Below are 56320 nucleotides of genomic sequence, written 5' to 3' on the forward strand. Positions count from 1 at the left end.
CGACTTCGCCCGGATGCTCGCCGAACTGGACGCGTGCCTGCTCACCGATGAAGAAATGGCCCTGGGCGTCGAAGGATGGCGTCAGTTGGTCGATCCCTTCGGCCCTTGGTATGAAGAGGTTGCAGCCTGATGCTCGCCCCGGTTATCACGCCGTTGCCGGTGATCCGCCAGACATGCGGCGAAACCCCACTGACGCTGGCCGACATTCTTGAAGACGGCGTCAACCTGGCACTCTGGCAGCGGCCATTACCGCTGCATATTGCTGAGTTTGGTGCCTTGCTGGTGGCGCTCAACGAGCCGTTGGCCGAGTCCCTGGTGATCGAGCTTAACCATGAGAATGCCGTACCGGACTTGCAGGGCTTGGCGTCCGGTTGCCGTGATCTGGAAGGCTACGAAGGTTTTATCGCCGATGTGTCGTGGCTGGTCAGCGCCTTTGCGTGTCTGCTGGGCGCCAAGCGGGTGGGGGTGCGCCTGCGGCTGTTGGACAAGGCCATGTGCCCACGTTTTCACGTCGACCACGTGCCGGTGCGACTGATCACCACCTATGCCGGGGTTGGTAGCCAATGGTTGCGCGAAGGCGAGATGGACCGCCGGAAACTGGGCCAGCCACAGGCCGAACCCGTCGAGCGCATCGAGCAGATTCACTGTGGCGAAGTCGCCCTGCTCAAGGGCACTAAATGGCATGGCAATGAAGGGCATGGCTTGATTCACCGCTCACCAGCGCTCAACGCAGATGAGCGACGGTTGATCCTGACGCTGGATTGGCTTGCATAACCGCGTAGGATCAAGCTTTCTACACGCCCTGAATGATTCCCCTCATGCTGCAGAACATTCCCACCCATGTGATTGCCGGGCCATTAGGGGCCGGCAAGACCAGCTTGATCAAGCATCTGCTTGCCCAGCGCCCGGCCAACGAACGTTGGGCCGTATTGATCAACGAGTTTGGACAGATCGGCCTGGACGCCGCTTTGCTCACCCAGGAGGACGATGGCATTGCCCTGGGCGAAGTGGCCGGAGGCTGCCTGTGTTGTGTGAACGGTGCACCTTTCCAAGTGGGCCTGGGCCGTTTGCTGCGTAAGGCCAAGCCGGATCGCTTGTTTATAGAGCCCTCGGGGCTGGGCCATCCGGCGCAATTACTCAAGCAACTGCGGGAAGCGCCCTGGCAACAGGTGTTGGCGGTGCAACCCTGTGTGCTGGTGCTGGACGCCCAGGCGTTGGCGGCGGGCAAAGTCTTGCCCGAAGCGCAACGAGAAACACTGGCCCATGCCGGCCTGCTGGTCCTGAACAAGGATGAGTCGCTGGATGCCGCTCAGCGCACGGCTATTGAACGACAACTGCCCGGCTGCCCGCTTTACTGGACCCAGCAGGCGCAACTGCCGTTGGCGCAATTGCCAGGCTTGAATTCAAATGCGACGACGGCTGTGGATAACATCCCAATGCCCAACCGTCTTGCGCAGATGCCGACCGTCTGGAACGACCCCGCGCAGCCTATCTGCCTGAGCCAATCTCAAGAGGGCGGCTGGAGCATCGGATGGCGCTGGCACCCTGGCCAGCAATTCGATACGCGGCGCCTGCATCAATGGCTGGCAAGCCTGGAATGGCGTCGTGCCAAGCTGGTTATCCACAGCGGCGAAGGCTGGGTTTCGGCTAACGCTGTGGATAACAGCCCGCTCATCTGGCAACCCAGCGAATGGCGGCGCGATTCACGCCTGGAATTGATTTTCAGCGAACCACAGGACGTGGCCGCGTTGCAGCATGCGCTGGCCGCCTGCCGTCAGTGACGGTGTTTGGTGGCATGGTCCTGACGCCACTGGCTCAGCTCAATCACCTCGGCGCTGGGCAGGGGAGTCTTGATCTCGAACGGGTAGGGCGCCAGTTCGATCTGGGCGCTGTGGGCGCCAAACTGGGTGATGGTCCCGGGATGACGGGTTTCACCGGTCACGGTGAACTCGAAGTTATAGATGCGTGCCAGACGCCGCCGACCGTTGGCATCCTTCACAAAACCGATGCGTTTCAACGCCACCGCGCCATCGAGCAGTTCGATGTCGAGCTTGGCGCAATGCTGTTTGACCCGTTCCAGCGCCCGCTCGCGCAGGCCGTGGTTGTGCCATACCCAGGCGGCACCCGTCGCCAGCAGCATCAACACAAAGATGTTTCCCAGGGTCAGCATGCGATGAACTCCAACAAAGTGAGAGCAGCTTAACTGTGTCGCTGGTCTGTCGTACAGGCTGCGTTTAGTCGCATACTGCCCGGCCAGAATTTCAATGGCTTTACGGAAATCTCCCGCATGAAACGCACACCTCATCTGCTTGCGATCCAGTCTCATGTGGTCTTTGGCCACGCCGGAAACAGCGCCGCCGTGTTCCCCATGCAGCGGGTCGGGGTGAATGTCTGGCCGCTCAACACGGTGCAGTTCTCCAACCACACTCAGTATGGCCAGTGGGCAGGAGAAGTGTTGGCGCCACAGCAAATTCCGGCGCTGGTGGAAGGTATTGCCGCGATTGGTGAGCTGGGTAACTGCGACGCGGTGCTGTCGGGTTACCTGGGCAGCGCCGCTCAGGGGCGTGCGATTCTCACCGGGGTGGCGCGCATCAAGGCCATCAACCCCAGGGCCTTGTACCTGTGCGACCCGGTGATGGGGCATCCGGAAAAAGGCTGCATCGTGCCTCAGGAAGTCAGCGATTTCCTGCTCGATGAAGCCGCTGCCATGGCAGATTTCCTGTGCCCCAACCAACTGGAGCTGGACAGCTTTGCCGGGCGCAAGCCGCAATCGTTGTTCGACTGCCTGGGCATGGCCAAGGCATTGCTGGCGCGGGGGCCGAAAGCGGTGCTGGTCAAGCACCTGGATTATCCGGGCAAACTCCCGGATGGCTTCGAGATGCTGCTGGTGACGGAGGAGGGTAGCTGGCATTTGCGCCGGCCGTTATTGGCTTTCCCGCGTCAGCCGGTGGGGGTGGGCGATCTGACGTCCGGGCTGTTCCTGGCGCGGGTGTTGTTGGGCGACAGCCTGTTGGCAGCCTTCGAGTTCACGGCGGCAGCGGTGCATGAAGTCCTGCTGGAAACCCAGGCCTGCGCCAGTTACGAGTTGGAACTGGTGCGAGCCCAGGATCGTATCGCTCATCCACGGGTGCGCTTCGAGGCTACACCGATCGGGCTGTGATCAAGCGTCAGCCTTGATTTCCTGGTAGCGCTTTTCCAGCTCCTGGCGGATCTGCCGGCGCTGCTGGGCCTGCACGAACCGGCGTTTGTCTTCGCTGTTCTGTGGCTGCAGCGGCGGTACGGCGGCAGGTTTGCGCTGGTCGTCCACGGCCACCATGGTGAAGAAGCAGCTGTTGGTGTGACGCACCGAGCGCTCACGGATGTTCTCGGTCACCACTTTGATGCCCACCTCCATTGAGGTGTTGCCGGTGTAGTTGACCGAGGCGAGGAAGGTCACCAGCTCGCCGACATGGATCGGTTCGCGAAAAATCACTTGGTCGACCGACAGCGTGACGACATAGCGCCCGGCATAACGGCTCGCGCAGGCGTAAGCCACTTCGTCGAGGTATTTGAGCAGGGTGCCGCCGTGGACATTGCCTGAGAAGTTGGCCATGTCAGGGGTCATCAATACCGTCATCGACAGCTGGGCGTTTCCGGGTTCCATAGCACACTCACGGGTTGTAGGCATCGGTTGGGGGGCACCTCTGCGGGTGCTGAAATCTTTGCAGCGCTCTCCCTAACGGGACGCCGGTGGGCGGCTCGCCGTCACGCCGGGACCGATCTGTTTCCATATATTGCACCGGCTTTCTGTCGGAAGTCGCGGTGTTAACCTTCAAAAGCCCATCTCAGGGCATTTCTTACGATCAAGGCAGACTTTTCCCTCCGCACTTTGCGACAGTTCAAAGGCGCGGGTGGAAGTGGGAAAAGCGCCGGTACCTCAAGGAGCCCCTCGCCATGCACGCCATCAGCTTTATCCAGGATCTGGCCGTGATCATGCTGGTGGCAGGGGTTGTTACCATCCTGTTTCATCGCCTCAAGCAGCCGGTGGTGCTGGGTTACATCGTCGCCGGCTTCATCATCGGCCCGCATACCCCGCCGTTCGGCCTGATCCACGACGAAGACACCATCAAGACCCTCGCCGAGCTGGGGGTGATCTTCCTGATGTTCTGCCTGGGCCTGGAGTTCAGCCTGCGCAAGCTGTTCAAGGTGGGTGCCACGGCGTTTATCGCAGCCTTCCTGGAGATCATCCTGATGGTCTGGATCGGCTACGAAATCGGCCGCTGGTTTGACTGGAACACCATGGACTCGCTGTTCCTCGGCGCGATCCTGGCGATCTCCTCGACCACCATCATCGTCAAGGCGCTCAATGACCTGAAGATGAAAAACCAGCGTTTCGCCCAGTTGATCTTCGGTGTGCTGATCGTCGAAGACATTCTTGGCATCGGCATTATCGCCTTGCTGTCGAGCATTGCCGTCAGTGGCACGGTCAGTTCCGGTGAGGTGTTCTCCACCGTGGGCAAGCTTTCACTGTTCATGATTGTGGCGCTGGTCATCGGCATTTTGCTGGTGCCACGCCTGCTGGCCTACGTGGCCCAGTTCGACAGCAATGAAATGCTGCTGATCACCGTGCTGGGCCTGTGTTTCGGCTTTTGCCTGCTGGTGGTCAAGCTCGAATACAGCATGGTGCTGGGGGCGTTCCTGATCGGTGCGATCATGGCCGAATCCAGGCAGTTGCTTAAGATCGAACGCCTGATCGAGCCTGTTCGCGACATGTTCAGCGCGATTTTCTTTGTAGCCATCGGCCTGATGATCGACCCCCAGATCCTGCTGCAGTACGCCTGGCCGATTGCGGTGATCACCGTAGCCGTGGTGCTGGGCAAGATGCTTTCCTGCGGCCTGGGCGCCTTTATCGCCGGCAATGATGGGCGCACTTCCTTGCGGGTGGGCATGGGGCTGTCACAAATTGGCGAGTTTTCCTTCATCATCGCGGCGCTGGGGATGACGCTTCAGGTGACCAGCGATTTCCTGTATCCGGTCGCAGTGGCCGTGTCGGCGATCACCACGCTGCTTACGCCGTACTTGATTCGCGGGGCCGACCCACTGTCGTTGAAGCTTGCTGCGGTGATGCCCAAGCGCCTGGGCCGGGTGTTCGGGATGTATGGCGAATGGTTGCGCAGCATTCAGCCCCAAGGGGAAGGCGCGATGCTGGCGTCGATGATCCGCAAGATCATCCTGCAGGTGGGAGTGAACCTGGCGCTCGTGGTGGCGATCTTCTTCGCCGGCAGCTTTTTTGCGGTACGTATCGGTGGGTATCTGCAGGGTTGGATCAGTGATCCGAGCTGGCAGAAGGCGTTGATCTGGGGGGGAGCATTGCTGCTGTCGTTGCCGTTTTTGATTGCGGCGTATCGCAAGCTCAAGGCGCTGTCGATGTTACTGGCGGAGATGAGCGTGAAACCGGAGATGGCCGGGCGGCATACCCAGCGTGTACGACGGGTGATCGCCGAACTGATCCCGATCCTGTCGTTGCTGGTGATCTTCCTGCTGTTGGCAGCCTTGTCGGCCAGTATCCTGCCGACCAACAAGCTACTGGTATTGATAGCCGTGGTGACTGCGGCGGTGGCGGCGGTGCTCTGGCGGTGGTTCATCCGCGTGCATACGCGGATGCAGGTCGCCTTGCTGGAGACGCTGGATAACCACAAGGATACGCCGGAGCACTAGAGGTCAGGAAACGGGGCTCAGCTTTCCAGCCACACGTCCCGTGCCCAGTGCCACACCGACTCCCAGGTTTCTTCGGTGACGAGTTCTTCTTCGCCGGACCACAGCACCACGGTGCCGTCTTCTTCGACGCAGTAGTAGTCGTCGCCGTCCTGGCAGATCGGAATCAGGCTGCGGTCAACCCCGGCATCCCAGGCATTTGCGGCCACGTCGGGCAGGTAGGTATGAGATTGCGGGTCAGTCACGGTCACGGGCTCGAGGCTGCCGTACACCACGTCGCTGACGGTCAGCAGGAATTCGCGGAAGACAAACGGGATATCGATGAACAGCTGTTCCTCGATTTCCACCAACTGGTCTTCGTCAGGCAGTTCCAGAGGAACCGGGACCGGTTCATTGGCTTCACGCAATTGTTCGATGATTTCTTCCACGGCCGGGATCCTCTTGCTAGTTGGCGCGGTTTATAGAGGCGTTTTATACAGTAGCTCGCTATAAGTGCAACCGTGAAATAGAAAACCCCGGAACAGGTCCGGGGTTTTATTACCAAGTGCTCAAGCGCGCAGTTATCAGCCGTTCTGGCGGATACCTGCGACCAGCCAAGGCTGGTTGTCGCCTTGGACGCGTTCCATGTTCCAGCTTTCGCTGAACACTTCGCCCTGGTCGAAACGCGAGGTCTTCGACACGCCACTGAAGGTCAGGGTGGCGATGGTCTTGTCGGCGCGATCATCCACACCGTCCAGCTGGACGCGCAGGTCGTCGATGTAGGTCGACAGGAAGCCGTCGCCCAGATCGGCGCGTTCGCGCTTGAGGAACTCCAGCAACTGCGGGGTCACGAACTCGGCGATCTTGTCCATTTCGTTGGCGTCCCAGTGTTGCTGCAGGGACTGGAAGTGGTTGCGGGCAGCTTCGACGAAGCGTTCTTCGTTGAACCAGGCGGGTGCATTGATGACCGGGCGTGCGGACGCAGGAGCAGCCGAACCACCGAAGATCGAACCCATGGCAGGTTTTTGTTCGAACACTTCACGCTGCATCGGCGCGCCGGCTGGAGCCAGGTGCTCCTGTTGCTTGCGTCGACGAGCGGCGATAAAGCGGAAGATCACAAAGGCGATGACCGCCAGGATCAGGATGTCGAAAATCTGCATGCCCTGGAAGCCGCCACCCATGAACATGGAGGCGAGCAGGCCGCCGGCGGCGATACCGGCCAGAGGGCCCAACCAGCGCGAAGCACCGCCGGCCTTGGCAGCAGCGCCCGCGGCACCGGCTGCACCAGCGGTTGCGGCAGCGCCGCCCATGCCGCCGGCGGACGGAGCCATCTGGCTGGTCTGGTGAGTCGGTGCCGAGCCCATGCTTTTGCCGCCACCGAAGCGTTTGGCGTTGGCGTCGAGGCTCATCGTCAGGCCGATGCACAACGCCATGGCGATGCTAAGAAAACGTTTCATAAAGGGAATTCCCATTTGTGGATTGCACGCGCGCCATGTTGCACAGGTGTCGTGACAGTGGCTAGCGACATAATGTTTCGGGCTTTTGCGTAAGACCGATTCCGAAGGGTCTGTAGGACTAGTTACAGATATTGGCCCGCAACGCCGAAAAACAAGGGAGGGCCAGGACTCCTCACACCGATCGTTCCCACGCTCCGCGTGGGAATGCCTCATGTGACGCTCCGCGTCACGACCTGAACGGCGGACGCAGAGCGTCAGGGCTGCATTCCCACGCAGATCGTGGGAATGATCAGACGGCTTCGAGCTTCGCGTAACCCATCATCAGCCACTTGCTGCCTTCGGCGAAATTCACCTGTACCCGTGCCTGGGCGCCGGCGCCTTCGAAGTTGAGGATCACGCCTTCACCAAAGATCGCGTGCCTGACCTGCTGGCCAAGGCTGAATGGTGTTTCCGGAATGTCCGAACCGGCAAACATGCTGCTGGAGTTCTGCTGCTGGCCGCCGCCGAACGGGCGGCTGACGCTGTTGGACAGGCGCACTTCCTGAACCAGGCCTTTGGGCACTTCACGTACGAAGCGCGACACCTTGTTGTAGGTCTCGCTACCGTAGAGGCGTCGAGTCTCGGCGTAGGTCATCACCAGGTTCTGCATCGCGCGAGTGATGCCCACGTAGGCCAGCCGGCGTTCTTCCTCAAGGCGACCGGGCTCTTCCAGGCTCATTTTGTGCGGGAACAGGCCTTCTTCCATGCCCACCAGGAACACATAGGGGAACTCCAGGCCCTTGGCGCTGTGCAAGGTCATCAACTGGATACTGTCTTCATGCTCATCGGCCTGGGTATCGCCGGCCTCCAGCGAAGCATGCCCAAGGAAAGCGGCGAGCGGCGTCAGCTCTTCGTCTTCCTCGGTGTTTTCGAAGGCGCGGGCGGCGCTGACCAGTTCCTCAAGGTTTTCTACCCGAGCCTGGCCTTTCTCGCCTTTCTCCGCTTCGTGATAGGCGATCAGCCCGGATTGTTCGATCACGGTCTGGGTCATCAAGTGCAGCGGCATGTCGGCACACTTGGCGGCCAGGTTCTCGATCAGCTCGACAAACACGCCCAACGCGCTGGCGGCGCGGCCGGTGAGGCCTTTATTGGCGATCAGCAGGCGCATGGATTCCCACATCGACACATCGGCATGGCGCGCATGGTCGCGAATTGCTTCGACGGTTTTTTCGCCGATGCCACGGGCCGGGATATTGATCACCCGCTCCAGCGCCGCATCGTTGCCACGACCTTCCAGCAGGCGCAGGTAGGCCATGGCATTCTTGATTTCCGCGCGCTCGAAGAAGCGCTGGCCACCATAGATGCGGTACGGGATACGCTCGCGCAGCAAGGCTTCTTCGAGTACCCGCGATTGGGCGTTGGAGCGATACAGAATCGCGATATCACTGCGTGCCAGGCCGGTTTTCAGCGCGCTTTCGATGGTTTCCACCACGTAGCGGGCCTCATCGTGCTCGTTGAACGCGGCGTACAGGTTGATCGCCTCGCCTTCGCCGCCATCGGTCCACAGCTCTTTGCCCAGGCGCCCGGTGTTGTTGGCGATCAAGGCGTTGGCGGCCTTGAGGATACCGGCGGTGGAGCGGTAGTTCTGCTCCAGGCGGATGGTGACCGCGTCCGGGAAGTCTTCGGAATACTGGTAGATATTCTCGATTTTCGCGCCACGCCAGCCGTAGATCGACTGGTCGTCGTCACCGACCACCATCAGGCTGTCGCCACCTTTGGCCAGCAGGCGCAACCAGGCGTACTGCACGGCGTTGGTGTCCTGGAACTCGTCCACCAGGATGTGGCGGAAGCGTTTCTGGTAATGGGCCAGCAAGCCTGGGTTGTCACGCCACAGGTCAAGGGCGCGCAGCAGCAGTTCGGAGAAGTCGATGACACCGGCGCGCACGCAGGCCGCCTCGTAGGCTTCATAGATACTGCGCATGGTGGCCAGGAACAAATCGCCGCTGGCCTGGATATGTTGCGGGCGCAAGCCCTCGTCTTTCTGCCCGTTGATGAACCATTGCGCCTGTCGCGCCGGCCAACGCTGTTCATCGAGGCCCAGTTCACGGATCACCCGCTTGACCAGGCGTTGCTGGTCGTCACTGTCGAGGATCTGGAAGGTCTGGCTCAGGCCCGCTTCCTGCCAATGTGCCCGCAACAGGCGGTGCGCCAGGCCGTGGAACGTGCCCACCCACATGCCGGCCGGGCTGATGCCCATCAACTGCTCGATGCGATGGCGCATTTCGGCAGCGGCCTTGTTGGTGAACGTCACCGACAGGATGGAATGCGGGGACGCGTTCTCGACCTGGATCAACCAGGCGATACGGTGCACCAGCACTCGGGTTTTACCGGAGCCAGCACCGGCCAGGACCAACTGACGGCCAACGGGGGCCGCTACGGCCTGGCGTTGGGCATCGTTGAGGGAGTTCAGCAAAAGAGAGAGATCATCGCGCATCGGCGCATTCTAGGGTGCTGGGGGGAGACGGGCAAATCCCAATGCCGGGTGGTCGATGCAATGTGTCAGGCGCGGCGACGACCGGCTGTCATTGCGCCGCTGGTGATGACCGGTTGGTCATGGGCCGCAACCCGCGCAGCGTCTCGCTCAAGCGGTGCAGCCTCGATCTTTGCACACAAACATCGAGCGGCTTTTATGACATGGAGCAGTTTGGCCCACGCGTTTGCTTGTGTATGCTCCGTCGACGTTTCGGGCTCACCATTACAAGAACACTGCCTATGACCCTCAGCACCGACCTGCCTGGCACCTCGGCGGCGCCCGCACAGGTCATCCGTAAAGACTATGCAACCGAGATGGCGGTAGAGCGCACGCGTCTGCTGTATCAGGGCTCGCTGCTGCCCACCTTATTAATGCTGGTCAATGGCCTGGTCTGCGCCTGGCTGTTGTGGAGCCCCAAGCTGTACGTGCTGGACAGCATCTGGCTGGTCTGGTTGCTGGCCCTGGTGGCGATGCGCGTCATTCAGGTGGCGGCCTTCGAGTCAGCCATGCCCAGCCGCCAGGCCCAGCCGATCTGGCAGCGCATGTTCATGCTCGGCTCGACAGTCAGCGGCTTGACCCTGGCCATCGCCGCCATTGCGCTGGTGCCGGCAGACAGCTTTATACAACAGGCCTGGGTGTTCGGGCTGCTGGGGGCCGCAGCGTTGTCGGCCAGCGTGGCCTATGCCGTGAGCCTGCCGGCGTTTCTGTCGTTTGCCATGCCGTGCCTGGTGCCGACCATCCTTTATCTGTTCTGGAGCGGTGGCCCGCAGCAGCAAGGCTGGGGTGTGCTGGGCCTGATCCTGCTGGCGTCCTTGAGCCTGGTCGCCTGGCAGGTCAACCGCCTGATCCAGCGCGGGTTGCTGCGACGCTTCCAGAACCAGGCCCTGATCGAGCATCTGCAGCAGGCACAGCAACGCAGTGAACAGTTGAATCAGGAACTGGTACGCGAAGTCGAACAGCGCCGTCAGGCTGAACAGGAACTGCGCGACGCCCAGACCGGCCTGCAAGATCGTGTGGCACAACGCAGCCAGGAGCTGGACGCCGCCAGCCTTGCCCTGGACAAGAGCGAAGCGCGCCTGGCCATGGCCTTGCAGGCCAGCGAGCTGGGCCTCTGGGACTGGAACCTGCAAACCGACGAAGTCCATCACACCCAGCTCAAAGAGCTGTTCGGGCTGGAGCCGGAGTACGTCACGGCGATGCTCAGCCACCTGAAGCCGCGCCTGCACCCCGAGGATCTGCCGCTGCTCAAGCGTGCCTTGGTCGAACACCTGAAAGGCCGCAGCGAGGACTATCAGGTGGAATATCGCGTGCGTCACGGCGACGGCCATTGGGTGTGGATCGAAGACCGGGGGCGCGCGGTGGAGTGGGCGCCCAGCGGACGGGTAACGCGCATGCTCGGCACTCGTCGTGATATCAGTGCCGGCAAGGCGCTTGAAGAGCAGCAGCGTCTGGCTTCAACGGTATTCGAGGCCGCCAGCGAAGGCATTGTGATTCTCGACCCGGATTATGTATTGATCGCCGTGAACCAGGCGTTCAGCCGTGTCACCGGCTTCGAAATCGACGACATGATCGGCCGTAACGTTGTGGAATTACCCAGCAGCCGCGATGCGCGCCGTCACTTCCCGGTGATCCGCCAGGCCCTGCTCAGCCACGGCACCTGGCAAGGTGAACTGGTGGAAACGCGCAAGAACGGCGAGCTGTATCCGCAGTGGCTACAGCTGAATGTCGTACGTGATGTGCGTGGAAAAGTCAGTCATATCGTGGGCTTTTTCGCCGATTTGTCGGCGCGGCGCGAATCCGAGGAGCGCATGCGCTACCTCACCCATTACGATGAATTGACCGGCCTGGCCAACCGCTCGCTGTTCCGCGAACGCCTGCGTGAGGCCCATGCGCGGGTGCGCCAGGGCGGGCGCAGCCTGGCGCTGCTGCATATCAATCTGGATCGCTTCAAGCTGCTTAACGATAGCCTGGGCCATGAAGTCGCCGACCAACTGCTGCAAAAAATGGCACGCCGCTTGATCAACGCGTTGCCCGAGGCCGATACCATTGCGCGGCTGTCCGGCGACGAGTTTGCAGTGCTGTTCGATGCCTACGGCAACCTGTCGAGCCTGGCGCGGGTGGCCACGCGTCTGCTGGCCAAGCTGCGGGTGCCGGTGACGGTGGAGGGGCACGAGCTGGTGGTCAGTGCCTCGATGGGCGTCAGCCTGTTGCCGGATAACGCGCGGGAAATTTCCGCATTGGTCAGTCAATCGAACATGGCCATGCAGCATGCCAAACACTTGGGCGGCAATAACTTCCAGTTCTATACCGACAGCCTGCAAGCCAGCACCCTGGAGCGATTGCAGCTGGAAAACCAGCTGCGCAAAGCCATCGACGAGCGTCAGCTCACGGTGTTCTACCAGCCGAAACTGTGCCTGGCCACTGGCACCCTGAACGCCGCCGAAGCACTGGTGCGCTGGGAGCATCCGCAGTGGGGCATGGTACCGCCGGGGGACTTTATCGGTTTGGCTGAAGAGACGGGTTTGATCGCACCACTGGGCGAATTCGTGCTGCGCCAGGCGTGCTGGCAAGCGTGTGAGTGGCAGCGCCAGGGCCTGGCGCCGATCCGGGTGTCGGTGAACCTGTCGGTGCACCAGTTGCGCCATGGCAAGCTGGTCAGCCTGGTGCGCCAAGTGCTGGAAGAAACCGGCCTGGACCCGCAATACCTCGAACTGGAACTGACCGAAAGCCAGCTGCTCGACAGCGTCGAGCACATCATCGCGACCTTCCAGCAACTGCGTGACTTGGGGGTGAAACTGGCGATCGATGACTTCGGCACCGGTTATTCGTCCCTCAGCTACCTCAAGCGTATCCCGGTGGACTACGTGAAGATCGACCAGGCATTCATCCGTGGCCTTGGCCAAGGTCGTGAAGACGCCGCGATTACCCGTGCAATCATCGCCATGGCGCACGGGCTGTCGCTCAAAGTGGTGGCGGAGGGTGTGGAAGATCAGCAGCAGCTTGATTTCCTGCGCAGGGAGCGTTGCGATGAAGTGCAGGGCTACCTGATCAGTCGGCCGATGCAGGCGCAGGGGCTGGCGCAATTGTTACGGAAAAATGCAGATTTTCCTTAGCGACCGCGAGAGCGCCTTTGTGGCTACCAAAGTACCTGCCCTTTGATTCAAAGGGCAGCAGGGCGATTTAGTGATGCATCGGACGGGCAAAACGACAATTCTTGTAGTATAACTACAAGCTTGCTACATCCCTGGCGTCTGCCAATAACAAGAGTCCTGCCCTTTGAACCTGTTGCAACATATCGCCCAGTCGCGCCACCTGTTACGCAAATCGGAACTCAAGGTTGCCGATCATGTGCTGCTTGATCCTGCGGCCGTGATGCACAGTTCCATGGCCGACCTGGCCCACAGCGTGGGCATCAGTGAGCCGACCATCGTGCGCTTCTGCCGCGCTATCGGTTGCTCGGGGTTCCAGGACTTGAAACTCAAGCTGGCCCAGAGCCTGGCGGCCGGTGCGAGCTTCGGGCAGTTTGCGATCCATGAAGATGACTCCGTCGCCGACTACAGCCTGAAAATTTTCGACACCACCTTGCACACGTTGATGGAAGTGCGCGAGAAGCTCGACCCGGTAGAGCTGCAAAAGGCGGTGACCGCCATGTCCCAGGCCCAGCGTGTCGAGTTCTATGGTTTTGGTGCATCCGGCGCCGTCGCGGCTGACGCCCAGCACAAATTCTTTCGTCTGCTGCTGACTGCCGCGGCCTACAGCGACCCGCACATGCAGGCAATGTCGGCCGTGACCTTGAAGCCTACCGACGTGGCGATCTGTATCTCCCAGTCGGGCCGTTCCAAAGACCTGCTGATTACCGCCAACCTGGTGCGCGAAAGCGGCGCCTCGCTGATCACCCTGTGCCCGAGCCAGACACCATTGGCGGAGTTGTCCACGGTCAACCTGGCGATCGATGTGCACGAAGACACCGAGATCTACACCCCGCTGACCTCGCGTATCGCTCACCTGGTGGTGATTGACGTGCTGGCGATGGGCGTGGCGATGGCGCGTGGTCCGAGCCTGGTCAACCATCTCAAGAGCGTGAAGCGCAGTTTGCGCAGCCTGCGTCTGTCGCCCAAATCCGTCAAAGCCCTCGACGACTAGAAGCGGTATGCAGATCCCAATGTGGGAGGGGGCTTGCCCCTCCCACATTGGGTTTTCCTGTGTGTCGAGAATCTTCATCAGGTTGTCATCGCCCCGTCATCCCCCAAGGCCATCCTGAACTCCCCGTACTCGCATTGGGAGACTCCAAATGACCCGGCACTACGAAGACAGCAACAGCACCGTCAAGACCCGTCGCCAACAGGAAGACCAACGCCGCATGGCGTTCCGTCGCGCCATCGAAGACCGCTGCGAAGAGCGTCAACTGCTCCAGAGCTTCAGTGACTACCCGGAACTCCACTGGCAGGCACCCGTGGCTGCCCAGCGAAGCGCTCAGCCAGCACGCTGATCTGCACCCGTTCGCTGCGGATAAAGCCCAGGAACGCATGCGCCACCGGTGACAGGCGTTTGGCCTTGGCCTGCACCAGGCACCAACTGCGGTACAGCGGCAGCTCCTCCACCGGCAACTCCTTGAGCCCGCCGGTGGCCAACTCCATATTGACGGCGTGGCGCGTGAGCAAGGCCACGCCCAACCCTGCGCTCACGCATTCGCGCTGGGCTTCGGCCGACGCGACTTCCACCGTTTGGGTGAAGTGCACGCGTTTCTCCTTGAAGTATTCCTCGCAGGCCAGTCGCGTGCCGGAACCGGGCTCGCGCAGTAGCAGCGTGTAGGGTTCCAGGTCTTGCAGGCGCAGCGGGCCTTGCAGGCTCAAGGGGTGGTCGAGCGGTGCCACGGCGACGATCGGGTTGTTGAGAAACGGCAGGAATTCCAGGCCCATGTCCTGGGGCACCATGGACATGATGACCAGGTCATCGCGGTTGTCCGACAGCCTGCGAATCACCTGGGCGCGGTTGACCACCGTCAGCTGCAATTGCACTTCGGGGTGTTGGCGCTTGAAGGCCGCGAACAGGTGCGGCACGAAATACTTGGCGCTGGACTCCACCGCCAGCTTCAACTGGCCCTGCAGCGAGCCCTGCATGTCCGACAGTTGCATGTCGAGGTTTTCCAGGCGCCCGAAAATATCGCGACTGGCCCGTTGCAGGGCTTCGGCGGCTTCGGTCATGTAGAGTTTTTTGCCGACGTAATCGAACAGCGGCTGGCCGATCAGCTCTTCCAGCTGGCGGATTTGCAGGCTGACCGCCGGTTGCGTGAGAGACATTTCCTCGGCGGCGCGGCTGTAAGAGCGCAAATCACACACTTCATTGAAAATCTGAAGTTGACGCAATGTCATACGCATCAATGACTTACGCATTTTTAATTCCTGTTGGTGCGGCCTGTCCGGCCAACTATAAGTCTTTACTTATGCCTAACCCAATAATTATTGATTTTTGTTAATTCCTTGAGCGGCTTAGTGTGTGTCACGCGACTGGCTTGAAACATTTGGTCACGCGTCGACCCGGGTCTAGCGGGTCGAAGAACGCAGCAATCGGCTCAAGGGAATTTCCAAGTGATAAAAAAGATCCTGATCGCCAACCGTGGTGAAATCGCCGTACGCATCGTGCGAGCCTGCGCCGAGATGGGGATTCGCTCGGTTGCGGTGTTTTCCGATGCCGACCGTCATGCTCTGCACGTCAAGCGTGCCGACGAAGCCCACAGCATTGGCGCCGAGCCTCTGGCCGGTTACCTGAACCCGCGCAAGCTGGTGAACCTGGCGGTGGAAACCGGCTGTGATGCGTTGCACCCGGGCTATGGTTTCCTTTCGGAAAACGCCGAACTGGCAGACATTTGCGCCGAACGTGGGATCAAGTTCATTGGCCCATCGGCCGAAGTCATCCGCCGCATGGGCGACAAGACCGAAGCGCGCCGCAGCATGATCAAGGCCGGTGTGCCGGTGACTCCCGGCACCGAAGGCAACGTCGCCGATATCCATGAAGCCCTTAGCGAAGGCGATCGCATTGGCTATCCGGTGATGCTCAAGGCCACTTCCGGTGGTGGCGGTCGCGGTATCCGTCGCTGCAACAGCCGCGAAGAACTCGAACAAGCCTTCCCGCGTGTCATCTCCGAAGCCACCAAGGCATTCGGTTCGGCGGAAGTGTTCCTGGAAAAATGCATCGTCAACCCCAAGCACATCGAGGCGCAGATCCTCGGTGACAGCTTCGGCAACGTGGTGCATCTGTTCGAGCGCGATTGCTCGATCCAGCGCCGTAACCAGAAGCTCATCGAAATCGCCCCCAGCCCGCAGCTGACACCCGAACAGCGCGCCTACATCGGCGACCTGTCGGTGCGTGCGGCCAAGGCGGTGGGCTACGAGAACGCCGGTACCGTGGAGTTCCTGCTCGCCGAGGGCGAGGTGTACTTCATGGAGATGAATACCCGGGTGCAGGTGGAACACACCATCACCGAAGAAATCACCGGGATCGATATTGTCCGTGAGCAGATCCGCATCGCCTCGGGCCTGCCGCTGTCGGTGAAACAGGAAGACATCCATCACCGCGGTTTCGCGTTGCAGTTCCGTATCAACGCCGAAGACCCGAAGAACAACTTCCTGCCCAGCTTCGGCAAGATCACCCGTTACTACGCGCCCGGCGGTCCCGGCGTGCGCACCGACACGGCGATCTACACCGGCTACACCATTCCGCCGTTCTACGACTCCATGTGCCTGAAACTGGTGGTGTGGGCATTGACCTGGGAAGAAGCCATGGACCGTGGCCTGCGTGCCCTGGACGACATGCGCCTGCAAGGTGTGAAGACCACCGCCGCCTACTACCAGGAAATCCTGCGCAACCCGGAATTCCGCAGCGGCCAGTTCAATACAAGCTTTGTGGAAAGCCACCCTGAGCTGACCAACTACTCGATCAAGCGCAAACCCGAAGAGCTGGCCCTGGCCATCGCCGCCGCCATCGCCGCCCACGCAGGCCTGTGAGGAATACAACAATGACCAAGAAGATTTTCGTAACCGACACCATCCTGCGCGACGCTCACCAATCGCTGCTCGCGACCCGCATGCGTACCGATGACATGCTGCCGATCTGCGACAAGCTCGACAAAGTCGGCTACTGGTCCCTGGAAGTCTGGGGTGGCGCGACCTTTGACGCTTGCGTGCGTTTCCTGAAAGAAGACCCGTGGGAGCGCCTGCGCAAACTGCGCGCCGCGTTACCTAATACCCGCCTGCAAATGCTGCTGCGTGGCCAGAACCTGCTGGGCTACCGCCACTACAGCGACGACGTGGTCAAAGCGTTTGTCGCCAAGGCCGCCGTGAATGGCATTGACGTGTTCCGCATCTTCGACGCGATGAACGATGTGCGTAACCTGCGCGTGGCCATCGAAGCGGTGAAAGCCGCTGGCAAACATGCCCAGGGCACGATCGCCTACACCACCAGCCCCGTGCACACCATCGACGCGTTTGTGGCCCAGGCCAAGCAGATGGAATCCATGGGTTGCGACTCGGTCGCAATCAAAGACATGGCTGGCCTGCTGACCCCGTATGCCACCGGCGAACTGGTCAAGGCCTTGAAAGCCGAGCAGAGCCTGCCGGTGTTCATTCACTCTCACGACACCGCCGGCCTGGCCGCGATGTGCCAACTCAAGGCTATTGAAAACGGCGCAGATCATATCGATACCGCGATTTCCAGTTTCGCCTGGGGCACCAGCCATCCGGGCACCGAATCGATGGTCGCGGCCCTTAAAGGCAGCGAGTTCGACACTGGCCTCGACCTGGAGCTGCTGCAGGAAATCGGTTTGTACTTCTACGCAGTGCGCAAGAAGTACCACCAGTTCGAAAGCGAATTCACCGCGGTCGACACCCGCGTGCAAGTCAACCAGGTACCGGGCGGGATGATTTCCAACCTGGCCAACCAGTTGAAGGAGCAGGGCGCCCTCAACCGCATGGGCGAAGTACTGGCTGAAATCCCCCGTGTGCGCGAAGACCTCGGTTTCCCGCCGCTGGTCACGCCGACCTCGCAGATCGTCGGTACCCAGGCGTTCTTCAACGTGTTGGCCGGTGAACGCTACAAGACCATCACCAATGAAGTGAAGCTGTACCTGCAGGGCGGCTACGGCAAGGCGCCAGGCACGGTGAACGAGAAACTGCGTCGCCAAGCCATCGGCAGTGAAGACGTGATAGACGTGCGCCCGGCCGACCTGCTCAAGCCGGAAATGACCAAGCTGCGTGGCGAGATCGGCGCATTGGCCAAGTCCGAAGAAGACGTGCTGACCTACGCCATGTTCCCGGACATCGGCCGCAAGTTCCTCGAAGAACGTGAGGCCGGCACCCTGGCCCCTGAAGTGTTGTTGCCGATCCCTGAGGCCGGCGGCGTGGCCCGCGCCGGGGGCGAAGGTGTACCGACCGAGTTCGTCATCGACGTGCACGGCGAAAGCTACCGCGTGGATATCACCGGTGTCGGTGTGAAGGCCGAAGGCAAACGGCATTTCTACCTGTCCATTGATGGCATGCCGGAAGAGGTGGTGTTCGAACCGCTCAACGAGTTTGTCAGCAGCGGCGGCAGCAAGCGCAAGCACGCCAGCGCGCCGGGTCATGTGAGCACGGCAATGCCGGGCAATATCGTCGATGTGCTGGTCAGGGAAGGCGACGTGGTCAAGGCCGGCCAGGCCGTGCTGATCACCGAAGCTATGAAGATGGAAACCGAAGTACAGGCCGCCATTGCCGGTAAGGTCACTGCGGTGCATGTGGCCAAGGGCGACCGGGTCAACCCGGGTGAAATCCTGATCGAAATCGAAGGCTGATCCACAGCCTTCGACACTACCGCTTAAACCTCGGGGGGCATATGCCCCCTTTTTTTTGCCTGGCGCTCGGGCGGTCCGGCCTTAGAACGTCATCGCCCACTGCCCCATCAACGCGTGGTTGCGACTGTGGCTGCCGACCTCGGCGGTATAGGCCAGGCCTACGCTATGTTCGGCCGACAGGGCCATGTCCACGCCGGTGCGCAATGCCAGGCTGTCACGGTCCAGGGAAGCGCCGGCAATGGTGAACTCACTGTTGAAGTCCTCGCGTTTTTCCTGGGCGAAGGACTGGCGCACGCGGCTGTCGACGCTGCCATACAGATGTTTCCAGTGGGTGCTCAGGTGCGGTTTGAGGGCGATGCGGTTACCCAGTGCAAAGTCATGGCTCAAGCGCAGGCCAACGGTGCTGCTGAGGTTTTGCTGGGTCTGTGTACCGACGTTCAGCGCGCTATAGCCGCCTTTTTCCTGGAAACGCTCACGTTGGTAGCGCTGCAAGCCGATGCCGGCGAAGGGCTCGGCACGTAGGCCGCCAGTGTCCAGTTGATAGCCAAGCTCTGCGAAAGCGTTTTGGCTCTGAGCGGTGTACTTGCCGGTGAGGGACTCGCGGTAGCCGACGAAGTCAAAATCGACCGTGCGTTTGTTTTGCCCGGTATGCCGGCTGTAGAGCGCGCCCAGGCGCAATGCGAACGGGCCGTCTCGGCGCACGGCGTATCCACCCAGGTGCCAACTGTCCAACTCACCCTGGAACCCCTTGATGCTCAGGTCGCTGTCCGATTTGCCACCCACTACACCGATCCGCCATGCGTGGTCGAGTGACCAGTCGGCACCCAGCAGCACGCCTTGGGTGCTTTGACTCAAGCCGGCGCTACCGTGTTGGGCATTGAGCCGGCCGCCGCTTCCCAGGCCCTGGAGCCAAAAGCGCCCCGTCTCGCGGGTGTCATTATCCAACTGACGTATTGCCGACAACAGGTTGGCGGTCACGGGCTGCAGGCTGTTTTGAGTCGCGGTGCCCAGATTGGCGTTCTGGCTGCCGGCCAATTGTTCAAGCGTGGCGGCTAACCGGCCTGGCGCCAGGCTGCCCAGGTAATGGCCGTACTCTTCAAGTTGATGCTTTTCCCATTCGCTCAATGTGTCCGATGCCAGCAGTGCGTCGACTGCGGAGTCCAGCACGCGGGCGACGCTCAGGCCGTTACGGCTGCCGGCATGGTCGGCAAAATAAAACTCTTCAGGCGCAGGCTCCACCGGGCCGACGTGCGCTTTTTCGCTGCTCTGCGCGGCTGGCGCAAACCACTCGCTGTCAGGCTCCATATCGCCACGTGCCTGAGCGCAGTGAGCGCTGGCGGCTCCCAGCAGCAGGGTGATAGCGAGTGCGAATTGCTTGTGTATAAACGTCATCTAAACCCACCTCTTCATGTATGAGGCGGTGGAATTTAGCGGGGGCAGAAGGGATAACTGTCAGGCCGGCTACCCCTCGTTTGCGGGAGATGTCTCTAGTCTGCTGCGATTAAAATTGCGCCCAGGCGGCAGGCCGCAGTGTCCCTTTTGGCCTTCATCGCTTGGCATAACCCTTACCGTAGTGCCGCTCCATACGGGCCTGGATCAGTTCCAGCGCCAGGGACATTACCCAGTAGATGATCGCCGCCGTGGTGAGCATCTCGATATAGCGATAGCTTGAACGACCGTAGGACTGCGCCAGGAACATCACTTCCCACACGCCCATCACCGAGATCAGGGACGAGTCCTTGAGCATGGAGATGAACTGGTTGGTGGCGGGCGGAACAATGGTGCGCATGGCCTGGGGCAGGGTGACGTGCCAGAAGATCGCACTGTCGCGCATGCCCAGGGCCAGGGCGGCTTCGCGTTGACCATGAGGCACACCCAGGATACCGGCGCGGAAAATCTCGCTCAGGTAGGCGCCATAGTTCAGCGACAGCGCGATGATGCCGGCTACGATAGCGCCCGGCACCAGGCCCAGTTGTGGCAGGCCCAGGTAGATCAGCAGGATCTGGATAAGCAGTGGCGTGCCGCGAAAGAACGACGCGTAAAAACTGGCAATGCCGAACGCCACGGCACTTTTCGACAGGCGCCCCAGGGCGGCGATAAAACCCAACACCGATGACGTCAGCATTGAGCACAGGCACAGGAAGAGCGTCAGCGCGGCGCCTTGCAGGAAGCCGTTGGGCGCCAAGTGCAGGCCGACCAGGTTGGGCAACTTGTCGAGGATGATCGAGAACTTCAGGTCAAAGCTCAGGAAGAAGCCGGCAAACAGGGCGAACAGCGCCGCCCAAGTAAGGTACAGCCGTGTGCGAAAGCCCAGCAGGCGCTGCAGCAAGGGGGGTCTGGACGGTGTCATCGGCTGATATCGGCGCCAATCCATTTTTGCGACAGCGCGCTCAAGGTGCCGTCCTGTTTGAGCTGGGCAAAGACCTCACGCACCTTGCTGTCCCACGCCGCGTCGCCTTTCTCGATGGCGACCGAGTTGGGCTCCGAGTACAGCGGCTCGCCGGCCAGCTTGAAGCGCTTGTCTTCGGTCAGGCGCGGCTGGGCGGTAACCAGGTTGGTGAGGATGGCATCCAGGCGCACGCCGGCACCCAGGCCGAGGTCCTGGAAGGCGACGTTGTCGGTGTCGTACGGGGCGATCTGCACATTCTCGAACGGGTACTGCAACGGCGTGTCTTCGGCACCTTCGATCACCAGGTTCTTGTTCAGGTAGCTTTCGTAACTGGAGGCGCTGGTGAGGCCGACTTTCTTGCCGCTCAGGTCCTTGGCCGTGTGGATGCGCTCGTCCTTGGCATTGACCACGATCACCGCCGGCGAGGCGTAGTACTCCACCGGGAAATCAAACACTTCGGCGCGGGCTTTGCTCGGGGTCATCGAGCAGATGCAAATGTCGTAGCGCCCGCTCCAGCGGCCGGCGGCGATCACGTCCCATGAGGGCGTCTCCAGGCGCAGCTTCACGCCCAGTTTCTGTGCCACAGCCTTTGCCACGTCAACGTCGAAGCCACTCAGCTGGTTCTGGTCGTTGAGGAACGAAAATGGCGGGTAGCTTTCCATCAGCACGCCCACCAGCTCTTTTTTCTGCTCGATGCGATCCAGCGTGGCGCCACCGAAGGCTTGGGTGCAAGTCGCCAGCGTCAGCAGGCCCAAGGCCAACAGGGGTTTAAGTTTCACGAATGACACCTTTAGAAAAAAGAGTTGTGATGCAGCGAATTCAGCGTATTAAATAGTTATAAAAACGACTCTCATAGTGAGTTATTTTCATAAGCTTATGAGTAAAAAGCATATGGGCGCAGAAACAGTGATTCTCGATGGTGGCATGGGCCGTGAACTGCAACGCCGTGGCGCGCCGTTCCGTCAGCCGGAGTGGTCGGCTTTGGCGTTGAGCGAGGCGCCGCAGGCGGTGGAGGCGGTGCATGCGGCTTATATCGACAGTGGCGCGAACGTGATCACCAGCAATAGCTATGCGGTGGTGCCGTTTCATATTGGTGAGCTTCGATTTGCGGCTGAAGGCCAAGCCTTGGCGGCTTTGGCGGGTGAGTTGGCGCGGCGGGCGGTGACGGCCTCGGGTAAACATGTACGGGTGGCCGGTTCGTTGCCGCCGTTGTTTGGCTCATATCGCCCGGATTTATTTGAAGCGCAGCGTGTATCCGAGTTACTCACACCGCTGGTGCAAGGCCTGGCGCCTCACGTTGACCTGTGGCTGGCGGAAACCCAAAGCTCGATTGTCGAAGCGCGGGCGATCAAGGCCGGTCTGCCTCAGGATGGCAAGCCGTTCTGGCTGTCGTTTACCTTGAAGGACGAAGACACCGACGAAGTACCACGGCTGCGCTCCGGCGAGCCGGTGGCGGACGCGGCCGAGGCGGCTGCGCAGTTGGGCGTGCAGGTGCTGCTGTTCAACTGCAGCCAGCCGGAAGTGATCGGCGCGGCGATTGATGCTGCGCGCCAGACCTTTGAGCGACTGGGCGTAGCGATCCAGATCGGTGCCTACGCCAATGCCTTCCCTCCGCAGCCCAAGGAAGCCACGGCCAACGATGGCCTCGACCCGTTGCGCGACGACCTCGACCCACCCGGCTACCTGCACTGGGCCGCTGATTGGCAGGCGCGCGGTGCCAGCCATCTGGGCGGTTGCTGCGGGATCGGGCCTGAGCATATTGCGGTGCTGGCCCAGAAGCTGGGGTAGTTGGCCAACGCAACTGCAAATGTGGCAGGGAACCCGTTCCCTGCCACAGGCATCATGCGTCGTCTGGGAGGGTCAGGCCCGGCACTGCGCCAGGGTTTTCAACTGGCCCGATCCCGTCTGATTGGCTTCTGATAACCATGCCTCGAAGCCTGCGCCAATCGCCGCCCATTCCGCGTCGATGATGGAATACCACGCGGTGTCCCGGTTCTGCCCCTTGACCACCATGTGCTGGCGAAACACACCTTCAAAGCTGAACCCCAGGCGTTCGGCCGCGTATTTGGAGCGGGCGTTGGCGTTATTGCACTTCCATTCCAGGCGGCGGTAGCCCTGTTCGAAGGCATGCCTGGCCAGCAGGTACACCGCCTCGGTGCTTTTCGGTGAGCGCTGCATCGGCGCCCCGAAGGTGACGTGGCCGATCTCGATACGGCCTTGGGCCGGGACAATGGACATCAGGCTGAGGATGCCTTGGACCTGACCGCTGGCGCGGTCGATCACGCTGAAAAAATACGGGTCGCTGTGAGCTGCGTGATTATTCAACCAGTCATTGAAGGCGCTGCGCTCAGGGAAAGGGCCGTAAGGCAGGTAGTCCCACAGTTTCGGGTCGGCACCGGGGCCTTGAAGCGCTTGGAACAGATCGTCGGCATGGCGCGCCGGGTCGAGTTTTTCCAGGCGGATAAAGCGTCCTTCCAGCACTTGCACGGTAGGCGCCGGGACGCCTTTCCAGTCGGCGGGGGAAATGGGCATGCTGCGCTCCTCAAAGGCCTTTGCGAAATTGGATGAAACCTGGGCGTTCGGCGATGCGTTCATACAGCTGGATCGCCGTGGCGTTAGTTTCGTGGGTCAGCCAATGGACCTTGCAGCAACCATCGGCCTTGGCGGTGGTGTAGACGAATTCGATCAACTGACGACCGACGCCGGTGCCGCGTTGAGCGGGGTCCACCAGCAAGTCCTGCAGGTAGCAGGAGTTTTCAATGCTCCAGTTGGAGCGATGGTAGATGAAGTTGACCATACCCACCGCCTTGCCGTCCTGCCAGGCCAGCGCCGAATGGGTCGGCTCATTGGCGTCGAGCAAACGCTGCCAGGTGCTTTGGCTCACCGCGTCCGGCAGTTCGGTGTTGTAGAACTTCAAATACGCTTGCCACAACGGCAGCCAGGCGGCGTGGTCGGCAGCAGTCACCTGGCGGATGTCGGTCCGGTTCATTCTGAAACTCCTTGGGGAATAAAGCGCGCGAGGGTCTGGTCACGCACGTCCGGGCTTGCGGCCAGGCCTTCGCGAACGCCGGCAACGTCGGCCGCGCTGCGGTTCTGGCTGAGTTTGCGCTTGCCGATCAGGCGGTCGATCGGCAGGGCGAAGCCGACGATGGCCCTGAGCATGCCGTCGATGTAGTCGGCCGGGGCGTCGCTGACTTTCCACGGTTGGCTGCGATTGCCTTCATGACGGTCGGTGAGGGCACTGACCAGCTTGAGCAAGCGTGCGGCATCGGTGAACACCTCGGCCTTGCCGTAAGCGTGCACGGCGATGTAGTTCCAGGTGGGCACCACTTTGCCGTGCTCGGCCTTGGCCGGATAAAACGCCGGGCTGATGTAGGCTTCGGCGCCGGCAAAGATCACCAGGGCGTCGCTGCCATTTTGCAGCGCTTGCCACTGTGGGTTGGCCTTGGCCAGGTGCCCATAGAGCGTGCCGTTGGGGCCTTCATCGGGGTTGAGCAACAGCGGCAGGTGGCTGGCTTGCAGGCCCTGTTCGCCAAAGGTTACCAACTGCGCCAAGCGGGTGTGCTGGATCAGTTGCTGGATTTCGGGCAGGTCATCGAGGGCAAAGGCACGCGGTGTGTACATGGAGATTTTCCTTGGCGAATGCCTGCATCCTAGGCAGGCTATTGGTTCGTTGTAAGAGCCATCTAGGGTCAATTTCATAGGTCCAATATGCCGCCTGTTTTGCCGCCGATGTCATTCAACCCCGCCGGAATCGAGCTGGATCGCTGCCAAGGTCTGACTCGCCAGCTGTATGACGCCTTGCGCCAGCGGGTGCTGGACGGGCGGCTGGTCAGCGGCACGCGCTTGCCGGCTAGCCGTGATTTGGCGGCGGCGTTGTCGATTTCGCGCAACAGCGTGGTGCGCGCTTACGACCAGCTCTACGCCGAGGGCTTTATCGAGAGCCGGGTCGGTGATGGCACCTATGTAGCCCAACTGCCCACCGCAAAAAAACTATCCACAAAACTGTCCACAGGGTTTTCAACAGGCTTATCCCCAATCTTATCCACAAACGCGGCGAATTTGCCGGAAAATCTGGATGACGAAGTTATCCACAGTGCCGGTGTCGAGCGGATAAAAACCAACCACCTGTCTCAGCCTCCATCGGGTCCGCCACGGGCATTTCGCGTGGGCGTACCGGCGTTCGATCTGTTCCCGTTCGAGGTGTGGGCCAAGCTGAATGGGGCGTTCTGGCGCAAGCCGGATCTGGAGCAACTCTGTTACGGGGACCCGGCTGGCGATGCTCGCTTGCGCGGGTTGATTGCCGCTTACCTGCGCAGCTCACGTGGCTTGCAATGCACGGCTGAACAAATAGTGATCACCAGCGGCGCGCAGCAGGCAATCAGCCTTTGTGCACAGTTGCTGGTAGAGCCTGGCGATGCAGTGGCAGTGGAAAACCCCGGTTATCGTGCTGCCGGCCATGCGTTCGCCCTGGCCGGTGGGCGACTGCACGGAGTACCGGTGGACAACGAGGGTATCGACTGCCAGGTACTCAATACCCTTGCCGATTGCCGCGTGGCTTATGTCACGCCTTCCCATCAATACCCGCTGGGTGTGGTGATGAGCCTGGCCCGACGCCTGGAACTGCTGGCCTGGGCCGAGCGTACGGGCGGCTGGATCATCGAGGACGACTACGATGGCGAGTACCGCTACAGCGGCGCGCCCCTGTCGCCCTTGGCGGCCCTGGCTCGCAGTGGGCGGGTGCTGTATGTCGGCACGTTCGGCAAAGTAGCGTTCCCGGCCTTGCGCCTGGGTTATCTGGTATTACCGCCGGGGCTGGTGGACGCCTTCTCCCGGCGCCGTGCCGTCGACATGCGCCACTCGGAAGTCAGCACCCAGGCGGTGATGGCCGAATTCATGGCGGCCGGGCACTTCCAGCGGCATATCCGCCGTATGCGCCGGGCTGCCTTGAGCCGGCGCAACGCGTTGCTCGCGGGTTGGCCGGACGGGTTGGGGGGTATCGGCGAACTGCCCAGCGTGGCCGCTGGGCTGCACCTGACCGTGCGGGTGGAGACATTGGCGCGCGAACAGCAACTGCTCGCCCAGGCCCGTGAGGTGGGGGTGGAAGTCAACGGCCTGAGCAGTTACTGGCTGCCCCAATCAAGCACGCCGGTTGACCAGCGCGCTGGCCTGGTGATGGGGTTTGCCGCCGTGCCGGAGGTGGAAATTGCACTCGCGCTCAAGCGTCTGCGCGCCGCATGGCAGTCCGGATAATTAACTACCGTCTGGCCGGGTGAAGAGGCCAATACCGTGAGGGCTTCCTGTGTCTTTGCTCTAGGTAGACGATCATGCCCGACCCACTTTCCCCACCCCCCGTTGTCGATGCGCTGCAGTTGCGCACCAGCCAGTTGTTCGCTTTACGCCCCACCCTTGGCACTTTAGGCATTACTCAGGCCCAGCTCGATGCCGACCCGGAGGCGGTGCTTGAGTATTACGCCGAGCAGTTGATCGAGTTCTTCTGCGCGCCCGGCCCGGCGTCGGAAACTCGCTGGCGCGAGTTATCGCAGATGCTTGCACAGCAGCTGCGTAAGGTTCTGCGCAAGCAGGCAGATCCCGTCATCCGCAGGCTGCTCCAGGCTGTGCTCGCGTTTCCCGACAGCGGCGAGCGGACCTCCACGATTGAGGCCTATGGCGTTCAACGGCACAACGACCTCGCATTGGCGATCGTGGGGGCCGGTACAACGCTGATCTACTCCGTGAGACATGGCCTTGAGGTTTTTACGTCTGCTCAGCAGGCCGAGGTGTTGGTAGACGCTGAGCGGCTTGAGCATGACGTCTTCGAGGGCTGGGCGCTGTGTGGGCTGGAAGCGGCGTTGCAACGTATCGATGCGATTGACCTCAGTGAAAGCCCGCGCCTTGAGCCTCTGGATCGACAACTGGCCTGGGCGACCCGGTTCCGTGATTTCTTCGAGCAGGACCCCGAGCCGCAGGGGCTGCGTGAATCGTTACCGTCCTGGCTGAAAGAAGCCTCGCGCGTGGGGCGATTGGCTTACAGCAGGCTGTTGGTGAGAACCGCCTGGGCCTATCAGAAATATTGCGCCCGCGCCCAGCTCGACGACCTGCCGGAGGACGACGCCGCGCACCAAGCCTGCTTCGCTCGGGAAATGGCCATGGACCTGTGCAAGGTGGCGTTGGAATACAGTCTTCAAGGTCTGGCGGGGGTTACGCTCGAGGGTTATTACCGGCTTCGCGCAGCCGTGAGAACTTACGCGACCCATCGTCACGTGCAGGGCGAGCCGATGGTGTTCAGGCGGTTGGCGGATGAGTCAGACTACCTGATCGGTGCTGGGAGCGATGAGGTCGGCCCCTGGTTGGTGTTTCGGCCGTGGTCGGCACAGGTCTTCCAACAAGTGATGACTGCCCCTGCATCTGGCGCGGTGTTGTCCCAGCCTTTCGCTGAAATGTTCTTGACCCGCAAGATGCTGCTCGCAAGCCCCTTCAAGGCGCAGGTTACGCAAAATGCTCAAGTACCCTGGCGCGACGGCGTTCGCTGGATGCGGCAGGTGGCCCTGCTGCTGGTTTATCCCGCCAGGCCGCAAGGCCAGGAGCCTGCGCCGCCACACCCGCGCGTCAAGCGGCTGGATGCCGCGTGGGCGGGGGCACGGCAGGTGCTTTCGGCAGCCCAGCAGCATCAATTGGCGGCGATAGGACACCCGTCAAAGGTAGGCGAGATGATTCATGAGGGGCTCCATAAAGGTCTCCACCTCTTCGATAACGGGCTCGTCTACAACAAGGACGAGAACCACTTCTACGTGCTGTCGCACATTCGTATCAGCCCTGTCTTTAATATCAACAGCCCGGTCTACCAGGTGGTCGACCGGCCGCAAAAACCCGCAACCCTGGGGCCCGACATCAGCCGTAATGACCAAGGTCAGTGGGACATCCGCCGGGTGCCGCGGCTCAAGCGCGATGTGCGTGGGCTGAGTGTGCGTGGGCGTAGAGCTTTCGATGCAGGCCAGGCCTCACTGGCCCGGGCCCACCAGGCGGAGGCCGAAACCCTGCGCCCCGGCACGCCACCGGTTGCAGCAGAGGAGCAGTTCGAGCAACTGGCGCGGGGGTTGGACGACGCTGCCCGTGTGCTTGCGCAATTCACCCAAGGCCGCAGCAATGAGGACTGCGTTGCCTTGATCAGCCAATTGCGGGTCACTGCCGTTCAGTTGCGCAGCAAAGGTCATCGCCTGCGCATCGATATGATCCGCACCAGCCAGACCCCAACCGTTGGCGATGTGGAATACCTGCTGGGGCAACGTGCGATTTGTATCCGCCGGATCAATGGCCGGGTGCCGGAAACCATCGACGGCACGGTGGACTATCTGCAGGAATACGAAGTACTGGACGTGATGGGCGGCTATCGGCCCCTGTGGTACGCGCACTTTCATTACCCCTTGCTGCACACACCGCCAGACCAGCCCTCCAAGGCGCACCTGAAATTAGCCGCGCAGCGCAAAATGGGCCGCGTCTTTGAACAGGCCGAACGCAGCGCCGGGCGCCACTCGCAGGTCTACCGTGGGCCGATCGGCACACCCTCCGGGCGGCGCATTTTTCTGGATGTGATGTAACACCCACCGGAGCGAGCGACCTCGCTCCGGTGGGCCTTGCCACTGCGTGATCAAGTACCGGATTTGATCTTGGTCCAGGCGCGCGTCCTGGCGCGTTCGGCATCACGCGCCAGGGGTTTCAAGGTGTAGAGCGTTGCCATCGCCGCCTCGGTCGGGTACAGGTTGGGGTTGTTGCGAATGGCTGGGTCGACGTGTTCGGTCGCGTCCTTGTTCGGGTTGGGGTAGCCGACGAAATCACTGATCGGCGCAATCACCTGGGGTTGCAGCAAGTAGTTGATGAAGGTGTAGGCGTCTTGCGGGTTCTGCGCGCCTTTGGGAATGGCGAGCATGTCGAACCAGATCGGTGCGCCTTCTTTGGGCAGGCGCATGTCCACGGTGACGCCGTTCTTGGCTTCCTTGGCGCGGTTGGCGGCCTGGGAAAAACTGCCCGAGTAACCCACGGCCACGCAAAGATCGCCGTTGGCGATATCGGCCATGTACTTGGAGGAGTGGAAGTAGGTGATGTACGGACGGATTTTCATCAACAGGGCTTGTGCCTTGTCGTAATCCTTGGGGTTGCTGCTGTTGGGGTCCAGGCCGAGGTGCTGCAGGGCCAGCGGCAGGATTTCCGACGGCGAATCCAGGAAGGCGACGCCGCATTGCTTGAGCTTGCTGATGTTCTCTTCCTTGAAGATCAGGTCCCAACTGTCCACCGGCGCATCGGGCCCCAGTGCCGCCTTGACCTTGTCTGGGTTGAAGCCGATCAGGATGGTGCCGTACATGTAGGGCACGGCGAATTTATTGCCGGGGTCGTTGGCTTCGATCAGCTTCATCAGCTTGGGGTCGAGGTGGTTCCAGTTGGGAAGCTGGCTGCGATCCAGGGGCTGGAAGACGCCCGCTTCGATCTGCTTGGCCAGGAACACGTTGGACGGCACCACCACGTCATACCCGGAGTTGCCGGTGAGCAGCTTGGCTTCCAGGGCTTCGTTGGTGTCGAAGATGTCGTACACCAGTTTGATCTGGGGGTTTTGTGCCTTGAAGTCCTCAAGGGCCTTGGGCGTGATGTAGTCGAACCAGTTGTAGACCTTGAGGGGTTTTTCTTCGGCCTGCGTCGCGCCGCTCAATACGGCGGCGCACAGGGCCAGGGTGGTGAGCATCTTCATTGGGCGGCTCCTGCTTGTTCGAAACCTTCGAGGACGTTGACGGCGTTGATACCGATTTCTTCGACGGCGTAGCCGCCTTCCATCACGAACAGCGTGGGCCTGCCAAGACGCGCGATGCGCTGACCCATCGCCAGGTAATCCGGGCTGTCGAGTTTGAATTGCGAGATAGGGTCGTCTTTGAACGTGTCCACTCCCAGGGACACCACAATGACGTCGGCATCAAAGCGTTCGGTCTCCTGGCACGCCGCTTCGAGCGCGGCGCTCCAGGTGTCCCAGCCGGAGCCGGCCGGCAGCGGGTAGTTAAAGTTGAAGCCCTCGCCAGGCCCTTCTCCCAGCTCATCGGCATACCCCAGGAAAAACGGGAACTCAGCCTCCGGGTGGCCGTGGATGGAGGTGAAGAGCACATCGCTGCGGTCATAGAAAATCGACTGGGTGCCGTTGCCGTGGTGGTAATCCACGTCGATGATCGCGACTTTTGCATGGCCCTGGTCGAGGAACGCCTGGGCTGCGATGGCGGCGTTGTTCAGGTAGCAATAACCGCCCATCAAATCACTGGCTGCGTGATGCCCGGGCGGGCGGCACAGGGCAAAGGCACTGCGGGCGCCTTGCTGGATCGCCTGCTGCGCGGTGAGCGCTACCTGTGCCGCGCTGTAGGCGGCTTGCCAGGTACCGGCGGTAATCGGCGCACCGCCGTCGAAGCTGTAGTAACCCAGTTGGCCATGCAAGCTGGTGGGCAACACCCGACGCAGGGTGCGGGCAGGCCAGGTATAGGGCAGCAGGTCGCCGTCCTGGCCGTATTCGGTCCAGCGGGCCCAGGCGTTTTTGAAAAAATCCAGATAGTCGCAGCTGTGGATGCGTTGCAGCGGGGCCAGGCCGAAGTCCTGTGGTGCCTGCACCGGTCCCAGGTCACGGTCCTTGACCCGTTGCAGCACATGGTCGGCGCGCGACGGCATTTCAAAGCAGGGCATCAATTGCCCATCCATCAATTCGCAGCGTCCGTGGTGTAGATGGTGATCGTCTGAATAGATCGTCAGCATGGGGGCTCCCGCAGGCGTGTTGTTGTGCCTTCAAGTGTTGCGGTGCGGGGGCGGCCAAGAGAATGGCAGGAGCGGCCAGAAGGGGATAAATGTGGCCAAAGACTTTGACCGTAATTCGCCCGCTAATGGCGCATCAGGCTGGGCGCGACCCCACTCCAGCGCATAAACGCGTGGCGAAAGCTTGCGGTCTCGCTGAAACCCAATTGTTCGGCGATCTTGTAAATGGGCCATTGCCCTTGTGCCAGCCATTGCTTGGCCTGCTCAAAGCGCAGCTCGTCGAGTAATTGCTGGTAGCTGCAACCTAACGCATGCAGATGCCGGCGCAGGGTTCGTGCGGAACAGTTCATCTGCGCCGCCAAGCCGTCCAGGCCGGGCGCGGCGTGCAGTTGCTCGGCCAGCAACTGGCGCACGCGGTTGAGCCAGGCCTGGCGCCCGGTGAATTCGGAGTTCTGTTTGCGGCAGCGTTCGGCCATCGCCCGATGGGTGATGGCATCGGCCAGGGGCAAGGGTTGTTGCAACCACTGGGCGTCGAACGCAAAGCCGGTGTGCCGTGCGTCAAACTGCAAAGGGCAGTCGAAACGCTCCGCGTATCGCGGGTGGTAGGCGGGTGCCGGGTAGTCGAAACGCGCTTCACGCAACGGCAGCGGGCCGCCGAGCAAGTCATCGCAAATGACTTTCATCGACACCAGGCAAAACTCCACATTGAACGCCGCCAGCGCGGGATTTTCCCGATAGTCGCCGGCGGTCAGCCAAATCTGTTCGCCGTCTTCCACCAGGCTGAGTTCAAAAAGTGTTCCCAACAGCGCCGGGTAGCGTAGCGCCAGACGCAAAGCGTCACCTAAGGTGGCACTCGTCAACAGCGCATAACCGAGCAGACCGTAGGACGACACGTGCATGCGCTGGCCCAGTTCCAGGCCAATGTCCTGGCGCAGGGCTACGGCATTGGCGCATACGCGCATCTCCTGGCAGGTGGTGATGCGCGTGTCGGCGCGGCGCAGGTCTGCTATGCCAATGCCGCTGCCGGCCAGTAATACCTCGGCCGGCTGCCCCTGGTCCTTGAAGGTCGTCAGGACCAGAGATACAGCGTTGAGGGTCGTGAGGTGTGAATGCAGCATGGGGACACCCGCGCGAAGAAGTGCACTGGCGCAGCAAATTGCATGCCGTGCCCGTGGTGGCGATTAACGACTGGACTCGGATTTTGGGCGCTCGAAAAACAGCTCACGGGCTTGCTGCAGGCTGATCTCGCTGCGGTAGTAGGCCACGGCTTGTTGATGGTTCAAGCCTTTGGGCGAGTCGGCGGCGGCGCCCTGGCTGTGCTCGGCTGGAGTCTTCAGGCGTGCAGATAACATCGACTTGTCCGGTGTCCAGTTGGCACTGTAGTGAAAGTGGGCATACCAGAGCACTTCGCGCGTCACGCGGTCGCTGATGGTGTACTCATCCAGATAGTCAGGCGTGTGGGACTTGATTCGACGGCGGTTCACGGTTTTCTTGATGGCGATCGTATTGTGTTGTTTAAGCCACTGCACCCCTGTCACGGTAGGAGGAGACAACTTGAGCGCCCTTTGCACCAGTTGATTACTCTGCTGATAGAGCTGGGCCAACGCGCTATCAATCGCTTTGGTCACCTCGCTCGCGGGAAGCGCCATGGCGTCGCTCTCTGTGATGTTATGTTGAGTCAGTGCCTGCTCGATGGCATTGCTTGCCTTCTCCAATCGCTGTGCGTGTTTGTGGTACAGATACTCGATCCCAAAGGGCTCACGATCGGCGAGGTTGCTGTGGGCACGGGCACGCGCTTGAAAGGCGGGCAGCCCATCGAGCAATGCCTGGCCCTGATTGATGGTCAACTGCAGATCCACCTCAGCCGGTTCGGCGGAAGGGGATGGGGCTCTTTCGTGAAGTACCCAGACACCCTTGGATTTTTCATGGTAAGTGGCGAGGATCTGATGGGTCAGCGGTGAGCGAATATCCACCAGGCCGGTTTCCAGCCCGACTTCGTTCAAGCGCGGCTCACCGATCAGCAGGCCACCGTAGCGAGTGTGGATAAACTGTTTCAACGGGCGTGGCGGGGTCGAGGGCGGGGTCGGTCGGCTCCTGAGCACTCCGCGCTCGGCACTCAATACCCCGAGGTTCCTCGCGGCGCGCCGCTGGAAGCCACTCAGCTCGCCGCGCAACTCCTGCAACTGGTCGGTGATGGCGTGCGCGGAGTACTCCACGGGAAAATCCTGCAGGCGTTCGTCCAGCAGTTGAAACTGCTCGACCAGGTTGCTCAAGGTGTCAAAGCGTTCATCCAGGCGTCGATCGCTGCGCTCCTCCAATGTATCGCGCAGGCATTGGATTGCGACATCCGCTGTGTCGATGATGTTGTCTATTTCCGACCAGGCCTCGGGAGCTGTCTGCAAGGTGTCCTTGGGCAGGCACAGGTTGCGGCTGAGCGACACGCGAATGGCCTTCAGGTCGTCAACGCTGTAGACCGGCATCGAGCTCTTGAGGGTATCCAGCAAAACGGCACCGTCCCTGGCCAGGCTTTTGAGCTCCCGGAATCGGCCGTGCATGTATTCCAGCTGTACAAGCAATGCGCCGGTCAGCTCGCGCATCTCACGGAAGTCTTCAATCGGGCGCTCCATGGACACCACAGCCTGGCGTTGCAGCTGCTCATGCACGATGCGCCATTTGGGTGTGAAGCGCGAAAGGATTTCGCTCAGCGTAGCCTGGGTCAATCGGGCCTGGGCCTTGATGTAACTCAAGGCTTTTGGCGCGTATTGCGCCGTGGGTTCATGCACGTTCATTTCCTTGAGCATCTGCAACGCCGTCTCGTATTCCGTGCGTTGGGTTTGCAGGGTCTGCAGATAAGCCTGGCGCAATGCTTGCGTTGATGTGGAGGGCTGCGCATCCATCGCCTGGCGCGCGTTCTGCAACGCCTCCTGGTTGGCTTTTTTCTGGCTTTCGAATATTTCCAGCTGCCGACGTAGCTCCTCTGCTTTTTGTCGGGCCAGCGCGCGGGCTTTGGTACTCATGAGTTTGGGGCTGCCTCCCCGAAGGCGCAGGCGCGTATCGATGAACCATTGACCCTTGCTGTTGTGAACCAGCGGAGGGCCAGTACGCGAAGGGTTTCGAGCGTCGACAATCAGCACGGTTTCGCCTTCATCCACTGTGACCTGGAACCAGCGTTCGCCTACTGGCGCATACCAATGCTGGCCGCCGCGATACAGGTCTTGCCACGGGCCTGCCTCGTGGTGCGCCTCGCCCAACGTGTCAGGCTTGCTCACCTTGAAACTGTCCAGCACGGTTGCCAGGCGCGGCGGTGCGCGATTGATCGCGCCGCTGACGATCAGGGGCTGGTCATGTACGGCGAGTGCCTCTGCCGAAATCGTCGGCTGCTGGCTGGTTGTCACAGGTTCCGGGGCGGCTGGTGGCCGTGGTGCGGGCGTCGGTTCGTTGCGCACTGAACCCGCAGGGGCGCTGCGGCTGGCACTGTGCAAAGTGATGGCCATGCCGATGTTCAGCAGCAAGTCGGTAAGTGCGGTCCAGGTGGAGTCCTGCTCAGGATGGGCGCGGGTCTCCACCACCACTTGTAACTCATCCATGATCTGCCAGATCCAGGCGGCGATGCCCACGGTACGCGCGAGGAATGGCAAGGCCAGATTGAAGGTCATCCAGCCGGTGCGTTTGAACGTGGCCCAGCGGGCTTCGGCATTGGACACCGATTGCCGGTCGGCGAGGGTGACCATGGCATTGGCATTGGCGTGGTAGAGCGTCTTGAACTGGTCATCGGTGATCGTGGCCTGGCCCAGAAGCACCGGCCCGCCCATCGTCCAAACCTTGAAGGGGTCGACCATGAAATCGACCACGGCCCAGGGCGAGGGCAGGTCGCCAGGGAATACATAGCGGGCATAGTCAGTGCTCACCGTATCGGGCAGCCAGGCCAGTACGGATTCGCGCAGGTTTACTGATTGCTGCAGGGCATAGAGCAAGTTGCTGGGCGAAGGGAACTGCGACAGGGGGTTGTCGAGCAACGGCCGATACAACAGGCATGGACCGGCGGCCGGGTCCTGGGGACCGATCACGAACATATTGGCGACCTTATCCGGCGTTTTATCTGCTCGGCGAGTCGGCACAAACGCCAGTGGGCGGATCACGATGGGTTGGCCCTGCACTTGCCGGTCACTGGGCTCGGCGCGCATGACGGCTTTCACGTAGGCGTAGCCTTGCTCATCAATGGCGCTTTCGCCGCGTATCTTGCATTGCAATGCCAGCAACGGCAGTTGAATGCGCAAGTGCTCGGCATAGAGCCGCTGGCGGCGATCCGCCTCCTGTGGGTGCGCCAGCAGTTTTTCCTTGATCAGTGCCGGGTAGGTATTCCCGACATCCACCCGGCTGATCAGGCGTTCCAGGTAGTTGACGGTGAACCATTGCGGCAGCACCAGCGTGATGTGATAACGCAGGGACTTGTTCCCTAATGGCAGGGCGATCAAGTTCTGCAGGGCAAGCTCCGGCAGGGTGAATGCTGTGGTCTCTATTTTTCCGGGGACGGTGAACAGGCCCCAGACCACAGGGCTGCGCACCACGATTTCGACGCCATCGAGCCACCGCGCATCAGCGTCGGGGTGATCCTTGAGCATTTCGGCTTTCAGCCGTTCAAGGGTGTACGCGTGAAGAGAGCTGATGCCTTCGTCATAGCTGCGGCCTTCGTTGGCACTGTGCAGGGTTGCCAGGTCCTTGAGGTGTCGGGCATAGGCATCCTGGTCAGAGATGGAGGCGCTGGTCAGCCAGTCGGGCAGGGCGTGTACGTATTCCTGCAAGGGCCGTGTGCTGCGTTTGGAACGCGGTGCCGGCGGCTGCGCAGGGCGGTTGCGAGGCGTGTCCGGCGTGCCCAGATCAGAAACGTCGATGGCGCCGATATCCTTGACCTGGATGCTGATCAACGCGCAGGCCAGATAATCGAAAAAATCTCCTTGCGGTTCGACGAGGCGCCACCGCTGCTTTTTATTGGCCACCGTCAGCATTGGCAGGTCTTGGCCCAGCGCTTCCAGCGAAAGGTATTTCTTGAACCCCGAGAACAGTGACTGGGTGAGAATGACTTCGGCCCCATTCTGGTTGCCGATCAGGACGCTGATCAAGTAATCATCCACATGGCTGGCCTTGCCGTCGGCATCGACTTCGTCGATATCAATCACATAAGCGCGAGGGGCATCAAAGGTCTCGCGCTTGCGTGTCGCGGCATCCGGCGTCTGGAACAGTTGACGCGCCATAAAGCAATCGTCTTCCGTCAAGCCAGGCACTTGGTTGATGTTCCAGAAGTCGCGCAACATGATCGACAAGCTGTGCCAACGTGAACCGCCGCTGTTCTCGATGCTGTTCCAGTAGTCCAATTGCGCTTGTTGATAAGCCCGCAACATTATCGGGGCCAGGATGTTCATCGCACCGGCAATATCGAGGATACGCACCGGCAGGTGCACCGCAGGCTCAACGATCGGCAACTGGGCCAAAAAATGTTGGCCTTCGAGGTAGAGCATCGGCAGGGCAAATACCGCCTGCACCACGAGAATATCGGTGAGCACCGCATAATCACGGCCAACGGGGATGACCTGGCCATCTTTGACATCCCATGACGGGGTGCCAACCACGATCGTGTTCGGGTCCATATCCCAATCGGGATACAGCGTTTTCAACTGGGCGCGCAGCATTGTCGCGGCCACTTCGCGAAACGCGGGGCCGGTGCACATTTGCGCAATCAGCGCATCAATGAGCTCTGGGTCGGGCTCGGTGGAGAGAGATAGAGGCATGGCGCTTCCTGACAGGCGAGATAATGGCAAACGCTCCGGAAAAACCGGAGCGTTGCCATGCTAGGAAGCATCGCGTCAGGAGCGGTGGTGCTTATGTACGATGGGGGCCAGCCCTCAGCGCAATTCGTCGCAGAGGTCCAGTTCCACCAGGCGACGGACTTCGCATGCCTCGAGCCCGGCACCGATCAGTGCATTGAGCTTGCCGAATGTCGCCTCACGGGTCATGCCTCCGCCGGACAACACGCCGACGCCACGCAGGCGGCTGCCGGCTTCGTAGACATCCAGCTCCACGCCGCCTTCATGGCATTGAGTGATGGCAACGACCACGATTGCTTTGTCCTGTGCCCGTTGCAGGCTGGCCAGGAACGCAGGATTGTCACTGGGCCCGGTGCCGCTGCCGAAGCACTCGAGGATCAGCGCCTGGATACCGCTGTCGATCAGCGCATCCAATTGCACGGCCGCGATGCCCGGCACCAGCGGCAACACTCCAATGTTGGCCAGGGCCTTGGGCTGACGAAAATCCAGGGCCGCCGGAATGTCACTGGCCCGGGCCACGCCGCCATTGCGCTGCAACGCGGCAAACGGGTGGCGACCAAAGCTGCGGATCTTCGCGCAACGGGTCGGCGCCATCAGCGCGCCGTGGAAATACAGATGAACGCCGGGCGCCAGGCCTTCGCCCAAGGCTGCCAGCGCACCGCTGACGTTTTCCCAGGCATCGCTGTCCGGCACGCCGGCCGGCAGCATGGAGCCGGTGAACACCACAGGCGCCGGCAGCCCCAGCAGTTGGAAGCTCATCGCCGCCGCGCTGTAGGCAAGGGTGTCGGTGCCGTGCAGGATCAGCACGGCGTCGCAGCCGGCGTCCACTGCCTCGACCACGGCGGTGCGCAGGCGCTGCCAGTAAGCCGGGGTCATATTGGCGCTGTCGATCAGCGGGGACATTTCCCGGAAACGCCAAGCGGGCAATGGCTGGTTGCAAAGCTGTTCGCGCATGCGCGCTTCGAAACCGGATGCAGGCGCCAGGCCATTGGCGCTGGCCTGCATGCCGATGGTGCCGCCGGTGTAGAACACCATCACGTTGTTAGCTGATTGCATCAAGAAATCTCCTGAACGAAAAACGCCGCCGGGCCCAGAGCATGCCCAAGGCCGGGCGGCGTGTCATCTATCGGCTCTTATTACGCTTGGCGCTGCGCTTGAGCACTCAGTTCAGCCGCCGGGGCACTGTCCGGTTTCACCGGATTGGCCGGCCAGGCCTTGGGGTCCAGATCCAGATCAGGGAACTGGCTGGAATCGAACACCGGCGTCTTGATGCCCGCTGCCCGCTGATTGTCGTAGTCGTTCAGGATGCGCATGGCGATCTTGAACAGGAACGCCAGGGCGAACAGGTTGACGAACGCCAGCAGGGTCATGGTGATGTCGGCGAAGGCGAATACGGTGCTCAGGTTCTCGATCGAGCCCCAGAAAATCAGCACCAGCACCAGTGTGCGGTAGCCCATCAGCACCTTGCGGTTGTTGCCGACCAGGAAGCGCAGGTTACTTTCGCCGAGGTAGTAGTTGTACATGATCGATGTGAACACGAACAACGCCAGGGCTACCGAGATGAACATGCGACCCCAGTCACCCACTACGGCTGCCAGGGAGTTCTGGGTCAGCGCAATGCCGTCGCCTTCAAAGCCTGGGGTGTAGAAACCGGAGAGCAGGATCAGCAGCGCGGTGCAGGTGCAGATCACGAAGGTGTCGAGGAACACGCTGAACGCCTGGACCACGCCCTGGGCGATCGGGTGTTCTACCGAAGCCACTGCCGCCACGTTAGGCGCGCTGCCCAGACCGGCTTCGTTGGCGAACACGCCGCGCTTCACACCCATGATGATTGCGCTGCCCACCAGGCCGCCGAAGGCTTGGTCGAGGCCGAAGGCGCTCTTGACGATGGTCGCGAGCATGGCCGGCACGTGGTCGAATTGCAGCACGATCACGTACAGGGTTACTGCGATGTAGACCAGAGTCTTGACCGGCACCAGCAGGTCGGCAATCGAGGCGATTCGCTTGATCCCGCCGATGAACACCAGGCCCAGCAATACCGCGAGGGCAAGGCCGGTGTAGGTGGTGTCGAGGCCGAAAGCATTGTTCAGCGAGTGGGTCACGGCATGGGCTTGCAGGCCGTTGAAGGCAAAGCCGAAGGTGACCAGCAGCAGGAACGCCATCAGCATGCCCAGCCAGCGTTTCTGCAGGCCGTGCTGGATGTAGTAAGCCGGGCCGCCACGGAAGGTGCCTTCGGCGTCAGTGCGCTTGTACAACTGACCGAGGGAGCACTCGATAAAGCTCGACGACATGCCCACCAATGCGGTGACCCACATCCAGAACACGGCGCCCGGGCCACCCAGGGTCACGGCAATGCCGACACCGGCGATGTTACCGGCACCGACACGGCCGGCCAGGCTGAGCATCAGCGCCTGGAACGAGCTGAGTTGGTCGGAGCTGTTTTTCAGGCTGTCGCGAAACACCGAAAACATGTGGAAAAAGTGACGTAATTGAACGAAACGCGAGCGGATCGTGAAATAACCGCCGAGCCCGACAATGAGCACGATCAGTACTTTCCCTGAGAGGAAGTCGTTGATGACTTCGAGCATGGAGTGTTCCTCGCTGATTTTTCTAATGGCAAACGCAGGACGGTCCGGGCCTTCGCATAGCACCAGGCAGTGCGCGACGGTTCGATCCCAATCCTTTTGCGGGTGTTGTTATTCATGCGCTTTCGCGTTGCTTCGGGCCTCGTATCGATGGCCGTAGACGCGAAGAGGGGCGGCACTATACCTAGGCGAGCGGGATCCGTCTGCACGAGACGATTAAAGGTTTCAGCCGTGTGTCGGCTGGCAAGGAGGGTTTACAGGGCGATATTGGAGTTTTTATGGGCATCATTTCACAACCTTGAGACAAAAAAAGGGCCTGAAGAACGAGCCTTCAGGCCCTCAAAAGGTGAGAGGTGTCTAGTCCCTCAGCCTGGTGAGCGGTGCAACAGACACTTAGGCCTTCAAGGGGACCAAGCGTGGAGCAATCATGTTCTCGGGGCGCAGGATGTCGTCGAGCATGGCATCGTCGAGCAAGCCTTCCTCGCGCACCAATTCCAGCACGCCGCGGCCGCTTTCAAGGGCGACACGGGCGATACGGGTGGCGTTTTCGTAGCCGATATACGGGTTCAGCGCGGTGACCAGGCCGATGGAGTGCTCCACCAGCTCGCGGCAACGGGCTTCGTTGGCGGTGATGCCGGTGATGCAGTGTTCGCGCAGCATGTCCATGGCGCGTTGCAGCAGGCGGATCGAGTCGAAGATCTTGAATGCGATCAGCGGCTCCATCACGTTCAGCTGCAGTTGGCCGCCTTCGGCTGCCATGGTCAGTGCCAGGTCGTTACCGATCACTTGGAACGCGACCTGGTTCACGGCTTCCGGGATCACCGGGTTGACCTTGCCGGGCATGATCGAGCTGCCTGGCTGGCGTGCCGGCAGGTTGATTTCGTTGATGCCGGTACGCGGGCCACTGGACAACAGACGCAGGTCGTTGCAGATCTTCGACAGCTTCACCGCGGTACGCTTGAGCATGCCGGAGAACAGTACGAAGGCGCCCATGTCGGAAGTCGCTTCGATCAGGTCGGCGGCCGGTACGACCGGCTGACCGCTGATCACGGCCAGGCGTTGTACCGCCAGGGCCTGGTAGCGTGGGTCGGCGTTGATGCCGGTGCCGATGGCGGTGCCGCCCAGGTTGACTTCGGTGAGCAGTTCCGGCGCCAGGGTTTTCAGGCGGGCCAGGTCTTCACCCAGGGTGGTGGCGAAGGCGCGGAATTCCTGGCCGAGGGTCATCGGCACGGCGTCTTGCAGTTGGGTACGGCCCATTTTCAGGACGTGGCTGAATTCTTCACCCTTGGCGGCGAACGCCTGGATCAGGCTGTCGAGACTGGCCAGCAGCGCATCATGACCCAGCAGCAGACCCAGGCGGATAGCGGTCGGGTAGGCGTCGTTGGTCGACTGCGCCATGTTCACGTCGTTGTTAGGGTGCAGGTACTGGTACTCGCCCTTGTTGTGGCCCATGGCCTCCAACGCGATGTTGGCGATGACTTCGTTGGCATTCATGTTGGTTGAAGTGCCGGCGCCGCCTTGAATCATGTCCACCACGAACTCTTCGTGGAAATCGCCGCGGATCAGACGGGCACAGGCTTCGCTGATGGCAGCGTGCTTGGCTTCGCTGAGCTGACCCAGCTCGCGGTTGGCGTCAGCCGCCGCTTGCTTGACCATTGCCAGACCGACCACCAATTTCGGGTAATGCGAAATCGGAACGCCGGAGAGGCGGAAGTTATTCACCGCTCGCAGGGTCTGGATGCCGTAATACGCTTGGGCGGGTACTTCGAGTACGCCAAGCAGGTCTTTTTCGGTACGGAAAGATGCAGCGGAGGACATGACGGAAATCATCTCGATATGGACCCGGAACTGGCCGGAACGCTGCGAATGCTAGGCTTCCATAAGTTTTTGGGCCAATGCTGTTCAGCACTGACCCATGCACAAACGGCATAATGTGGATGTGACCCAGCTATGATGGCGGGCGTGTGTGCCAAAATGGTGCATACCCGTGGGAGGAAGTGATGAACCTTGAGAGCAAATGGCTGGAAGACTTCAGTGCCCTGGCGGCGACTCGCAGTTTTTCCCAGGCGGCGGAGCGGCGCTTTGTGACCCAGCCGGCGTTCAGTCGCCGTATCCGTAGCTTGGAAGCCGCGCTGGGCCTGACCCTGGTCAATCGCTCGCGTACGCCGGTGGAACTGACGGCGGCGGGGCAGTTGTTCCTGGTCACCGCGCGTACGGTGGTCGAACAGCTCGGGGAAGTGCTGCGCCATCTGCATCACCTGGAAGGCGGGCAGGGTGAGGTCATGCAAGTGGCAGCGGCCCATTCCCTGGCCTTGGGCTTCTTCCCGCGCTGGATTGCGCAATTGCGCAACGAAGGCTTGAACATTGCCACGCGGCTGGTCGCCACCAACGTCGGCGACGCGGTGCACGCCCTGCGCGAAGGTGGCTGCGATCTGATGCTGGCGTTCTACGACCCGGACGCGGCGATGCAGATGGATGCCGAAATCTTCCCCTCGCTGCATCTGGGCAACACCGAAATGCTCCCGGTCTGCGCCGCTGACGCCGAGGGCAAGCCACTGTTCGACCTGGAGGGCGAAGCCAGCGTGCCGTTGCTGGCCTACAGCGCCGGTGCTTTCCTTGGCCGTTCGGTGCACCTGCTGCTGCGCCAGCGTGCGCTGCGCTTTACGACGGTGTATGAAACCGCCATGGCCGATAGCCTCAAGAGCATGGCCCTGGAAGGCTTGGGCATCGCCTGGGTGCCGCAATTGAGCGTACGGGCGGAATTGGCCCGGGGCGAACTGGTCGTGTGCGGCGGCCCGCAATGGCATGTGCCGCTGGAGATCCGTCTGTATCGCTGCGCGTTGGTGCGCAAGGCGAACGTGCGGCTGCTGTGGCGCAAGCTGGAGGGGGGAGCGGCGCAGAATGCCTGAGACCAAAATTGTTCAAATTCGCGAGGGGGCTGGCATGACGGGGTGTCAGGTACTTATTTGTCACTGATACGCCGCTATCGGGAGCAAGCCCCCTCCCACAGGGTTTTGCGGTGTCTTGGACTGACTCGTAAGTCAATAAAGCCGCTGGTTTGCGCCGTAAGACAGATGGTCATTCCAGGGGCTGTTTATCTGCATTATTACGGTATACTGCGCGGCCTTCGGCCGGTCCAATCGGCCTGAATTTCGTACAACAAGCCACGCCGGTCTCCCGCGTGGCTTGTTGTTTTTTGACGCGCCCGCGGGCGCCCAGAGAGAAGAGGCACGACGATGAGTGCATTGGTTGGCGTGATCATGGGCTCCAAGTCCGATTGGTCCACCCTTAGCCACACCGCCGATATGCTGGAAAAACTCGGCATTCCCTACGAAGTGAAAGTGGTCTCCGCCCACCGCACTCCGGATTTGCTGTTCCAGTATGCCGATGAAGCAGAATCCCGTGGCATCGAGGTGATCATCGCCGGTGCCGGTGGTGCAGCCCACCTGCCGGGCATGTGTGCGGCCAAGACCCACCTGCCGGTGCTCGGCGTACCGGTGCAGTCGTCGATGCTCTCGGGCGTGGACTCGCTGCTGTCCATCGTACAGATGCCGGCCGGTGTTCCGGTGGCGACCCTGGCGATCGGCAAGGCCGGTGCGATCAACGCAGCCTTGCTGTCCGCCAGCATCCTGGGCGCCAAGCACCCGCAATTCCATGCGGTGCTGAAAAAATTCCGTGCTGAACAGACAGACAGCGTGCTGGACAATCCAGACCCACGTATCGCCTGAGGTTGTTGACGATGAAGATCGGTGTAATCGGTGGCGGCCAATTGGGCCGCATGCTGGCCCTGGCGGGAACGCCGCTGGGAATGGACTTCGCTTTCCTGGACCCGGCGCCGGACGCTTGTGCGGCCGCTCTTGGTGAGCACTTGCGCGCAGACTACAGCGACCCGGACCACCTGCGCCAACTGGCTGACGAAGTCGATCTGGTGACCTTCGAGTTCGAAAGCGTCCCGGCCGAAACCGTGGCCTTCCTGTCGCAGTTCGTACCGGTGTACCCGAGCGCCGAAGCGCTGCGTATTGCCCGCGACCGCTGGTTCGAGAAAAGCATGTTCAAGGACCTGGGCATTCCGACCCCGGCCTTCGCCGACATCCAGTCCCAGGCGGACCTGGACGCTGCCGTCGCCAGCATCGGCCTGCCGGCTGTGCTGAAAACCCGTACCCTGGGTTACGACGGCAAGGGCCAGAAAGTCCTGCGTACCGAGGCCGATGTGGTCGGCACCTTTGCCGAGCTGGGCAGCGTTGGCTGTCTGCTGGAAGGCTTCGTGCCGTTCACCGGTGAAGTCTCGCTGATCGCCGTGCGGGCCCGTGATGGTGAAACCCGCTTCTACCCGTTGGTGCACAACACTCACGACAGCGGCATCCTCAAATTGTCAGTGGCCAGCACTGACCACCCGCTGCAAGCCCTGGCCGAAGACTATTCCAGCCGCGTGCTCAAGCAGCTGGACTACGTTGGCGTAATGGCGTTCGAGTTCTTTGAAGTCGACGGTGGCCTCAAGGCCAACGAAATCGCGCCGCGTGTGCACAACTCCGGGCACTGGACCACCGAAGGCGCTGAGTGCAGCCAGTTCGAAAACCACCTGCGGGCGGTCGCCGGCTTGCCGCTGGGGTCTACGGCCAAGGTCGGCGAGAGCGCCATGCTGAACTTCATCGGCACGGTGCCTGCGGTTGAGCGAGTCATCGCTATCGACGACTGCCACCTGCATCACTACGGCAAGGCCTTCAAGGCGGGGCGTAAGGTCGGTCATGCCAACCTGCGCTGCAAGGATCGCGCAACGCTGCAAGCGCAGATCCTCAAGGTTGAAGCGCTGATCGCCGAACAATAAGCCCGGGATCGGCGGGAACCATTTGGGGGTCGCCGTCCTCTGATTGCAGGATGCCAAAGCCTGCTAGGCTTTGGCATAGTTCACCTAAATTCAGAGGGAAATGCCATGGGTATCATCGGAACCATCTTTATCGGCCTGATCGTCGGTCTGCTGGCGCGTTTCCTCAAGCCTGGCGACGACAGCATGGGTTGGATCATGACGATCCTGCTGGGTATTGCAGGTTCTCTGGTCGCCACCTACGGTGGTCAGGCCCTGGGCATCTACCAGGCGGGCCAAGGCGCAGGCTTCTTCGGTGCGTTGGTTGGCGCTGTCGTGCTGCTGGTTATCTACGGCCTGCTGAAAAAGAAATAATCCACGCGTTGAACCCTCTGCGCTGCGCAGGTGCAGAGGGTTAGAATGCTCGCCACTTTGTACTTGCCGAGCTTCCCCATGCGCCGACTTCTGTTAACGCTTCTCTTGCTGGGCTCCGGCCTGGCGCACGCTGGCGAACTGCCGGAAACCGACTGGCTCGACCTGATGCCGCTCTCGGATCAGAAAGCGCTCGAAGCCATGCCTGAAATCGACCACAACTCTCCCGAAGCACAAGGCACCTTCACCGACAAAGGTGGCTTGAAGCAGAGCAAAGGCTTGCCTGCGGTGATGTATTCGACCAAGACCGTGGCGGCCATGAACGGCAAGAACATCCGTATCGGCGGCTACCCCGTCCCGTTGGAAACCGACGCGAAGGGCCGCAGCACGTTGTTCTTCCTGGTGCCGTACCCGGGCGCCTGCATCCATGTGCCGCCACCACCGCCTAACCAGCTGGTGCTGGTGCGTTATCCCAAGGGGCTGAAGCTGGAGGATATCTACACGCCGCTATGGGTCACGGGCATGCTGAAGGTGGAGAAGGTGAATAACGACTTGGCGGATGCCGCCTATGCGCTGGATGCGGCGAAGGTGCGGGTCGTGAAGGAGTCGGATCTCTAAGCCACAACGCCTATCCCTGTGGGAGGGAGCAAGCCCCCTCTCACATGTTTTGTTTACAGGGTGATAGCGCTGAGGCTCACGCCCAAGGTGTGGCTTTCGCCGGGCGCCAGCTTCACCACATCATCCAGCACGTTGGCCGTCTCGATGCACAGCATGCCCGGCCAGCCGTCGTCGGCCATGTCGTCCAGCGCTTTGGCGCGCTCGGTCCACGGGTTCCAGATCACCGTGGACCTGGAGCCCTCGGCGGTCAGCTGGATGCGGCGCTGCCAGTCTTTATCGACAATATTCAGCTGCGTCGGGGTCTCGAGGTAGATGCGATCCGTCTCTGCAGTAAAGTGCAGCAGGCCGGATTGGGTTTTCTCGGCCCAACCGTCGGCAGTATCGATATACGCCAGGCCATCCAGGCCCTCGACCTGCACGTTTCGCACATCGCTGACAGCGAAGTAGGTGTGCAGTGCCTGGCTGAGGGTCACGGTGTCGGTGCCACGGTTATGGCTGGTCAGGCGGATATGCAGTTGGTCGTCCAGCAGCAGGCTCAACTTGAGGTCGACCTGATGGGGCCAGCCAGGGAAACCACCTGCCGGCGCCGGTAACACGAAGTCGACGCGCAGTGCATTGCCTTCGGCCTCGGCTGCGGTCAAGGTCCAGAGTGCGGTGCGCACAAAACCGTGAGCGCCAGCCGGCTGCTCGCTTTGACGCATCGCCTTCACGCTCTGCGGGTTGCGGTCGAATACACCAAACCACGGCCAGCACACCGGCACGCCGGTACGAATGCCTTTGCCTGTCTTGAACACCGCCTCAGGGTTCTGCCAGATCAGCGGCTGCTCGCCCTGGCGCTGATAACTGAAGATGTGCGCGCCCTGTTGGGCCACCATCAGTTCGGCGTCGTTGTGGCGGATGCGCCAGCAATCCAGCTCGTCCTGTTTCACGGCTTCAACGTGGGGCGTAGGCATGGCAATACTCTCAATGGGCAGGCAATGGGGCAATTGACCGTCAAAAACCGGCGAGGTTTAACGCGCGCGCGACGGTACCGAACGAGTACGGCCGCTGCCATCGATGGCGACGAAGACAAACACCGCCTCGGTGACCTTGCGCCATTCGCTGGACAGCGGGTCGTCGCTCCACACTTCGACCATCATCTGGATCGAGCTGCGGCCGATTTCCAGGGCCTGGGTATAGAAGGACAACTGCGCGCCCACGGCCACCGGCACCAGGAACGCCATGCGATCAATCGCCACGGTGGCCACGCGCCCACCTGCGACCTTGCTGGCCATGGCGGTGCCGGCCAAATCCATCTGTGCGACCAGCCAGCCGCCAAAGATGTCGCCAAAACCGTTGGTTTCACGCGGAAGCGCAGTGATTTGCAGAGCGAGATCGCCTTGCGGGATAGGATCTTCTTGTTCGAGTTCGATCATGCCGAGGGTGCCTCTGACCCGTGACGCTTCATGGGTATTTCAAGTGGATAGCCGTCTTCAAAAAAACGTTTCAGCACCAACATACACCGCTCAATGCGTTTCTCGTAAGGCGGACTAAAGGGAAACTCTGCCAAATCGGCTGGATGGCACCCAACAACGTTTTGGCACAGCAGCCCCTCAAGACAGCGGGTCTGGCGCTTGCAAGGGCCGAGTATATCGGGACGATTGCGCCGCGACGACCACCCGACGCTCATTTGGTCGGCAATTAGCGTCTGTAATGCGGCTTTTTCCGGCAACTGTGCTTCTTATTGCGGTTAAAGCGTATGAACAAGGAATATTTCGCCCATTGAAGTGTTATTCGGCGGACGCTGTGCTTTTCCAAGCGATTTGCTATCTTGCCAAACCCGATGCAAGTCCCGGGCTTGCCGTTCTGATTACTATAAGAGAAGCCTTGCCATGTCCTCCGTGCCCGCAAGCAGTGCGCAACCTTCGCGCCCGCTGACCCGCAACGACTATAAAACGCTGTCGCTGTCTGCCTTGGGCGGGGCGCTGGAGTTCTACGACTTCATCATTTTCGTGTTTTTCGCCACCGTGGTTGGAAAACTGTTCTTCCCCGTCGACATGCCTGAATGGCTGCGCATGCTGCAGACTTTCGGCATCTTCGCCGCGGGCTACCTGGCACGCCCGCTGGGCGGCATCATCATGGCGCACTTCGGCGATTTGCTGGGCCGCAAGAAGATGTTCACCTTGAGTATCTTCATGATGGCCGTGCCGACCCTGATCATGGGTCTGCTGCCGACCTACGCGCAGATCGGCCTGTGGGCGCCGCTGCTGTTACTGCTGATGCGGATCATCCAGGGCGCCGCGATCGGTGGCGAAGTGCCGGGCGCCTGGGTGTTCGTCTCCGAGCACGTTCCGTCCCGGCACATCGGCTACGCCTGCGGCACCCTGACCAGCGGCCTCACCGCCGGTATCCTGCTGGGCTCGCTGGTGGCCACGGCCATCAACACGATCTACAGCCCGGAGCAGGTCGCCGATTACGCCTGGCGCATCCCGTTCCTGCTCGGTGGTGTGTTCGGGCTGCTGTCGGTATACCTGCGTCGTTGGCTGCATGAGACGCCGATCTTCGCCGAGATGCAGCAGCGCAAGGCCCTGGCCGCCGAGTTGCCATTACGCGCAGTACTGCGCGACCACCGTGGCGCCATCGTGCTGTCGATGCTGTTGACCTGGTTGCTGTCGGCCGGCGTTGTCGTGGTGATCCTGATGACCCCGACTGTGCTGCAAACCCTCTATCACTTCAGCCCGACCGTGGCCCTGCAGGCCAACAGCCTGGCCATCGTCACCCTGAGCCTGGGTTGCATTGCTTCCGGCGCCCTGGCCGATCGCTTCGGCGCCGGCCGCGTGTTGGTCAGCGGTTGTGCACTGCTGCTGGCGACCTCATGGACGCTGTATCACAGCCTGCTTGCCCATCCCGACTGGCTGTTCCCGCTGTATGCCTTGACCGGTCTGTTTGTCGGCACCATCGGCGTGGTGCCCTACGTGATGGTGAAAGCCTTCCCGCCAGTGGTGCGCTTTAGTGGTTTGTCATTTTCCTACAACGTCGCCTATGCCGTATTCGGTGGCCTGACGCCATTGGCGGTGTCGTTGCTGATGAAGGAAAGCCCGATGGGCCCGGCCTATTACGTTGCTGTCCTGTGTGTGATGGGAATGGCCGTGGGCGGATACCTATGGAAGCGCGGGCGCTGAGCCATCGATGAGCCGGTGGCGAGCAGGCTTGCTCGCCACCGGTGTTCGAGCAACGATTACAGAGTGTTTCTGAAACAACTCCCCAAACGCTTCAACCTGCCTCGCAAACCCCGTATTTGTTGAGTTTCTCCTTCCTGTCAGATTTTTCATGAATGCTGGCCTTTCATCTAATTGTCATATTCCAGACATAGAGTGTTCACACGGCCTACTGATACTTGGCCCCGATCCAACTATCCCTATCTGCTAGGAGCAAGGCATGAAACTGAAACGTTTGATGGCGGCAATGACTTTTGTCGCTGCTGGCGTTGCGACCGCCAACGCGGTGGCCGCTGGTGTTGATCCGGCAATTCCGGCGTACGTCAAGACCACTGGTGTGTCGGGCAACTTGTCCAGCGTCGGTTCCGATACCTTGGCCAACCTGATGACCCTGTGGGCCGAGGGTTACAAAAAGGAATACCCGAACGTCAACATCCAGATTCAAGCCGCCGGCTCCGCCACCGCGCCACCTGCGCTGACTGAAGGCACCTCCAACTTGGGCCCGATGAGCCGCAAGATGAAGGACACCGAACTGGCTGCCTTCGAGCAGAAGTACGGCTACAAGCCAACCGCTATCCCGGTTGCCGTGGATGCCCTGGCGGTCTTCGTACACAAGGACAACCCGATCCAGCACCTGACCATGGAACAGGTCGACGCGATCTTCTCCTCGACTCGTCTGTGCGGCGCTAAAGCCGACGTGAAAACCTGGGGTGACCTGGGCGTGACCGGCGACCTGGCCAACAAGCCAGTCCAGCTGTTCGGTCGTAACTCGGTATCCGGCACTTACGGCTACTTCAAAGAAGAAGCCCTGTGCAAAGGCGACTACAAGCCGAACGTGAACGAACAACCAGGCTCGGCTTCGGTCGTGCAGTCGATCAGCTCCTCGCTGAACGGCATCGGTTACTCGGGCATCGGCTACAAGACTGCAAGCGTGAAGACTGTTGCCCTGGCCAAGAAAGGCAGCACCGACTTCATCGAAGACAGCGAAGAAAACGCCCTGAACGGCAAATACCCGCTGTCGCGCTTCCTCTACGTCTATGTCAACAAAGCCCCGAACAAGCCTCTGGCACCGCTGGAAGCTGAGTTCGTGAAGCTTGTGTTGTCCAAGCAAGGCCAGGAAGTTGTCGTCAAGGACGGCTACATCCCACTGCCAGCCAAAGTTGCCGCCAAGGCCCTGGCTGACCTGGGCCTGAAAGAAGGCGCCAAGTAAGCCTTCGGTAAAGCCGCCTTGAACCGGGTTCGCTCCACGGTTCAAGGCCCAGGCGGGGTCGGTAAGACCTGGACCTCGCCTCTTAATTTCTGATCCGCTGCAAGCCCTGCTAGCGGCGGATTTCTTGCGTCACTGCATTGTCATCTTTCTGTCATACAGGATCGCTAGGGTGTGCGCATGAATGATCTGGCCAATTCCACCATGACGACAACTTCTCCCCCCAAGCGCATTGATTTCAATACGCCTGAACTGCAACGCAAGCGCCGCCTTCGCGCGCTCAAGGATCGCCTGACCCGTTGGTACGTACTGGTCGGCGGCCTCGCCGTCCTCGGCGCCATTACCCTGATTTTCTTCTTCCTTGCCTACGTTGTCGCGCCGCTGTTCCAAGGGGCTTCGCTGACCAAGGAAGATGCGTTGACGCCTGCATGGATGCAGGACGCCGGCAAGCCGCTGATGATCGCCATCGAAGAACAGAACCAAGTTGCCATGCGGGTTTCCGACAAGGGCCAGGCGCTGTTCTTTGATGTACAGACCGGCGCCGAGCTCAAGCGTATCGACCTGCCGCTGCCGGCCGGCAGCCAAGTGGTGTCTATCGGTCGAGACCAGCCAGGCAGCCCGTTGGTGATCCTCGGCTTGTCCAATGGCCAGGCCCTGGTTTTCCGCCACACCTATAAGGTGTCTTACCCGGACGGCAAGAAAACTATCAACCCAGCCGTGGAATACCCCTACGGTGAAACGCCGATTGTCCTCGACGATCAAGGCCGCCCGCTGGAGCACGTCGCTCTCAACGCTACCGACTCTTCGCTGGTGGTGGCCGGTTCCGCCGGTTCGTATTTGAACGTGCTGGGCCTGAGCCGCGAAGAAAACATGATGACCGGCGAAGTGACCAGCGAGCAGAAGCGCATCGAGCTGCCGCAAATGACTGAGCCGGTGAAGGCGATCTTCATCGACCCGCGCCAGCAATGGTTGTATGTGGTCAACGGCCGTGCCCTGGCCGACGTGTTCAGCCTGCGCGACAAGAGCCTCAATGGGCGCTATAAGCTGCTCGAAGACGGCACCGCCGAAATCACCGCCAGCACGCAATTGGTCGGTGGCATCTCGCTGATCGTCGGTGACTCGAAGGGCGGCCTGGCCCAGTGGTTCATGGCCCGCGACCCGGATGGCGAACAGCGCCTGAAACAGATCCGCACCTTCCAGATGGGCACTGCGCCGATCGTGGAAATCACTGCTGAAGAGCGTCGCAAAGGCTTCACCGCCCTCGACGCCTCCGGCAAGTTCGGCGTGTTCCACAGCACCGCGCACCGCACCCTGCTGGTGGACCCGGTGGTGGATGGGCAAGGCCTGTTCGGCCTGTCGCCGCGCGCCAATCAAGTGATCGTCGAAGCTGGCGGCAAGCTGCAGCCGCTGTTGCTGGACAACCCGCACCCGGAAGTGTCGTGGAGCGCGTTGTGGAGCAAAGTCTGGTACGAAAACTACGACGAGCCTAAATACGTCTGGCAATCGACCGCCGCCAACACCGACTTCGAACCCAAGATGAGCCTGGCTCCGTTGACGTTCGGCACGCTGAAAGCCGCGTTCTACGCCATGTTGCTGGCCGCACCCCTGGCGGTTGCCGCAGCGATCTACACCGCTTACTTCATGGCCCCGAGCCTGCGCCGCAAGGTCAAGCCGGTGATCGAATTGATGGAAGCGATGCCGACGGTGATCCTCGGCTTCTTCGCCGGCCTGTTTCTGGCGCCGTATGTCGAAGGGCATCTGCCGGGGATTTTCAGCCTGCTGATGCTGCTGCCGATTGGCATCCTGGTTGCCGGTTTCATCTTCAGCCGCTTGCCTGAGTCGCTGCGCCTGCGGGTGCCGGAGGGCTGGGAAAGCGCGATCCTGATCCCTGTGATCCTGTTCGTGGGCTGGCTCTCGCTGTACATGAGCCCATACCTGGAGACCTGGTTCTTCGGCGGCGACATGCGCATGTGGATCTCCCACGACCTGGGCATCACCTATGACCAGCGCAACGCCCTGGTCGTCGGCCTGGCCATGGGTTTTGCAGTGATCCCGAACATCTACTCCATCGCCGAAGACGCCGTATTCAGCGTGCCGCGCGGCCTGACCCTGGGCTCACTGGCCCTGGGCGCCACGCCGTGGCAGACCATGACCCGCGTGGTCATCCTGACCGCAAGCCCGGGTATCTTCTCGGCGCTGATGATCGGCATGGGCCGTGCCGTCGGCGAGACCATGATCGTACTGATGGCCACTGGTAACACTCCGGTGATGGAAATGAACCTGTTCGAAGGCCTGCGCACCCTGGCAGCCAACGTCGCGGTGGAAATGCCGGAATCGGAAGTGGGCGGTAGCCACTACCGCGTGCTGTTCCTCTCGGCGCTGGTGCTACTGCTGTTCACCTTCATCATGAACACCCTCGCCGAGCTGATCCGTCAGCGTCTGCGCAAGAAATACTCGTCGCTTTAAGAAAGGTAGAAGTCTGTGAAACAGAACTCCCTGAATGGATGGTTCAAGAGCGGCGCCCCCGGCGTCTGGATCAGCGGTGGCGCAGTGTCCATCGCGGTCATCATGACCATTGGCTTGCTGGCCGTGATTGCGGTGCGCGGCCTGGGTCATTTCTGGCCGGCTGACCTGATCCAGGCCAACTACAGCGTGCCCGGCCAGGAAAACCACATCGTCATCGGCGAAGTGGTGCAGAAGGAAGAAGTGCCCCGCGAGCGCCTGAAAAGCGCCGGCTTGCCGGTGCCTGACCAGGGCCCGGAATTCATGACCCGCGAGCTGATCAAGGTCGGCAACCGTGACCTGAACGGCAACGATTTCACCTGGATCGTCGGCGAGTGGTTGAAAGACCAGACCAAACCGGTCGAGCTGATGGCCATCGAGCGTCGTGAGTGGGGCAACTTCTACGGCACCCTGATCAACGTCAAACAGGATGGCAAGGTTGTCGCCGAAGGCGAGGCTGCGTGGCCTGAGCTGCAAGCCCGTGTCGAGCGCGTCAACAAGCTGGCTGCCCAGCTCAAGACCCTGGAGAAATCCGATATCGGCGCGATCAACGCCGGGTTGGAGCGCATCCGCCTGCACGGTCGCAAGCTGGAGCTGGAAGGCAAGCTCGACGCCACGGCCCAGGCCGATATGGAAGCGGGCCGTGCCGAGCTGAATAATCGCTATAAGGAGGTCGAGGCACGCCTGGCTGACCTGCACACCCAGTTCAACCGCGACAGCCTGACGGCTCGCGACGCCAACGGCAAGGAAGTGGAAATCGGCATTGGTAAAGTGGTACACGCCTACCAGCCGAACGCCATGGGTACCCTGACCAAGATCGGTTTCTACTTCAGCAAGGTCTGGGAATTCCTCAGCGACGACCCACGGGAAGCCAACACCGAAGGCGGGATTTTCCCGGCGATCTTCGGCACCGTGATGATGACCCTGATCATGGCGATGATCGTGACGCCGTTCGGTGTACTGGCCGCGGTTTACCTGCGTGAGTACGCCAAGCAGAACACCCTGACTCGCGTGATCCGCATCGCCGTGAACAACCTGGCGGGCGTCCCGGCCATCGTTTACGGCGTGTTCGGTCTCGGTTTCTTTGTGTACGTCCTGGGTGGCTCGGTCGACCGTCTGTTCTTCGCCGAAGCCCTGCCGGCCCCGACCTTCGGTACGCCGGGCCTGCTGTGGGCCTCGCTGACCCTGGCGCTGCTGGCCGTGCCGGTGGTGATCGTGGCCACCGAAGAAGGCTTGGCGCGGATCCCCCGCACCGTGCGTGAAGGTTCCCTGGCACTGGGCGCGACCAAGGCGGAAACGCTGTGGAAGATCGTGCTGCCGATGGCCAGCCCGGCGATGATGACCGGCATGATTCTGGCCGTGGCCCGTGCCGCTGGTGAGGTGGCTCCGCTGATGCTGGTGGGTGTGGTGAAACTGGCACCGTCGCTGCCGCTGGACGGCAACTACCCGTACCTGCACCTGGACCAGAAGATCATGCACCTGGGCTTCCATATCTATGACGTCGGCTTCCAGAGCCCCAACGTCGAGGCCGCACGGCCGCTGGTGTACGCCACGGCCCTGCTGCTGGTGCTGGTGATCGCCACGCTCAACCTGTCGGCAGTGTGGATTCGTAACCACCTGCGCGAAAAATACAAAGCGTTGGATAGCTAAAGCTGTTAGCCACAAGCGGCAAGCTACAAGCCGCTTTTGCCCAAATCTTGCAGCTTGCAGCTAGAAGCTGGCAGCTACGAACGGAGTGAGACCATGCAACACGAAACCCACACCCACGGCATCAACATGTCGGCCCTGGGTCGCGACAAGCAAAGCCTGAGCCTGGCCCAGGAAACCGTGGCCATCGAAGTGCCGGGCCTGAGCCTGTACTACGGCGAGAAACAGGCGCTGTTCGACGTCAGCATGAACATCCCCAAGCAACGCGTGACGGCTTTTATCGGCCCGTCCGGCTGCGGCAAGTCCACGCTGCTGCGTACGTTCAACCGCATGAACGACCTGGTGGACGGTTGCCGTGTGGACGGCGCCATCAACCTTTACGGCAGCAACATCTATCGTAAGGGCGAAGATGTGGCCGAGTTGCGTCGCCGCGTGGGCATGGTGTTCCAGAAGCCGAACCCGTTCCCCAAGACCATCTACGAAAACGTGGTCTACGGCCTGCGCATTCAGGGCATCAACAAAAAGCGCATCCTCGACGAAGCGGTGGAGTGGGCCTTGAAAGGCGCTGCGCTGTGGGATGAGGTCAAAGACCGCCTGCACGACTCGGCACTCGGCCTGTCCGGCGGCCAGCAGCAGCGTCTGGTGATCGCCCGTACCATCGCCGTGGAGCCGGAAGTGTTGCTGCTCGACGAACCTTGCTCGGCGCTCGACCCGATCTCGACCTTGAAGGTCGAAGAGCTGATCTACGAGCTCAAGTCCAAGTTCACCATCGTTATCGTGACTCACAACATGCAACAGGCGGCGCGGGTTTCCGACTACACCGCGTTCATGTACATGGGCAAGCTGGTGGAATTCGGCGACACCGATACTCTGTTCACCAATCCGGCGAAGAAGCAGACCGAAGACTACATCACCGGTCGCTACGGCTAGTATCCGGTGGTTTCGATTGCACTGAATGCTGCGGCTCTCCGCACCTTACCGGACGTTCCAAGGACGCCAACATGATTAGCAAAGAAGGTCTTACCCATCACATCTCCGCGCAGTTCAACGCCGAGCTTGAGGAAGTGCGCAGCCACCTCCTGGCGATGGGCGGGTTGGTGGAGAAGCAAGTCAACGACGCCGTCACCGCGCTGATCGAGGCCGACTCGGGCCTGGCCCAGCAAGTGCGCGAGATCGATGAACAGATCAACCAGATGGAACGCAACATCGACGAAGAATGCCTACGGATCCTGGCGCGTCGCCAGCCGGCGGCATCCGACCTGCGTTTGATCATCAGCATTTCCAAGTCGGTGATTGACCTGGAGCGCATCGGAGACGAATCCACCAAGATCGCCCGTCGTGCCATTCAATTGTGTGAAGAAGGCGAAGCGCCGCGCGGTTACGTGGAAGTGCGCCATATCGGCGACCAGGTGCGCAACATGGTGCGCGATGCGCTCGACGCGTTTGCCCGCTTCGATGCCGAGTTGGCGTTGTCGGTGGCCCAGTACGACAAGGTCATCGACCGCGAGTACAAGACGGCGCTGCGCGAGCTGGCCACTTACATGATGGAAGATCCACGCTCTATCTCGCGGGTCTTGAACATCATTTGGGTGCTACGCTCCCTGGAGCGTATTGGCGACCACGCGCGCAATATCTCGGAACTGGTGATTTACCTGGTTCGCGGCACCGACGTGCGGCACATGGGCCTCAAGCGCATGAAAGCCGAAGTTGAAGGGACCGTTGATCAAAACCCTAATGTTCCCGGGGAACCTGACGATAAATAAGGTTGCCCGAGAAATTAACGCCCGGCCTTTGGTCGGGCGTTTTTGTTTGTGGCTACAATTTTTCTTGCACAGCAGGAGCAATAAAGTCCTTCTGTGACCCGCGAGTTTTGGCAAAATGCTATCAGTCAGGCGTTTTGCGTGCCGAAGTTTCTATAGGATGAAGGGTCGATGAGTAAAGTCAGTGTATTGGTGGTGGACGACGCCTCGTTTATCCGCGACTTGGTGAAGAAGTGCCTGCGTAACTACTTCCCCGGGATCAAGATCGAAGACGCGGTAAACGGTAAAAAGGCGCAATCCATCCTGATGCGCGAGAGCTTCGACCTGGTGCTGTGCGATTGGGAAATGCCCGAGATGTCCGGCCTGGAGCTGCTGACCTGGTGCCGTGAGCAAGCGCACCTCAAGGCCATGCCGTTCGTGATGGTGACCAGCCGTGGCGACAAGGAGAACGTGGTTCAGGCGATCCAGGCAGGCGTTTCCGGCTACGTCAGCAAGCCCTTCACCAACGAACAGTTGTTGAACAAGGTCAAACAGGCTTTGCACAAGGTCGGCCGTCTCGACGCCTTGGTCGCCAGTGCGCCGACCAAGGTGAACTCGGCTTTTGGCAACGACTCCCTGAGCGCCCTGACCGGTGGCAAGCCTGAGGCCGTGCGCGCAGCCCCTGTCGCGGCGGCTGCGCCCGCGCCAAATAAGGGCTTGCTCAACAGCCCTCCGGTACAGGCGCCGTCAGCAGCGCCGACCGGTAACCGCGGCCAAGGCCAACTGCGACTGTCCAGCGGCAGCCAGCAATGTGTGATCAAGGCGCTGAGCATCAAGGAAGCGCTGCTGGTAGTGCGTCGCGGCGAAATCCTGCCTCAGGTACTGGAAAGTGCGGTACTCGACCTTGAGCAAGGCGAAAACGCCGAAGTCGCCCGTTTGAACGGCTACCTGCACGCTATCGTCGCCTACGAGCCCAAGCCCGACAGCGACTGGCTGCAACTGACCTTCCGGTTTATCGACCAGGATGCGCAGAAACTCGATTACATCTCGCGCTTGATCGCACGGGGTACGGCGCAGAAGCACTTCGTCCCGGGTGCGTGATTGTAGTGAGCGGGCTTGCCCCGCGCTGGGGGGCGAAGCCGCCCTAACTCAGGCGCTGAGTTTTCCCAGTTAAAATTGAGGTGCCTGGGTTTGGGGCGGC

Annotated in this window: 46 protein-coding genes (1 of these 46 cut by a window edge); 25 read left to right on the top strand and 21 right to left on the bottom strand. The window is 61.0% G+C overall.

The window, feature by feature from the left end; genetic code table 11:
- The 3 genes in view from zigA to ACQRBV_RS09475 are tightly spaced (at most 44 nt apart) and all read left to right on the top strand, a layout consistent with a single transcriptional unit that may run on beyond the window.
- A protein-coding gene (gene zigA, locus ACQRBV_RS09465; RefSeq protein WP_411984891.1) for a zinc metallochaperone GTPase ZigA crosses the window boundary here: on the top strand, positions 1 to 130 show its final stretch. Its footprint begins 1079 nt before the window's first position; 130 of the gene's 1209 nt are visible here — the last part of the coding sequence; its start codon lies off the left edge, out of view; its stop codon occupies positions 128 to 130.
- Positions 130 to 774, top strand: a complete 645-nt coding sequence (locus ACQRBV_RS09470; RefSeq protein ID WP_411984892.1) for a DUF1826 domain-containing protein — start codon at positions 130 to 132, stop codon at positions 772 to 774. Before zigA ends, ACQRBV_RS09470 begins: the two co-directional genes overlap by 1 nt.
- A 44-nt stretch (positions 775 to 818) precedes the next feature.
- Positions 819 to 1781: a CobW family GTP-binding protein gene (locus ACQRBV_RS09475; RefSeq protein WP_411984893.1), complete on the top strand. Its 963-nt coding sequence runs from the start codon at positions 819 to 821 to the stop codon at positions 1779 to 1781.
- On the opposite strand, the gene ACQRBV_RS09480 is transcribed toward ACQRBV_RS09475, so the two are convergent.
- Complete coding sequence (locus ACQRBV_RS09480; protein ID WP_060756613.1) at positions 1775 to 2170, bottom strand: DUF3301 domain-containing protein; 396 nt, start codon at positions 2168 to 2170, stop codon at positions 1775 to 1777. The genes ACQRBV_RS09475 and ACQRBV_RS09480 overlap by 7 nt on opposite strands.
- A gap of 117 nt (positions 2171 to 2287) precedes the next feature.
- Here ACQRBV_RS09480 and pdxY point away from each other — a divergent pair, with 117 nt between their 5' ends.
- On the top strand, positions 2288 to 3160 hold the full coding sequence (pdxY, locus tag ACQRBV_RS09485; RefSeq protein ID WP_411984894.1) for a pyridoxal kinase PdxY: 873 nt from the start codon (positions 2288 to 2290) through the stop codon (positions 3158 to 3160).
- Here pdxY and ACQRBV_RS09490 read toward each other — a convergent pair whose 3' ends face one another.
- A complete protein-coding gene (locus ACQRBV_RS09490; RefSeq protein ID WP_016978672.1) occupies positions 3161 to 3643 on the bottom strand; it encodes an acyl-CoA thioesterase in 483 nt (160 codons plus the stop codon).
- 290 nt (positions 3644 to 3933) lie between these two features.
- Here ACQRBV_RS09490 and ACQRBV_RS09495 point away from each other — a divergent pair, with 290 nt between their 5' ends.
- Positions 3934 to 5697 carry a cation:proton antiporter gene (locus ACQRBV_RS09495; protein ID WP_060756615.1) on the top strand — a complete coding sequence of 588 codons (1764 nt, stop codon included), beginning with the start codon at positions 3934 to 3936 and terminating at the stop codon, positions 5695 to 5697.
- A gap of 17 nt (positions 5698 to 5714) precedes the next feature.
- On the opposite strand, the gene ACQRBV_RS09500 is transcribed toward ACQRBV_RS09495, so the two are convergent.
- The 3 genes from ACQRBV_RS09500 to uvrD all read right to left on the bottom strand — a co-directional run bounded on the left by ACQRBV_RS09500 (position 5715) and on the right by uvrD (position 9603).
- Positions 5715 to 6122 (bottom strand): SMI1/KNR4 family protein, encoded by a 408-nt coding sequence (locus ACQRBV_RS09500; RefSeq protein WP_411984895.1) that lies wholly within the window; start codon positions 6120 to 6122, stop codon positions 5715 to 5717.
- Positions 6123 to 6257: 135 nt separating this feature from the next.
- Entirely contained in the window at positions 6258 to 7130 is an 873-nt protein-coding gene (locus ACQRBV_RS09505; protein WP_411984896.1) for a Tim44 domain-containing protein, read from the bottom strand.
- 289 nt (positions 7131 to 7419) lie between these two features.
- A complete protein-coding gene (gene uvrD / locus ACQRBV_RS09510; protein ID WP_060756618.1) occupies positions 7420 to 9603 on the bottom strand; it encodes a DNA helicase II in 2184 nt (727 codons plus the stop codon).
- Between the two features lie 278 nt (positions 9604 to 9881).
- On the opposite strand from uvrD, the gene ACQRBV_RS09515 reads away from it, so the two are divergent.
- The 3 genes from ACQRBV_RS09515 (at position 9882) to ACQRBV_RS09525 (ending at position 14131) form a co-directional block, all read left to right on the top strand.
- Entirely contained in the window at positions 9882 to 12755 is a 2874-nt protein-coding gene (locus tag ACQRBV_RS09515) for an EAL domain-containing protein (RefSeq protein WP_060756619.1), read from the top strand.
- 163 nt (positions 12756 to 12918) lie between these two features.
- Entirely contained in the window at positions 12919 to 13785 is an 867-nt protein-coding gene (gene hexR, locus ACQRBV_RS09520; protein WP_003177007.1) for a transcriptional regulator HexR, read from the top strand.
- A gap of 148 nt (positions 13786 to 13933) precedes the next feature.
- Positions 13934 to 14131, top strand: a complete 198-nt coding sequence (locus ACQRBV_RS09525) for a PA3496 family putative envelope integrity protein (protein WP_081087085.1) — start codon at positions 13934 to 13936, stop codon at positions 14129 to 14131.
- Here ACQRBV_RS09525 and ACQRBV_RS09530 read toward each other — a convergent pair.
- Complete coding sequence (locus tag ACQRBV_RS09530; protein WP_411984897.1) at positions 14061 to 15035, bottom strand: LysR family transcriptional regulator; 975 nt, start codon at positions 15033 to 15035, stop codon at positions 14061 to 14063. The genes ACQRBV_RS09525 and ACQRBV_RS09530 overlap by 71 nt on opposite strands.
- A 195-nt stretch (positions 15036 to 15230) precedes the next feature.
- Here ACQRBV_RS09530 and ACQRBV_RS09535 point away from each other — a divergent pair, with 195 nt between their 5' ends.
- Together ACQRBV_RS09535 and oadA are read left to right on the top strand one after the other, a co-directional pair.
- A complete protein-coding gene (locus ACQRBV_RS09535) occupies positions 15231 to 16646 on the top strand; it encodes an acetyl-CoA carboxylase biotin carboxylase subunit (RefSeq protein WP_090367886.1) in 1416 nt (471 codons plus the stop codon).
- An 11-nt stretch (positions 16647 to 16657) separates the two neighbouring features.
- Complete coding sequence (gene oadA / locus ACQRBV_RS09540) at positions 16658 to 18466, top strand: sodium-extruding oxaloacetate decarboxylase subunit alpha (protein ID WP_411984898.1); 1809 nt, start codon at positions 16658 to 16660, stop codon at positions 18464 to 18466.
- Between the two features lie 81 nt (positions 18467 to 18547).
- Here oadA and ACQRBV_RS09545 read toward each other — a convergent pair whose 3' ends face one another.
- The 3 genes from ACQRBV_RS09545 to ACQRBV_RS09555 form a co-directional block, all read right to left on the bottom strand.
- Complete coding sequence (locus ACQRBV_RS09545) at positions 18548 to 19858, bottom strand: autotransporter outer membrane beta-barrel domain-containing protein (protein ID WP_411984899.1); 1311 nt, start codon at positions 19856 to 19858, stop codon at positions 18548 to 18550.
- 154 nt (positions 19859 to 20012) lie between these two features.
- Positions 20013 to 20780 carry an amino acid ABC transporter permease gene (locus tag ACQRBV_RS09550; protein WP_090372288.1) on the bottom strand — a complete coding sequence of 256 codons (768 nt, stop codon included), beginning with the start codon at positions 20778 to 20780 and terminating at the stop codon, positions 20013 to 20015.
- Between the two features lie 32 nt (positions 20781 to 20812).
- Positions 20813 to 21634: an ABC transporter substrate-binding protein gene (locus ACQRBV_RS09555; protein WP_198761043.1), complete on the bottom strand. Its 822-nt coding sequence runs from the start codon at positions 21632 to 21634 to the stop codon at positions 20813 to 20815.
- Positions 21635 to 21746: 112 nt separating this feature from the next.
- On the opposite strand from ACQRBV_RS09555, the gene ACQRBV_RS09560 reads away from it, so the two are divergent.
- Complete coding sequence (locus tag ACQRBV_RS09560) at positions 21747 to 22643, top strand: homocysteine S-methyltransferase family protein (RefSeq protein ID WP_060756625.1); 897 nt, start codon at positions 21747 to 21749, stop codon at positions 22641 to 22643.
- 72 nt (positions 22644 to 22715) lie between these two features.
- On the opposite strand, the gene ACQRBV_RS09565 is transcribed toward ACQRBV_RS09560, so the two are convergent.
- The 3 genes from ACQRBV_RS09565 to ACQRBV_RS09575 are packed head-to-tail and all read right to left on the bottom strand — an operon-like array spanning position 22716 to position 24479.
- Positions 22716 to 23387 (bottom strand): GNAT family N-acetyltransferase, encoded by a 672-nt coding sequence (locus ACQRBV_RS09565; RefSeq protein ID WP_411984900.1) that lies wholly within the window; start codon positions 23385 to 23387, stop codon positions 22716 to 22718.
- Between the two features lie 10 nt (positions 23388 to 23397).
- Positions 23398 to 23844, bottom strand: a complete 447-nt coding sequence (locus ACQRBV_RS09570; RefSeq protein ID WP_411984901.1) for a GNAT family N-acetyltransferase — start codon at positions 23842 to 23844, stop codon at positions 23398 to 23400.
- A complete protein-coding gene (locus ACQRBV_RS09575; RefSeq protein ID WP_126870611.1) occupies positions 23841 to 24479 on the bottom strand; it encodes an FMN-binding negative transcriptional regulator in 639 nt (212 codons plus the stop codon). The genes ACQRBV_RS09570 and ACQRBV_RS09575 overlap by 4 nt, the downstream gene beginning before the upstream one ends.
- Before the next feature lie 87 nt (positions 24480 to 24566).
- On the opposite strand from ACQRBV_RS09575, the gene ACQRBV_RS09580 reads away from it, so the two are divergent.
- Both ACQRBV_RS09580 and ACQRBV_RS09585 read left to right on the top strand, forming a co-directional pair.
- Positions 24567 to 26108: a PLP-dependent aminotransferase family protein gene (locus ACQRBV_RS09580; RefSeq protein WP_411984902.1), complete on the top strand. Its 1542-nt coding sequence runs from the start codon at positions 24567 to 24569 to the stop codon at positions 26106 to 26108.
- A gap of 74 nt (positions 26109 to 26182) precedes the next feature.
- Positions 26183 to 28453 carry a hypothetical protein gene (locus ACQRBV_RS09585; RefSeq protein WP_411984903.1) on the top strand — a complete coding sequence of 757 codons (2271 nt, stop codon included), beginning with the start codon at positions 26183 to 26185 and terminating at the stop codon, positions 28451 to 28453.
- Positions 28454 to 28503: 50 nt separating this feature from the next.
- Here the strand turns inward: ACQRBV_RS09585 and ACQRBV_RS09590 are convergent, their stop codons facing one another.
- The 7 genes from ACQRBV_RS09590 to aspA all read right to left on the bottom strand — a co-directional run bounded on the left by ACQRBV_RS09590 (position 28504) and on the right by aspA (position 40854).
- A complete protein-coding gene (locus ACQRBV_RS09590; protein WP_090367899.1) occupies positions 28504 to 29595 on the bottom strand; it encodes a polyamine ABC transporter substrate-binding protein in 1092 nt (363 codons plus the stop codon).
- Complete coding sequence (locus ACQRBV_RS09595; RefSeq protein ID WP_411984904.1) at positions 29592 to 30632, bottom strand: histone deacetylase family protein; 1041 nt, start codon at positions 30630 to 30632, stop codon at positions 29592 to 29594. The genes ACQRBV_RS09590 and ACQRBV_RS09595 overlap by 4 nt, the downstream gene beginning before the upstream one ends.
- Before the next feature lie 122 nt (positions 30633 to 30754).
- Positions 30755 to 31747 (bottom strand): AraC family transcriptional regulator, encoded by a 993-nt coding sequence (locus ACQRBV_RS09600; RefSeq protein WP_411984905.1) that lies wholly within the window; start codon positions 31745 to 31747, stop codon positions 30755 to 30757.
- A 63-nt stretch (positions 31748 to 31810) separates the two neighbouring features.
- Positions 31811 to 36415 carry a hypothetical protein gene (locus tag ACQRBV_RS09605; RefSeq protein WP_411984906.1) on the bottom strand — a complete coding sequence of 1535 codons (4605 nt, stop codon included), beginning with the start codon at positions 36413 to 36415 and terminating at the stop codon, positions 31811 to 31813.
- Between the two features lie 114 nt (positions 36416 to 36529).
- Positions 36530 to 37507 (bottom strand): asparaginase, encoded by a 978-nt coding sequence (locus ACQRBV_RS09610; RefSeq protein WP_411984907.1) that lies wholly within the window; start codon positions 37505 to 37507, stop codon positions 36530 to 36532.
- Between the two features lie 80 nt (positions 37508 to 37587).
- Positions 37588 to 39039: an alanine/glycine:cation symporter family protein gene (locus tag ACQRBV_RS09615; RefSeq protein WP_244384841.1), complete on the bottom strand. Its 1452-nt coding sequence runs from the start codon at positions 39037 to 39039 to the stop codon at positions 37588 to 37590.
- A 390-nt stretch (positions 39040 to 39429) separates the two neighbouring features.
- Positions 39430 to 40854: an aspartate ammonia-lyase gene (gene aspA / locus ACQRBV_RS09620; protein WP_060756637.1), complete on the bottom strand. Its 1425-nt coding sequence runs from the start codon at positions 40852 to 40854 to the stop codon at positions 39430 to 39432.
- Positions 40855 to 41036: 182 nt separating this feature from the next.
- Between aspA and ACQRBV_RS09625 the strand changes: the two genes are divergently transcribed.
- From ACQRBV_RS09625 to ACQRBV_RS09645, 5 genes are all read left to right on the top strand, one after another.
- Positions 41037 to 41945: a LysR substrate-binding domain-containing protein gene (locus ACQRBV_RS09625; protein ID WP_060756638.1), complete on the top strand. Its 909-nt coding sequence runs from the start codon at positions 41037 to 41039 to the stop codon at positions 41943 to 41945.
- 327 nt (positions 41946 to 42272) lie between these two features.
- Positions 42273 to 42764, top strand: a complete 492-nt coding sequence (gene purE / locus ACQRBV_RS09630) for a 5-(carboxyamino)imidazole ribonucleotide mutase (protein WP_060756639.1) — start codon at positions 42273 to 42275, stop codon at positions 42762 to 42764.
- A gap of 11 nt (positions 42765 to 42775) precedes the next feature.
- Complete coding sequence (locus ACQRBV_RS09635) at positions 42776 to 43861, top strand: 5-(carboxyamino)imidazole ribonucleotide synthase (protein WP_060756640.1); 1086 nt, start codon at positions 42776 to 42778, stop codon at positions 43859 to 43861.
- A gap of 105 nt (positions 43862 to 43966) precedes the next feature.
- A complete protein-coding gene (locus tag ACQRBV_RS09640) occupies positions 43967 to 44212 on the top strand; it encodes a GlsB/YeaQ/YmgE family stress response membrane protein (RefSeq protein WP_060756641.1) in 246 nt (81 codons plus the stop codon).
- Positions 44213 to 44290: 78 nt separating this feature from the next.
- On the top strand, positions 44291 to 44827 hold the full coding sequence (locus tag ACQRBV_RS09645; protein ID WP_060756686.1) for a DUF3299 domain-containing protein: 537 nt from the start codon (positions 44291 to 44293) through the stop codon (positions 44825 to 44827).
- 53 nt (positions 44828 to 44880) lie between these two features.
- Here the strand turns inward: ACQRBV_RS09645 and ACQRBV_RS09650 are convergent, their stop codons facing one another.
- Both ACQRBV_RS09650 and ACQRBV_RS09655 read right to left on the bottom strand, forming a co-directional pair.
- Entirely contained in the window at positions 44881 to 45780 is a 900-nt protein-coding gene (locus ACQRBV_RS09650; protein ID WP_411984908.1) for a D-hexose-6-phosphate mutarotase, read from the bottom strand.
- 57 nt (positions 45781 to 45837) lie between these two features.
- Positions 45838 to 46242, bottom strand: coding sequence for an acyl-CoA thioesterase (locus ACQRBV_RS09655; protein WP_003176975.1), 405 nt, complete (start codon positions 46240 to 46242; stop codon positions 45838 to 45840).
- A gap of 456 nt (positions 46243 to 46698) precedes the next feature.
- Between ACQRBV_RS09655 and ACQRBV_RS09660 the strand changes: the two genes are divergently transcribed.
- From ACQRBV_RS09660 to ACQRBV_RS09690, 7 genes are all read left to right on the top strand, one after another.
- A complete protein-coding gene (locus ACQRBV_RS09660; protein ID WP_060756643.1) occupies positions 46699 to 47988 on the top strand; it encodes an MFS transporter in 1290 nt (429 codons plus the stop codon).
- 256 nt (positions 47989 to 48244) lie between these two features.
- On the top strand, positions 48245 to 49234 hold the full coding sequence (locus ACQRBV_RS09665; protein ID WP_060756644.1) for a phosphate ABC transporter substrate-binding protein PstS: 990 nt from the start codon (positions 48245 to 48247) through the stop codon (positions 49232 to 49234).
- Positions 49235 to 49663: 429 nt separating this feature from the next.
- Positions 49664 to 51697: an ABC transporter permease subunit gene (locus tag ACQRBV_RS09670; protein WP_411984943.1), complete on the top strand. Its 2034-nt coding sequence runs from the start codon at positions 49664 to 49666 to the stop codon at positions 51695 to 51697.
- Positions 51698 to 51712: 15 nt separating this feature from the next.
- Positions 51713 to 53383, top strand: coding sequence for a phosphate ABC transporter permease PstA (gene pstA / locus ACQRBV_RS09675; RefSeq protein ID WP_060756646.1), 1671 nt, complete (start codon positions 51713 to 51715; stop codon positions 53381 to 53383).
- Between the two features lie 93 nt (positions 53384 to 53476).
- Positions 53477 to 54310 (top strand): phosphate ABC transporter ATP-binding protein PstB, encoded by an 834-nt coding sequence (gene pstB / locus ACQRBV_RS09680; protein ID WP_060756647.1) that lies wholly within the window; start codon positions 53477 to 53479, stop codon positions 54308 to 54310.
- Between the two features lie 71 nt (positions 54311 to 54381).
- Positions 54382 to 55143 carry a phosphate signaling complex protein PhoU gene (phoU, locus tag ACQRBV_RS09685; protein ID WP_060756648.1) on the top strand — a complete coding sequence of 254 codons (762 nt, stop codon included), beginning with the start codon at positions 54382 to 54384 and terminating at the stop codon, positions 55141 to 55143.
- A 168-nt stretch (positions 55144 to 55311) separates the two neighbouring features.
- Positions 55312 to 56220 (top strand): response regulator, encoded by a 909-nt coding sequence (locus ACQRBV_RS09690; RefSeq protein ID WP_060756649.1) that lies wholly within the window; start codon positions 55312 to 55314, stop codon positions 56218 to 56220.
- The last annotated feature ends 100 nt before the right edge of the window (positions 56221 to 56320 follow it).

It is taken from the genome of Pseudomonas sp. R11F, from assembly GCF_050312575.1.
Classification (GTDB): domain Bacteria; phylum Pseudomonadota; class Gammaproteobacteria; order Pseudomonadales; family Pseudomonadaceae; genus Aquipseudomonas; species Aquipseudomonas palleroniana.

Excerpts from the sequence above, each read along its gene's own strand:
- ACQRBV_RS09610 (WP_411984907.1), bottom strand. The coding sequence starts at position 37,507 with ATGCAATCAGCTAACAACGTGATGGTGTTCTACACCGGCGGCACCATC.
- pstB (WP_060756647.1), top strand. The coding sequence starts at position 53,477 with ATGCAACACGAAACCCACACCCACGGCATCAACATGTCGGCCCTGGGT.
- ACQRBV_RS09600 (WP_411984905.1), bottom strand. The coding sequence starts at position 31,747 with ATGCTGCATTCACACCTCACGACCCTCAACGCTGTATCTCTGGTCCTG.
- aspA (WP_060756637.1), bottom strand. The coding sequence starts at position 40,854 with ATGTCCTCCGCTGCATCTTTCCGTACCGAAAAAGACCTGCTTGGCGTA.
- ACQRBV_RS09660 (WP_060756643.1), top strand. The coding sequence starts at position 46,699 with ATGTCCTCCGTGCCCGCAAGCAGTGCGCAACCTTCGCGCCCGCTGACC.
- ACQRBV_RS09670 (WP_411984943.1), top strand. The coding sequence starts at position 49,664 with ATGCAGGACGCCGGCAAGCCGCTGATGATCGCCATCGAAGAACAGAAC.
- ACQRBV_RS09505 (WP_411984896.1), bottom strand. The coding sequence starts at position 7,130 with ATGAAACGTTTTCTTAGCATCGCCATGGCGTTGTGCATCGGCCTGACG.
- ACQRBV_RS09645 (WP_060756686.1), top strand. The coding sequence starts at position 44,291 with ATGCGCCGACTTCTGTTAACGCTTCTCTTGCTGGGCTCCGGCCTGGCG.
- pdxY (WP_411984894.1), top strand. The coding sequence starts at position 2,288 with ATGAAACGCACACCTCATCTGCTTGCGATCCAGTCTCATGTGGTCTTT.
- ACQRBV_RS09580 (WP_411984902.1), top strand. The coding sequence starts at position 24,567 with ATGCCGCCTGTTTTGCCGCCGATGTCATTCAACCCCGCCGGAATCGAG.
- ACQRBV_RS09570 (WP_411984901.1), bottom strand. The coding sequence starts at position 23,844 with ATGAACCGGACCGACATCCGCCAGGTGACTGCTGCCGACCACGCCGCC.
- ACQRBV_RS09625 (WP_060756638.1), top strand. The coding sequence starts at position 41,037 with ATGAACCTTGAGAGCAAATGGCTGGAAGACTTCAGTGCCCTGGCGGCG.
- ACQRBV_RS09590 (WP_090367899.1), bottom strand. The coding sequence starts at position 29,595 with ATGAAGATGCTCACCACCCTGGCCCTGTGCGCCGCCGTATTGAGCGGC.
- ACQRBV_RS09665 (WP_060756644.1), top strand. The coding sequence starts at position 48,245 with ATGAAACTGAAACGTTTGATGGCGGCAATGACTTTTGTCGCTGCTGGC.
- ACQRBV_RS09615 (WP_244384841.1), bottom strand. The coding sequence starts at position 39,039 with ATGCTCGAAGTCATCAACGACTTCCTCTCAGGGAAAGTACTGATCGTG.
- ACQRBV_RS09545 (WP_411984899.1), bottom strand. The coding sequence starts at position 19,858 with ATGACGTTTATACACAAGCAATTCGCACTCGCTATCACCCTGCTGCTG.
- ACQRBV_RS09525 (WP_081087085.1), top strand. The coding sequence starts at position 13,934 with ATGACCCGGCACTACGAAGACAGCAACAGCACCGTCAAGACCCGTCGC.
- ACQRBV_RS09480 (WP_060756613.1), bottom strand. The coding sequence starts at position 2,170 with ATGCTGACCCTGGGAAACATCTTTGTGTTGATGCTGCTGGCGACGGGT.
- ACQRBV_RS09635 (WP_060756640.1), top strand. The coding sequence starts at position 42,776 with ATGAAGATCGGTGTAATCGGTGGCGGCCAATTGGGCCGCATGCTGGCC.
- oadA (WP_411984898.1), top strand. The coding sequence starts at position 16,658 with ATGACCAAGAAGATTTTCGTAACCGACACCATCCTGCGCGACGCTCAC.
- ACQRBV_RS09530 (WP_411984897.1), bottom strand. The coding sequence starts at position 15,035 with ATGCGTAAGTCATTGATGCGTATGACATTGCGTCAACTTCAGATTTTC.
- phoU (WP_060756648.1), top strand. The coding sequence starts at position 54,382 with ATGATTAGCAAAGAAGGTCTTACCCATCACATCTCCGCGCAGTTCAAC.
- ACQRBV_RS09595 (WP_411984904.1), bottom strand. The coding sequence starts at position 30,632 with ATGCTGACGATCTATTCAGACGATCACCATCTACACCACGGACGCTGC.
- ACQRBV_RS09470 (WP_411984892.1), top strand. The coding sequence starts at position 130 with ATGCTCGCCCCGGTTATCACGCCGTTGCCGGTGATCCGCCAGACATGC.
- ACQRBV_RS09650 (WP_411984908.1), bottom strand. The coding sequence starts at position 45,780 with ATGCCTACGCCCCACGTTGAAGCCGTGAAACAGGACGAGCTGGATTGC.
- ACQRBV_RS09495 (WP_060756615.1), top strand. The coding sequence starts at position 3,934 with ATGCACGCCATCAGCTTTATCCAGGATCTGGCCGTGATCATGCTGGTG.
- ACQRBV_RS09560 (WP_060756625.1), top strand. The coding sequence starts at position 21,747 with ATGGGCGCAGAAACAGTGATTCTCGATGGTGGCATGGGCCGTGAACTG.
- ACQRBV_RS09490 (WP_016978672.1), bottom strand. The coding sequence starts at position 3,643 with ATGGAACCCGGAAACGCCCAGCTGTCGATGACGGTATTGATGACCCCT.
- ACQRBV_RS09515 (WP_060756619.1), top strand. The coding sequence starts at position 9,882 with ATGACCCTCAGCACCGACCTGCCTGGCACCTCGGCGGCGCCCGCACAG.
- ACQRBV_RS09655 (WP_003176975.1), bottom strand. The coding sequence starts at position 46,242 with ATGATCGAACTCGAACAAGAAGATCCTATCCCGCAAGGCGATCTCGCT.
- ACQRBV_RS09605 (WP_411984906.1), bottom strand. The coding sequence starts at position 36,415 with ATGCCTCTATCTCTCTCCACCGAGCCCGACCCAGAGCTCATTGATGCG.
- ACQRBV_RS09565 (WP_411984900.1), bottom strand. The coding sequence starts at position 23,387 with ATGCCCATTTCCCCCGCCGACTGGAAAGGCGTCCCGGCGCCTACCGTG.
- ACQRBV_RS09690 (WP_060756649.1), top strand. The coding sequence starts at position 55,312 with ATGAGTAAAGTCAGTGTATTGGTGGTGGACGACGCCTCGTTTATCCGC.
- ACQRBV_RS09640 (WP_060756641.1), top strand. The coding sequence starts at position 43,967 with ATGGGTATCATCGGAACCATCTTTATCGGCCTGATCGTCGGTCTGCTG.
- ACQRBV_RS09585 (WP_411984903.1), top strand. The coding sequence starts at position 26,183 with ATGCCCGACCCACTTTCCCCACCCCCCGTTGTCGATGCGCTGCAGTTG.
- ACQRBV_RS09575 (WP_126870611.1), bottom strand. The coding sequence starts at position 24,479 with ATGTACACACCGCGTGCCTTTGCCCTCGATGACCTGCCCGAAATCCAG.
- purE (WP_060756639.1), top strand. The coding sequence starts at position 42,273 with ATGAGTGCATTGGTTGGCGTGATCATGGGCTCCAAGTCCGATTGGTCC.
- ACQRBV_RS09475 (WP_411984893.1), top strand. The coding sequence starts at position 819 with ATGCTGCAGAACATTCCCACCCATGTGATTGCCGGGCCATTAGGGGCC.
- uvrD (WP_060756618.1), bottom strand. The coding sequence starts at position 9,603 with ATGCGCGATGATCTCTCTCTTTTGCTGAACTCCCTCAACGATGCCCAA.